General features: G+C 59.5%; 55 protein-coding genes, 2 tRNA genes and 1 pseudogene (1 of these 58 cut by a window edge). 36 read left to right on the top strand and 22 right to left on the bottom strand.

Annotated elements, in window-relative coordinates; all coding sequences use genetic code 11:
- Positions 1–158: the 3' portion of a hypothetical protein gene (locus tag B3N48_RS09255; RefSeq protein WP_296182389.1), read on the top strand. It extends 76 nt beyond the left edge of the window; only the last 158 of its 234 coding nucleotides appear in the window; its start codon lies beyond the left edge, outside the window; its stop codon occupies positions 156–158.
- Positions 159–887: 729 nt separating this feature from the next.
- Complete coding sequence (mqo, locus tag B3N48_RS09250; protein ID WP_296182386.1) at positions 888–2,393, top strand: malate dehydrogenase (quinone); 1,506 nt, start codon at positions 888–890, stop codon at positions 2,391–2,393.
- Between the two features lie 96 nt (positions 2,394–2,489).
- Here the strand turns inward: mqo and B3N48_RS09245 are convergent, their stop codons facing one another.
- The 4 genes from B3N48_RS09245 to B3N48_RS09230 all read right to left on the bottom strand — a co-directional run bounded on the left by B3N48_RS09245 (position 2,490) and on the right by B3N48_RS09230 (position 4,674).
- Positions 2,490–2,951, bottom strand: coding sequence for a hypothetical protein (locus B3N48_RS09245; protein WP_296182384.1), 462 nt, complete (start codon positions 2,949–2,951; stop codon positions 2,490–2,492).
- A 246-nt stretch (positions 2,952–3,197) separates the two neighbouring features.
- Positions 3,198–3,485: a PA4642 family protein gene (locus tag B3N48_RS09240; protein ID WP_296182382.1), complete on the bottom strand. Its 288-nt coding sequence runs from the start codon at positions 3,483–3,485 to the stop codon at positions 3,198–3,200.
- 68 nt (positions 3,486–3,553) lie between these two features.
- Positions 3,554–4,039, bottom strand: coding sequence for a hypothetical protein (locus tag B3N48_RS09235; protein WP_296182380.1), 486 nt, complete (start codon positions 4,037–4,039; stop codon positions 3,554–3,556).
- A gap of 77 nt (positions 4,040–4,116) precedes the next feature.
- Complete coding sequence (locus tag B3N48_RS09230; protein WP_296182378.1) at positions 4,117–4,674, bottom strand: hypoxanthine-guanine phosphoribosyltransferase; 558 nt, start codon at positions 4,672–4,674, stop codon at positions 4,117–4,119.
- 198 nt (positions 4,675–4,872) lie between these two features.
- Between B3N48_RS09230 and upp the strand changes: the two genes are divergently transcribed.
- Positions 4,873–5,511: a uracil phosphoribosyltransferase gene (upp, locus tag B3N48_RS09225; RefSeq protein WP_296182376.1), complete on the top strand. Its 639-nt coding sequence runs from the start codon at positions 4,873–4,875 to the stop codon at positions 5,509–5,511.
- Positions 5,511–6,791 (top strand): uracil-xanthine permease family protein, encoded by a 1,281-nt coding sequence (locus B3N48_RS09220; protein WP_062386967.1) that lies wholly within the window; start codon positions 5,511–5,513, stop codon positions 6,789–6,791. Before upp ends, B3N48_RS09220 begins: the two co-directional genes overlap by 1 nt.
- 526 nt (positions 6,792–7,317) lie before the next feature.
- Here B3N48_RS09220 and hemH read toward each other — a convergent pair.
- Together hemH and B3N48_RS09210 are read right to left on the bottom strand one after the other, a co-directional pair.
- Positions 7,318–8,343 carry a ferrochelatase gene (gene hemH, locus B3N48_RS09215; RefSeq protein WP_296182367.1) on the bottom strand — a complete coding sequence of 342 codons (1,026 nt, stop codon included), beginning with the start codon at positions 8,341–8,343 and terminating at the stop codon, positions 7,318–7,320.
- A gap of 14 nt (positions 8,344–8,357) precedes the next feature.
- Entirely contained in the window at positions 8,358–9,260 is a 903-nt protein-coding gene (locus B3N48_RS09210; protein WP_296182364.1) for a TIGR01777 family oxidoreductase, read from the bottom strand.
- Between the two features lie 301 nt (positions 9,261–9,561).
- On the opposite strand from B3N48_RS09210, the gene B3N48_RS09205 reads away from it, so the two are divergent.
- From B3N48_RS09205 to B3N48_RS09180, 6 genes are all read left to right on the top strand, one after another.
- Positions 9,562–10,548, top strand: a complete 987-nt coding sequence (locus B3N48_RS09205) for an NAD(P)/FAD-dependent oxidoreductase (protein ID WP_296182362.1) — start codon at positions 9,562–9,564, stop codon at positions 10,546–10,548.
- Positions 10,545–10,760: a TIGR02450 family Trp-rich protein gene (locus B3N48_RS09200; protein ID WP_296182360.1), complete on the top strand. Its 216-nt coding sequence runs from the start codon at positions 10,545–10,547 to the stop codon at positions 10,758–10,760. Before B3N48_RS09205 ends, B3N48_RS09200 begins: the two co-directional genes overlap by 4 nt.
- Before the next feature lie 237 nt (positions 10,761–10,997).
- The gene (locus tag B3N48_RS09195; RefSeq protein ID WP_296182358.1) at positions 10,998–11,978 is read left to right on the top strand and encodes a YbgA family protein; all 981 of its coding nucleotides are present in this window, start codon (positions 10,998–11,000) and stop codon (positions 11,976–11,978) included.
- A 3-nt stretch (positions 11,979–11,981) separates the two neighbouring features.
- Entirely contained in the window at positions 11,982–12,911 is a 930-nt protein-coding gene (locus tag B3N48_RS09190; RefSeq protein WP_296182357.1) for a MerR family transcriptional regulator, read from the top strand.
- A 12-nt stretch (positions 12,912–12,923) separates the two neighbouring features.
- Entirely contained in the window at positions 12,924–14,369 is a 1,446-nt protein-coding gene (gene phrB, locus B3N48_RS09185) for a deoxyribodipyrimidine photo-lyase (RefSeq protein WP_296182355.1), read from the top strand.
- Between the two features lie 105 nt (positions 14,370–14,474).
- Positions 14,475–14,789 carry a YkgJ family cysteine cluster protein gene (locus tag B3N48_RS09180; RefSeq protein WP_296182353.1) on the top strand — a complete coding sequence of 105 codons (315 nt, stop codon included), beginning with the start codon at positions 14,475–14,477 and terminating at the stop codon, positions 14,787–14,789.
- 154 nt (positions 14,790–14,943) lie between these two features.
- Here the strand turns inward: B3N48_RS09180 and B3N48_RS09175 are convergent, their stop codons facing one another.
- From B3N48_RS09175 to hemA, 6 genes are all read right to left on the bottom strand, one after another.
- Positions 14,944–15,462 carry an acyloxyacyl hydrolase gene (locus B3N48_RS09175; RefSeq protein ID WP_296182351.1) on the bottom strand — a complete coding sequence of 173 codons (519 nt, stop codon included), beginning with the start codon at positions 15,460–15,462 and terminating at the stop codon, positions 14,944–14,946.
- Positions 15,463–15,575: 113 nt separating this feature from the next.
- Positions 15,576–16,376 carry a glutamate racemase gene (gene murI, locus B3N48_RS09170; RefSeq protein WP_296182348.1) on the bottom strand — a complete coding sequence of 267 codons (801 nt, stop codon included), beginning with the start codon at positions 16,374–16,376 and terminating at the stop codon, positions 15,576–15,578.
- 11 nt (positions 16,377–16,387) lie between these two features.
- Entirely contained in the window at positions 16,388–17,143 is a 756-nt protein-coding gene (locus B3N48_RS09165) for a molybdopterin-synthase adenylyltransferase MoeB (protein ID WP_296182344.1), read from the bottom strand.
- Positions 17,137–17,970 carry a peptide chain release factor N(5)-glutamine methyltransferase gene (gene prmC, locus B3N48_RS09160; RefSeq protein WP_296182340.1) on the bottom strand — a complete coding sequence of 278 codons (834 nt, stop codon included), beginning with the start codon at positions 17,968–17,970 and terminating at the stop codon, positions 17,137–17,139. Before prmC ends, B3N48_RS09165 begins: the two co-directional genes overlap by 7 nt.
- Positions 17,971–19,053 (bottom strand): peptide chain release factor 1, encoded by a 1,083-nt coding sequence (prfA, locus tag B3N48_RS09155; RefSeq protein WP_296182338.1) that lies wholly within the window; start codon positions 19,051–19,053, stop codon positions 17,971–17,973.
- A complete protein-coding gene (hemA, locus tag B3N48_RS09150; protein ID WP_296182335.1) occupies positions 19,050–20,327 on the bottom strand; it encodes a glutamyl-tRNA reductase in 1,278 nt (425 codons plus the stop codon). Before hemA ends, prfA begins: the two co-directional genes overlap by 4 nt.
- Before the next feature lie 257 nt (positions 20,328–20,584).
- Between hemA and B3N48_RS09145 the strand changes: the two genes are divergently transcribed.
- From B3N48_RS09145 to ychF, 8 genes are all read left to right on the top strand, one after another.
- Entirely contained in the window at positions 20,585–22,312 is a 1,728-nt protein-coding gene (locus tag B3N48_RS09145) for a tetratricopeptide repeat protein (RefSeq protein WP_296182332.1), read from the top strand.
- Between the two features lie 3 nt (positions 22,313–22,315).
- A complete protein-coding gene (lolB, locus tag B3N48_RS09140; protein WP_296182329.1) occupies positions 22,316–22,933 on the top strand; it encodes a lipoprotein insertase outer membrane protein LolB in 618 nt (205 codons plus the stop codon).
- Between the two features lie 2 nt (positions 22,934–22,935).
- A complete protein-coding gene (ispE, locus tag B3N48_RS09135; RefSeq protein ID WP_296182326.1) occupies positions 22,936–23,787 on the top strand; it encodes a 4-(cytidine 5'-diphospho)-2-C-methyl-D-erythritol kinase in 852 nt (283 codons plus the stop codon).
- 35 nt (positions 23,788–23,822) lie between these two features.
- Positions 23,823–23,897 (top strand) — tRNA-Gln (locus B3N48_RS09130).
- 47 nt (positions 23,898–23,944) lie between these two features.
- Positions 23,945–24,886 (top strand): ribose-phosphate pyrophosphokinase, encoded by a 942-nt coding sequence (locus tag B3N48_RS09125; protein ID WP_037018241.1) that lies wholly within the window; start codon positions 23,945–23,947, stop codon positions 24,884–24,886.
- A 138-nt stretch (positions 24,887–25,024) separates the two neighbouring features.
- Positions 25,025–25,630, top strand: a complete 606-nt coding sequence (locus B3N48_RS09120) for a 50S ribosomal protein L25/general stress protein Ctc (protein WP_296182322.1) — start codon at positions 25,025–25,027, stop codon at positions 25,628–25,630.
- Positions 25,631–25,705: 75 nt separating this feature from the next.
- Complete coding sequence (gene pth, locus B3N48_RS09115) at positions 25,706–26,290, top strand: aminoacyl-tRNA hydrolase (RefSeq protein WP_296182321.1); 585 nt, start codon at positions 25,706–25,708, stop codon at positions 26,288–26,290.
- A gap of 21 nt (positions 26,291–26,311) precedes the next feature.
- Complete coding sequence (gene ychF, locus B3N48_RS09110) at positions 26,312–27,412, top strand: redox-regulated ATPase YchF (protein ID WP_296182318.1); 1,101 nt, start codon at positions 26,312–26,314, stop codon at positions 27,410–27,412.
- Positions 27,413–27,495: 83 nt separating this feature from the next.
- Here the strand turns inward: ychF and B3N48_RS09105 are convergent, their stop codons facing one another.
- Positions 27,496–28,200, bottom strand: coding sequence for a glutathione S-transferase family protein (locus B3N48_RS09105; protein ID WP_296182316.1), 705 nt, complete (start codon positions 28,198–28,200; stop codon positions 27,496–27,498).
- A 126-nt stretch (positions 28,201–28,326) separates the two neighbouring features.
- On the opposite strand from B3N48_RS09105, the gene B3N48_RS09100 reads away from it, so the two are divergent.
- Together B3N48_RS09100 and B3N48_RS09095 are read left to right on the top strand one after the other, a co-directional pair.
- Positions 28,327–28,968 (top strand): TetR/AcrR family transcriptional regulator, encoded by a 642-nt coding sequence (locus B3N48_RS09100; RefSeq protein ID WP_296182423.1) that lies wholly within the window; start codon positions 28,327–28,329, stop codon positions 28,966–28,968.
- Entirely contained in the window at positions 28,965–29,678 is a 714-nt protein-coding gene (locus B3N48_RS09095; RefSeq protein WP_296182313.1) for a glutathione binding-like protein, read from the top strand. The genes B3N48_RS09100 and B3N48_RS09095 overlap by 4 nt, the downstream gene beginning before the upstream one ends.
- 65 nt (positions 29,679–29,743) lie before the next feature.
- Here the strand turns inward: B3N48_RS09095 and B3N48_RS09090 are convergent, their stop codons facing one another.
- The gene (locus B3N48_RS09090; RefSeq protein WP_296182312.1) at positions 29,744–30,400 is read right to left on the bottom strand and encodes a class I SAM-dependent methyltransferase; all 657 of its coding nucleotides are present in this window, start codon (positions 30,398–30,400) and stop codon (positions 29,744–29,746) included.
- A gap of 115 nt (positions 30,401–30,515) precedes the next feature.
- The gene (locus B3N48_RS26855) at positions 30,516–31,652 is read right to left on the bottom strand and encodes a methyl-accepting chemotaxis protein (protein ID WP_414704217.1); all 1,137 of its coding nucleotides are present in this window, start codon (positions 31,650–31,652) and stop codon (positions 30,516–30,518) included.
- Positions 31,653–33,005: 1,353 nt separating this feature from the next.
- On the opposite strand from B3N48_RS26855, the gene B3N48_RS09080 reads away from it, so the two are divergent.
- The 4 genes from B3N48_RS09080 to B3N48_RS09065 all read left to right on the top strand — a co-directional run bounded on the left by B3N48_RS09080 (position 33,006) and on the right by B3N48_RS09065 (position 36,116).
- Positions 33,006–33,082, top strand: a tRNA-Met gene (locus B3N48_RS09080).
- Between the two features lie 131 nt (positions 33,083–33,213).
- Positions 33,214–33,558, top strand: coding sequence for a bacteriocin (locus B3N48_RS09075; RefSeq protein WP_296182306.1), 345 nt, complete (start codon positions 33,214–33,216; stop codon positions 33,556–33,558).
- A gap of 71 nt (positions 33,559–33,629) precedes the next feature.
- Positions 33,630–34,334 carry a hypothetical protein gene (locus tag B3N48_RS09070; protein WP_296182304.1) on the top strand — a complete coding sequence of 235 codons (705 nt, stop codon included), beginning with the start codon at positions 33,630–33,632 and terminating at the stop codon, positions 34,332–34,334.
- Between the two features lie 201 nt (positions 34,335–34,535).
- Positions 34,536–36,116: an aldehyde dehydrogenase (NADP(+)) gene (locus B3N48_RS09065; RefSeq protein WP_296182303.1), complete on the top strand. Its 1,581-nt coding sequence runs from the start codon at positions 34,536–34,538 to the stop codon at positions 36,114–36,116.
- 82 nt (positions 36,117–36,198) lie between these two features.
- On the opposite strand, the gene B3N48_RS09060 is transcribed toward B3N48_RS09065, so the two are convergent.
- Positions 36,199–36,798 carry a flavin reductase family protein gene (locus B3N48_RS09060; protein WP_296182301.1) on the bottom strand — a complete coding sequence of 200 codons (600 nt, stop codon included), beginning with the start codon at positions 36,796–36,798 and terminating at the stop codon, positions 36,199–36,201.
- 315 nt (positions 36,799–37,113) lie between these two features.
- On the opposite strand from B3N48_RS09060, the gene aztA reads away from it, so the two are divergent.
- The 3 genes from aztA to B3N48_RS09045 are packed head-to-tail and all read left to right on the top strand — an operon-like array spanning position 37,114 to position 39,647.
- The gene (aztA, locus tag B3N48_RS09055; protein ID WP_296182298.1) at positions 37,114–37,866 is read left to right on the top strand and encodes a zinc ABC transporter ATP-binding protein AztA; all 753 of its coding nucleotides are present in this window, start codon (positions 37,114–37,116) and stop codon (positions 37,864–37,866) included.
- Complete coding sequence (locus B3N48_RS09050; RefSeq protein ID WP_296182296.1) at positions 37,863–38,732, top strand: metal ABC transporter permease; 870 nt, start codon at positions 37,863–37,865, stop codon at positions 38,730–38,732. Before aztA ends, B3N48_RS09050 begins: the two co-directional genes overlap by 4 nt.
- Positions 38,733–38,759: 27 nt before the next feature.
- The gene (locus B3N48_RS09045; RefSeq protein WP_296182294.1) at positions 38,760–39,647 is read left to right on the top strand and encodes a metal ABC transporter substrate-binding protein; all 888 of its coding nucleotides are present in this window, start codon (positions 38,760–38,762) and stop codon (positions 39,645–39,647) included.
- Between the two features lie 107 nt (positions 39,648–39,754).
- On the opposite strand, the gene mdeB is transcribed toward B3N48_RS09045, so the two are convergent.
- A complete protein-coding gene (mdeB, locus tag B3N48_RS09040; protein WP_414704215.1) occupies positions 39,755–42,460 on the bottom strand; it encodes an alpha-ketoglutarate dehydrogenase in 2,706 nt (901 codons plus the stop codon).
- Positions 42,461–42,582: 122 nt separating this feature from the next.
- Here mdeB and B3N48_RS09035 point away from each other — a divergent pair, with 122 nt between their 5' ends.
- Positions 42,583–43,047 (top strand): Lrp/AsnC family transcriptional regulator, encoded by a 465-nt coding sequence (locus B3N48_RS09035; RefSeq protein WP_062387091.1) that lies wholly within the window; start codon positions 42,583–42,585, stop codon positions 43,045–43,047.
- Positions 43,048–43,138: 91 nt separating this feature from the next.
- Positions 43,139–43,789: an HD domain-containing protein gene (locus tag B3N48_RS09030; RefSeq protein ID WP_296182286.1), complete on the top strand. Its 651-nt coding sequence runs from the start codon at positions 43,139–43,141 to the stop codon at positions 43,787–43,789.
- Between the two features lie 17 nt (positions 43,790–43,806).
- On the opposite strand, the gene B3N48_RS09025 is transcribed toward B3N48_RS09030, so the two are convergent.
- Both B3N48_RS09025 and B3N48_RS09020 read right to left on the bottom strand, forming a co-directional pair.
- Positions 43,807–44,088, bottom strand: coding sequence for a BrnA antitoxin family protein (locus B3N48_RS09025; protein ID WP_296182282.1), 282 nt, complete (start codon positions 44,086–44,088; stop codon positions 43,807–43,809).
- A complete protein-coding gene (locus B3N48_RS09020; protein WP_296182415.1) occupies positions 44,048–44,320 on the bottom strand; it encodes a BrnT family toxin in 273 nt (90 codons plus the stop codon). Before B3N48_RS09020 ends, B3N48_RS09025 begins: the two co-directional genes overlap by 41 nt.
- Between B3N48_RS09020 and B3N48_RS26850 the strand changes: the two are divergent.
- From B3N48_RS26850 to B3N48_RS09010, 3 genes and pseudogenes are all read left to right on the top strand, one after another.
- Positions 44,220–45,371 (top strand): annotated as a pseudogene (locus B3N48_RS26850) (MCP four helix bundle domain-containing protein); the annotation flags it as partial. The gene B3N48_RS09020 and the pseudogene B3N48_RS26850 sit on opposite strands and share 101 nt — an antisense overlap.
- The gene (locus B3N48_RS26845) at positions 45,354–46,229 is read left to right on the top strand and encodes a methyl-accepting chemotaxis protein (protein WP_414704216.1); all 876 of its coding nucleotides are present in this window, start codon (positions 45,354–45,356) and stop codon (positions 46,227–46,229) included. The pseudogene B3N48_RS26850 and the gene B3N48_RS26845, both read left to right, overlap by 18 nt.
- A 158-nt stretch (positions 46,230–46,387) precedes the next feature.
- Positions 46,388–47,554, top strand: a complete 1,167-nt coding sequence (locus B3N48_RS09010) for a hypothetical protein (protein WP_296182280.1) — start codon at positions 46,388–46,390, stop codon at positions 47,552–47,554.
- Positions 47,555–47,647: 93 nt separating this feature from the next.
- On the opposite strand, the gene can is transcribed toward B3N48_RS09010, so the two are convergent.
- The gene (can, locus tag B3N48_RS09005; protein WP_110949859.1) at positions 47,648–48,289 is read right to left on the bottom strand and encodes a carbonate dehydratase; all 642 of its coding nucleotides are present in this window, start codon (positions 48,287–48,289) and stop codon (positions 47,648–47,650) included.
- 149 nt (positions 48,290–48,438) lie between these two features.
- Between can and B3N48_RS09000 the strand changes: the two genes are divergently transcribed.
- Positions 48,439–48,852: a serine kinase/phosphatase gene (locus B3N48_RS09000; RefSeq protein ID WP_296182274.1), complete on the top strand. Its 414-nt coding sequence runs from the start codon at positions 48,439–48,441 to the stop codon at positions 48,850–48,852.
- A gap of 121 nt (positions 48,853–48,973) precedes the next feature.
- Here B3N48_RS09000 and rimI read toward each other — a convergent pair whose 3' ends face one another.
- Together rimI and B3N48_RS08990 are read right to left on the bottom strand one after the other, a co-directional pair.
- A complete protein-coding gene (gene rimI / locus B3N48_RS08995; RefSeq protein WP_296182272.1) occupies positions 48,974–49,426 on the bottom strand; it encodes a ribosomal protein S18-alanine N-acetyltransferase in 453 nt (150 codons plus the stop codon).
- The gene (locus B3N48_RS08990) at positions 49,419–50,225 is read right to left on the bottom strand and encodes an energy transducer TonB (RefSeq protein ID WP_296182410.1); all 807 of its coding nucleotides are present in this window, start codon (positions 50,223–50,225) and stop codon (positions 49,419–49,421) included. The genes rimI and B3N48_RS08990 overlap by 8 nt, the downstream gene beginning before the upstream one ends.
- Positions 50,226–50,371: 146 nt before the next feature.
- Here B3N48_RS08990 and mksB point away from each other — a divergent pair, with 146 nt between their 5' ends.
- The 3 genes from mksB to mksF are packed head-to-tail and all read left to right on the top strand — an operon-like array spanning position 50,372 to position 55,177.
- Positions 50,372–51,649, top strand: a complete 1,278-nt coding sequence (gene mksB, locus B3N48_RS08985) for an Mks condensin complex protein MksB (protein WP_296182270.1) — start codon at positions 50,372–50,374, stop codon at positions 51,647–51,649.
- Positions 51,639–52,346, top strand: coding sequence for an Mks condensin complex protein MksE (gene mksE, locus B3N48_RS08980; RefSeq protein ID WP_296182268.1), 708 nt, complete (start codon positions 51,639–51,641; stop codon positions 52,344–52,346). Before mksB ends, mksE begins: the two co-directional genes overlap by 11 nt.
- Complete coding sequence (gene mksF / locus B3N48_RS08975) at positions 52,343–55,177, top strand: Mks condensin complex protein MksF (protein ID WP_296182265.1); 2,835 nt, start codon at positions 52,343–52,345, stop codon at positions 55,175–55,177. Before mksE ends, mksF begins: the two co-directional genes overlap by 4 nt.
- Positions 55,178–55,363: the final 186 nt, after the last annotated feature.

Raw genomic sequence — 55,363 nt, 5'->3', positions numbered from 1 at the left:
GCCTGTCGTTCAAGCACTGCGCCATTGCCCCGCAAGGTCGCGAGTGGGTGGAAATCCATGAGCCGAAACTGAGCTGGCTGCACCATCCGTTGCCAGCCAATGCGCGCGTCACTCCTGGCGTGCGTGCGATTACCGCCCGACAATTGCTCAGTATCTGACCGAACGGCGAATAAAAGTCATTTTTCCTGGATCAATTCTGCGCGTTTCATCGCTATAATCTCCCCCCGATTATAAGGACGTCTCCTGATCGGGCCTCGCAGCACCGCTGATTGCCAAAATCGGCACCTCCGTATCGCCCACAGAGAGCCTTCCACACAGACATGTGCAGCCCGGTGTGCCGCCTTGCGAGCGTGAAAGTGTCGACTGACTCGAACCTTTCCCGCGCATCATTGCCCACACTGTGTTCGAACCTGATCTGTCGGTGCTGCCATCGCGCAGCGCCCTTTTTGAGGTTCGCGTCTCCAAAAGAGCGTGAAAAAAACGGGTTTTCACAACTTCACAAGAGTGTGGCGAGCAAATGAATAGTTACGCGTTTGTACATGCACCATTAGCGTCTGACCCAGCCCCCTTGCACAGGACCCCTTGCAGCGCAGCCTCCGCAACCGGAGCTTGAAGCCTGTCCGCTACGGATTGGCTGCATGACCCGGATGCCTTGACGATGGTCGAATGGCTGTCCAGGCCAGAAAATGCGTTCATGCTTTCCATAAACGCATCGAACAGGCCCCAAGGCGTGCGCTGACATGCAAAAAATTGCGAAGAATCGGACATGACGCTCCCGGTCGGGCGGTCTGAGGCATGGCGTGAACACGCGCCGCCCCCCCCCCCGGCAACTGACCTCGGGAGCCCATGCCGTCAATTTGGTGCAGCAGATTTTTGGAGACGCGTTAATGGCGCAGAACGAAGCAGTCGATGTAGTACTGGTCGGAGCGGGCATCATGAGTGCCACCCTCGCCGTACTGCTCAAGGAGCTCGACCCGAGCCTCAAAGTCGAGGTCGTCGAGTTGATGGATTCCGGTGCCGCCGAGAGTTCCAACCCCTGGAACAACGCCGGCACGGGCCACGCAGGCTTGTGCGAGCTGAACTACACGCCGGAAGCGGCGGACGGCTCCATCGACACCAAAAAAGCGATCCACATCAACACCCAGTTTGAAGTCTCGAAGCAGTTCTGGGCCTACCTGGCCCGCAAGGGCACGTTCGGCACGTCGCGCTCGTTCATTACGCCTGTCCCGCACCTGAGCTACGTCGAGGGTGAAAAAGGCGTGGCGTATCTGAAAAAACGTTACGAGGCGCTGCACACGCACCACGCGTTTTCTTCGATGGAATACACCGAAGACAAAGCCAAGCTGGCCGAGTGGATGCCGCTGATGATGCCCGGCCGCCCGGCGGATCAGAAGATCGCCGCGACCCGCGTCATGCATGGTACCGATGTGAACTTCGGCAACCTGACCAATATGTTGCTCAAGCATCTTTCGAACGCTCCTGATGCGCAGGTCAAATACTGCAAGCGCGTCACCGGTCTCAGCCGCAAGGGCAGTGGCTGGAGCGTGACCGTAAAGGACGTCAACAGCGGCAGCACGCGCGAAATCGACGCCAAATTCGTATTTCTGGGCGCAGGTGGCGCGGCATTGCCGTTGCTGCAAATGTCCGGCATCGAAGAAGGCAAAGGATTTGGCGGCTTCCCTGTCAGCGGCCAATGGCTGCGTTGCGACAACCCGGAAGTGGTCAAGCGCCACCAGGCCAAGGTGTACAGCCAGGCTGCCGTGGGTTCGCCACCAATGTCGGTACCGCACCTGGACACCCGCGTCGTTGACGGCAAAACCTCTCTGCTGTTCGGCCCGTACGCAGGCTTCACCACCAAGTTCCTCAAGCATGGCTCGCTGATGGACCTGCCGTTGTCGATCCGCGCTGCCAACATCGCGCCGATGCTGGCAGTGGCCCGCGACAACATGGACCTGACCAAATACCTGATCAGCGAAGTGCGGCAGTCCATGGAACAGCGTCTTGATGCCCTGCGCCGCTTCTACCCAGAGGCGAAAGCCGAAGACTGGCGCCTGGAAGTGGCCGGTCAACGGGTGCAGATCATCAAGAAAGATCCGAAGAAAGGCGGCGTTCTGCAATTCGGTACCGAACTGGTCTCGGCCAAAGACGGTTCCCTCGCCGCGTTGCTGGGAGCCTCGCCGGGTGCTTCGGTAACCGTGTCGATCATGCTCGACCTGATTGACCGCTGCTTCCCTGAAAAGGCCAAAACCGAATGGGCCGCCAAGCTGAACGAAATCTTCCCGGCTCGGGAAAAGGCCTTGGAAACCGACGCGCAACTGTATCAGCGCATCAGCGCCCAAAGCGACGAGAGTCTGGACTTGGTGTCCAACAGCCCGGCCGCCAGTTTCGCTTGATTCAGGGATTGTCCTGAATCAGTGAGATCACTGAGGGCCCCGCCCACGCAGCGGGGCTTTCAGTTTTGACGTCATGCGCCCTGCACGACGCTCACATCACTTCATCGAGAACCTGACGGTGTAGCTGCTCAGCGACCCAGTACCTGCGGTGACCATCGCATTGCACTGCGCAGATGCCGTGCCGACGGATTGTCCGGTGGCGCTCTTAGCGATATTCGGTTTGAAACCGAACCAGCTGAACTGCGTCTCGTGGGCCATCCTGAATACGCAGACTTTCCCATCCTGGCTGGCATAGCGGAAGGTAGCGGAATCGTTGCGTGGGTTGTTCAAGGTCACATCGAATCGACGCCCGCTATCCTCAGCTCTCAACCCGTATTCGTCTCGTATCGCCGCGTCCTGGATCCAACTGGCGTGGGTCATGCTCAGGTCCTGATGCCCATCGTTCCAGACTTTGACGACGACCTTCATGGTCTTGGGATACGCCGCGTGAACCGCAGGCAGGGTGGTGATAGCGGCCAGCGCCAGACAGGCGCCGATAACACGTTTGGTTGCTTTCATTTTCGAATTCCTTTTCGGTTGACGCGCCGAGCTTCGTGCTCCGCAGCCGATGTGTCTTCTGACACGAACCCCAGTATGAAGCGTGTTTTTTTCCAGAAAAGGGGGAACGACGGAATCAAACGGTAGGAATTGGAATCGCAGGTTGTAGCGCGGATATACACCAGCGATACAGACCGCAGCACTCCGCGTGTCCGGCCGCGACGACGACGGGCGCCAGAACGGCGCCCGTTTGAAGGACCTGGCGGATCAGCCCCGCGCTTTCTCGATCAGCTCGATGTAGTCCTGGGCATTTCGCTGATCCTTGATCAACGCGATGAAGTCGTTGCCATGTTCATCTTTGCCATCCAGGTCGTAGCCGGCTTCCTTGAAGAACACCAGAAAACGTTCGAAGTCGTCGATGCGCAGGCCACGGTAACCCTTGATCAATTTGTGCAGCGACGGCGACGTGGCATCGACAGGCTCGAAATCCAGGAACAGCTTGATCTGGGCATCGCCAATTTCATCGCCGATCACCTGCTTCTTATCTTTACGCATTGCTGACTCCAACTGACGTGCGGGACATTTTCACGGTCGGGCAGTTTACCCCTCGCCCGTCCGCGGGCTCAACGCGCGCGTACGTTGCCGGTGTGCAAGTCAGCCCAGACGTGCCCGTTGGCATAGCTGAGGAACTGGCAGTACACCTTTTCATTGCGCAACAGGTCCACTAGCACGCGGTACTGGCTGGCAGGGTAATAGAGGGTCAAGGTGCGGCTCGGCTCGTCATACGCCGGTTTTTTCAGGCTTTTGCTTTCGCCGTCGAAATGAATGAGGACCTCAGAAATAGTCGCGCCCTTGTTCATGGACTTGCCCTTGAGGCGCAGGCTGAGGGGCGACGTGATGGGAATGGGTTGCTGATTCGACTGGCGCTGGCTGCCGACGACGATGGTGTAGTCGGTGATTTGCAGCAACTGCTGTTGCTCTGGTTCGCCCTGGCGCACGGACAGTTCGTCGGGGGGGAGGTATTGAGCGTGCATAGGCTCGGCGAGTGCCGGGAGCGGCAGGGTCAACAGCAACATCAACGCAGCTTGACTACGAAACGATAACGTCATGGGTGCCTCCCGGAAAAAGTGGGAAGCACTCTAGCATGTGATCTGCCGGGCTCACTCATACCTGTGCAGGCTGTGAGTTACATCCCCTTCACGGCATAGATCCCGGCAGCATTGCGCCAGTAGCCTTTGTAATCCATGCCGTAGCCGAAGATGTAGCGGTCGATGCACGGCAGGCCGACAAAATCGGCTTTCAGGTCAGGACGCGCCTTGCGGTTGTGGTCCTTGTCGATCAGCACGGCAGTGTGAACGGCACTGGCCCCTGCGTGTTTGCAGAAGTCGATGATCGCGCCCAACGTATGCCCTTCGTCGAGAATGTCGTCGATGATCAGCACGTCGCGGTCGATGAACGAGACTTCAGGTTTGGCCTTCCAGAACAGCTCGCCGCCGCTGGTTTCGTTGCGATAACGGGTGGCGTGCAGGTACGACGCTTCCAGCGGGAAGTTCAGGTGAGTCAGCAGCTTGCCCGCGAAGATCAGCCCGCCGTTCATCACGCAAAAAACGACGGGGTTGCGGTCGGCCAACACGCTGTTGATCTGCTCGCCCACGCGGGCGATGGACGCTTCGACCTCATCGTTCGTGTACAGGCAGTCAGCCTCGCGCATGACTTGACGGATATGCTCGAGATCAGCGGACATGACGCTCTCCAAGGGGGCAGTGTGAGGAAAAGCGGGCAAAGGTACGCATCCGCCTTGGTCAGAGCAAGCTTTTCTGGACTAACGTTGGACTGACGTCCCGTCGATGTAAGAAGCGTGAACCTAACCGGTAAGACAAATTACAGCTGAATAGATTAATCTAAGCCGTTTTTTTTGCCCGCCCGCTGGAGCTTTTCCTTTATGCCCATTCGTGAGATCCGCCATCCGCTGATCCGTCACAAGCTCGGCCTCATGCGCCGTGCCGATATCAGCACCAAGAATTTTCGTGAACTGGCGCAGGAAGTCGGTTCGCTGCTGACCTATGAAGCGACCAAGGACCTGCCGCTGGAAACCTACGACATCGAAGGCTGGGCGGGCACTGTTCAGGTCGAGAAGATCGCGGGCAAGAAGATCACCGTTGTACCGATCCTGCGCGCTGGCATCGGCATGCTAGAAGGCGTGCTCAGCTTGATTCCGGGCGCCAAGGTCAGTGCCGTGGGCGTTGCGCGAAACGAGGAAACCCTCGAAGCCCACACCTATCTGGAAAAACTCGCACCGGAAATCGACCAGCGTCTGGCGCTGATCATCGACCCCATGCTCGCGACGGGTGGCTCGATGGTCGCGACGATCGATCTGCTGAAAAAAGCGGGCTGCCGCGACATTCGCGCCATGGTGCTGGTGGCCGCGCCGGAAGGCATCGCTGTCGTCGAGAAGGCCCACCCGGACGTGCAGCTTTACACTGCGTCCATCGACCAACGCCTGAATGAACACGGCTACATCATTCCGGGCCTTGGCGATGCCGGGGACAAGATTTTCGGCACCAAGCAAAAGGACGCCTGATGAAACAGGACGAGTTCAACGATCCGCTGTGGCGCACCGTACTGTCGGGCGCGCAAATGCTGTTCGTGGCCTTTGGCGCTCTGGTGCTGATGCCGCTGATCACCGGGCTCGACCCGAACGTCGCGCTGTTCACCGCCGGTCTCGGCACGCTGTGCTTTCAACTGGTGACAGGCCGTCAGGTGCCGGTTTTCCTCGCCTCCAGTTTCGCGTTCATCACCCCCATCATTCTGGCCAAGGGCCAATTCGGCCTGGCGGCGACCATGGGCGGCGTGATGGCGGCGGGCTTCGTCTACACCTTCCTTGGCCTGGCGGTGAAGATCAAAGGCACCGGATTCATTGATCGCCTGCTGCCGCCTGTGGTGATTGGCCCGGTGATCATTTCCATCGGTCTTGCGATGGCACCCATTGCCGCCAACATGGCCATGGGCCGCACAGGCGATGGCGCGGCGGAGCTGATTCCCTACCACACGGCCATCGCGATTTCGATGGCAGCGCTGCTGACTACGCTGATCGTCGCGGTGTTCGGTAAAGGTATTTTTCGTCTGGTGCCGATCATTTCCGGCGTGCTGGTGGGTTTTGCGCTGTCGTTCTATTTTGGCGTGGTCGACGTGGCGAAAATCGCCGCAGCGCCATGGCTGGACATCCCGCATTTCACTGCGCCGGAGTTTAACTGGCAGGCGATTCTGTTCATCGTCCCCGTGGCGCTGGCACCCGCTATCGAGCACATCGGCGGCGTGATCGCGGTGGGCAGCGTGACAGGTCGTGATTACCTGAAGAAACCGGGTCTGCACCGCACCCTCCTCGGCGACGGCATCGCGACCACGGTCGCTGGCGCCTTCGGCGGGCCACCCAACACGACGTACGCCGAAGTCACGGGTGCGGTAATGCTGACTAAAAACTACAACCCGAAAATCATGACTTGGGCTGCGATTTTCGCCATCGCCTTGGCCTTCATCGGCAAATTCGGCGCGCTGCTGCAGAGCATTCCCGTACCGGTGATGGGCGGAATCCTGTGCCTGCTGTTCGGCTCCATCGCCGCCGTGGGCATGAACACACTGATTCGCCACAAGGTTGACCTGGCCGAAGCGCGCAATCTGGTGATCGTCTCTGTGACGCTGGTGTTCGGCATCGGCGGCGTCCTGATCGGCACTGGCAACGGGCCGGACGACTTTGGCATGAAGGGCATTGCACTGTGTGCGGTCACAGCGATCCTGCTAAACCTGATCCTGCCGGGCAACGATGCGTGGAAGAACAAGCATCTGGATGATCAGTTGCCGTAGGGACAGCGGTGCTACCAAGGTGGAATCCAGGTCATCAGGTGCGCCACAAAATCTGTGGGAGCCGGCTTGCTGGCGAATGGGGTGGTTCAGTCATGAAGATGTCGACTGACACTCCGCATTCGCCAGCAAGCCGGCTCCCACAGTGGAAGAACAAGCATCTGGATGATCAGTTGCCGTAATGACAGCGGTGGTACCAAGGTGGAATCCAGGTCATCAGGAGCGCCACAAAATCTGTGAGAGCCGGCTTGCTGGCGAATGGGGTGGTTCAGTCATGAAGATGTCGACTGACACTGCGCATTCGCCAGCAAGCCGGCTCCCACAGTGGAAGAACAAGCATCTGGATGATCAGTTGCCGTAATGACAGCGGTGCTACCAAGGTGGAATCCAGGTCATCAGGTGCGCCACAAAACCTGTGGGAGCCGGCTTGCTGGCGAATGGGGCGGTTCAGTCATGAAGATGTCGACTGACACTCCGCATTCGCCAGCAAGCCGGCTCCCACAATAGAGAACATCAATCGCGCATTGCCTCAAACCATCGCAGGCGCACGCTCGCACAGCGTATTCAACGCCTTGGCCCAATTCGGATCGTCGTTGAGACAGGGAATCAGCACCAACTCCTCGCCCCCCGCCTCTTTGAACTGCTCCGCGCCGCGATCGCCGATCTCTTCCAGGGTCTCGATGCAATCCGCCACGAACGCCGGGCACATGACCAGCAGCTTCTTCACGCCCTGCCCTGCCAGTTCGGCCAAGTGCGCCTCGGTGTAGGGTTCGATCCACTTGGCGCGACCCAGCCGGGACTGAAACGACACTGACCACTTGCCATCGGGGATGCCAATCAGCTTGGCGAACTCGGCGGAGGACCGCATGCACTGCGCTCGATAGCAGACTGCAAGCACTTCCGGCGACGCTGTCTGACAGCAATTGCCGTTTTTGAAGCAATGGTTTCCCGTGGGGTCGAGCTTGGTGATGTGCCGTTCAGGCAGACCATGAAAACTCAGCAACAGGTGGTCGTAGTCCTGCTCCAGATGCGGTTTGACGCTCTGCACCAAGGCATCGAGATATTCCGGCTGATTGAAGAACGGCGGCAGCAGTGCCAGATCGAAGCTCAGCCTTTTATCGCGAATCACACGCCGCGCTTCTTCCACCACGGTGGTCACGGTGCTGTCGGCGAACTGCGGGTACAGCGGCGCCAGCGTGACTTTTTTGATGCCCTGCGCCGCTAAGCGGGTCAGCACCGTTTCGATCGACGGCTCTCCATAGCGCATTGCCAGCTCGACGGGGCCGTGGGTCCATTCCTTCGTCATGGCCTGCTGCAGACGTTTGCTTAACACCACGAGGGGCGAGCCTTCGTCCCACCAGATCGACGCATATGCGTGGGCCGACTGCTCCGGCCGTTTGATCAGAATCAACGAAACCAGTAAACGGCGTACGGCCCACGGCAGATCGATAACGTAAGGGTCCATCAGGAATTGATTGAGGTAGCGGCGAACATCCGCAACGTCAGTGGAGGCTGGCGAACCCAGGTTTACCAGCAGCAACGCGTGATCGGTCATGCAACACCTTGTGGTCAATGGCGGTCTGTCAGGTTTTCCAGGGCCGCGCGCAGGTCGGTGAATCGGAATGTGAATCCGGCTTCCAGCAATCGGTTCGGGCGAGCGCGCTGGCCGCCCAACAGCAAAATCGACAATTCGCCCATCAGCACCCTCAGCGCTACCGCTGGCATGGGCACGAACGCAGGCCGATGCAGGACCCCGGCGAGTGTCTTGGCGAATTCGCGATTACGAACCGGTGATGGCGCGCAGGCATTATAGGGACCCTGAGCGTCTTCGCGATTCAAGAGAAAATCAATCGCGGCGATTTGATCATCGTAATGCACCCACGGCATCCACTGACGACCGTTGCCGATCGGGCCGCCCATGCCCATTTTGAAGGGCGGCAACAGGCGCTGCATCATGCCGCCCTCGCGGGCCAGCACCAGGCCGGTTCGCAGCAACACCACACGAATGCCAAAGGCCTCAGCGCGTTGAGCGGTTTCTTCCCAAGCGATGCACAGGCGGCTGGCGAAATCTTCACTCACCGGCGGCGAGGTTTCATCCAGCTCACGCTCGCCGCCATCGCCGTACCATCCGACAGCAGACCCCGAGATCAACACGGCAGGCTTTTGCTCACGGCGTTCGAGCCAAGTGATCAGCTGTTCAGTAAGCGTGATGCGACTGTCCCACAGCAGCATTTTGCGCTTGCGGGTCCAGGGGCGATCGGCAATAGGCGCGCCGGCCAGATTGATGACGGCATCGATCCGCTCATGGCCAAGCTCGTCGGGATGGGCGATGCCGCGCACACTGGCGCCGCATAAACGCGGCACATCGCCGGGCTTGCGGCTCCACACGGTGATTCGGTGGCCTTGATCGAGCCAGTGTCGGCAGAGGCCCCGACCTATCAGGCCTGTACCGCCGGTCAGCAAGATGTGCATGTCTGTCTTCCTCGCGTGGCGTTCGTCGCAAATCAGTAGTCTATTTCTTCACAAACAACGGGCTTGTGAACGGAGCGTAGGCCACGCTATAGAGAACGGCATGCGATCTGTACGTTCGATTAATCCGTTCGCACAGTTGAACGAATGGGAGCAGACGTCACACTTAACGGCGTCACACTCGAGCATGAACAGGGAATGATCCACGTCCTGAACGTCGAAGGACGAGAACTTATACCAAAAAACAGCATTGTACAGGTTTTGACGACGGCGTAGTCTGTGCAGACAAGGTAACGAGGCCCCTATGACTGTACCCATCGCAATCATCGGTACCGGTATCGCCGGACTCTCAGCCGCCCGGGCACTGCAAGCCGCAGGGCATGGCATTCACCTTTTCGACAAAAGCCGAGGCAGCGGCGGGCGCATGTCCAGCAAGCGCAGCGATGCGGGTGCGCTGGACATGGGCGCGCAGTATTTCACGGCCCGTGACCGTCGCTTCGCTGCTGTGGTTCAGCAGTGGCAGGCCGAAGGTCATGTCGACGAATGGAAACCCAAACTCTACAACTCCCAGGGCGGGGTGCTGAGCCTGTCGCCGGATGAGCAAGTGCGTTGGGTCGGCACGCCGCGCATGAGCGCTATCACCCGCGCGATGCTCGGCGACATGCCGGTCACGTTCTCTTGCCGTATCGCTGAAGTCTTCCGGGGCGAAGAGCACTGGAACCTGCTCGACGCCGATGGCCGCAGCCACGGGCCGTTCAGTCAGGTGGTGATCGCCCTCCCCGCTCCCCAGGCGACAACACTGTTGGCCGCTGCACCCAAACTCGCGAGCGTCGTGGCCGGTGTGAAAATGGAACCGACCTGGGCCGTGGCTTTGGCGTTCGATACACCGCTGGAAACGCCACTGGAAGGCTGTTTCGTACAGGACAGCCCCATCGACTGGCTCGCCCGCAATCGCAGCAAACCGGGGCGTGAGAGCGCGATGGACACGTGGGTGCTGCATGCGACCAGCGCCTGGAGCCGTCAACACCTGGACATGCTTCGGGAGCAGGTGATCGACCATCTGCACGGCGCCTTTGCTGAGCTGATCAACTGCTCGATGCCCGCTCCGGCGTTCACGCTGGCCCACCGCTGGCTGTACGCCCGACCGGCAGGCGGTCGTGAAGTCGGCGCGCTGTCCGATCCGGATTTGGGCCTCTACGTGTGCGGCGACTGGTGCCTGTCCGGCCGTGTGGAGGGGGCTTGGCTGAGCGGTCAAGAAGCCGCGCGGCGCTTGCTCGAACACCTCAAGTGAACCGCCTCAACCCGCGCAAATTGCTGCTGTCGAAATGGACAGCAGCCCATCCTCTCCACCGCGAAAAACACTTTCTGGTGACTGAACTCTTCCGCGATGAAGAGGGTACGGTGCTGGAAATCGAACTTCAGGCAGTGCTGACTAAACGCAGCGAGCGTTTGGCTTGGCAGGCCTTGCAGGACGGCGAACGCTGGTTGATGGGCTGGAAGTGATCGGCTTCCTTTCCGACCGATTGAAGTGCGTCATGCTGTGTCGGAGTGAGCTAGCTCGCCATGACGTCAGCTGAGCTCTCAACGCGGCGCCCTAAATGACGCATCGCAAGCAAGCTCACTTCTACAGGCGGTCGATACTTGTACAAATTGATTTGACTTGTACAAGACCAAATCTATGATGAACACACGTTGTACAGCGTTGTCAGTCTGTACAAGAAAGTTCATTGAGGTTTGCCCATGTCTACACCCGCCCATCAACCGCCGGAGCAATCACCCAAACCGAAACTCGGCGTCAGCGCTTGCCTGATGGGCGTCGAGGTTCGATACAACGGCGGGCATAAGGAATCGCATCTGCTCACCCGCGCGCTTCATGAGTATTTCGATTTTGTTCCCGCGTGCCCTGAAGTGGCGATCGGCATGGGCATTCCTCGCGAGGCGATTCGGCTGGTAGGAGACCCGGAACACCCGCAGGCGGTGGGTTCCGTCCGTGCTGACTTGAACGTGACTCAACCGCTGGCCGACTACGGCGCGCATATGGCTGAGGAAATGAGTGACATCTGCGGCTATATCTTCATGCAGAAATCGCCCTCCTGCGGACTGGAACGCGTCAAGGTTTATCGCGATAACGGGGCGCCGTTCGATGCGGGCGGTCGCGGGATCTACGCCCAGGCTTTTTGCGCCCGTCATCCCAATCTCCCGGTGGAAGAAGACGGCCGTCTGAACGATCCGGTGCTGCGCGAGAACTTCATCACCCGCGTCTACGCCTACGCCGCCTGGCAACAATTGGTCAAGGTAGGCGTGACCCGCCGCGCGCTCACCGAATTCCATTCCCGTTACAAATACCAGCTGATGGCCAACGACCCGATCCAGTACAAGGCGTTGGGCAATTTGCTGGGCAATATAGGCCGCGGCGATCCCAACGACATCGCGCCGCGCTATTTCAGCGACCTGATGAGCGCCCTGAAAAAACCGGCTACACGCCGCACTCACACCAATGTGCTGCAACACATCTGTGGGTATTTGCGCGAAACCATCAGCACGGCCGACAAGCAGGAAATCCAGACCGTCATCGGTCAATACCGCCAGGGCATTGTGCCGCTGGTAGTACCGCTGACGCTGCTCAAGCATCACTTCCGCCAACACCCGGACCCCTACATCGCACTACAGGTGTACCTGCAACCGCATCCGGAAAACCTCAGCCTGCGTAATGCCATTTAAACCATGAAAGAACATGAATTGCTGAACGACACGCAGGACTACGCCCACGCCCTTGAAGAAGGCTGGCTACCGATTCGCGAAGTGGCCCGTCTGACCGGTGTGAACGCGGTCACACTGCGTGCCTGGGAACGTCGGTACGGCCTGATCGTTCCCCATCGCACCCCCAAGGGCCACCGCTTGTACAGCACGGCCCATGTAGACAGGGTGTTGACGATCCTCACCTGGCTCAACCGGGGCGTGTCGGTCAGTCAGGTCAAGCAGTTGATCGATCATCAGCAGCCACCGCCGCCAAGCCTCGAGAACGACTGGGATCAGCTGCGGCAGACGTTGCTGCAGGCGATCACCACATTGTCCGAGCGGCGCCTGGACGACACGCTCAATCAGGCCATGTCGCTTTATCCGCCGCGCACTCTCTGTGAACAATTGCTGCTGCCGTTGCTCGCGAACCTGGAACAGCGCTGGCAGGGCCAGTTCGGCACGCAATTGGAGCGGGTATTTTTCTACTCCTGGTTGCGCAGCAAATTCGGCGCGCGCCTCTACCACAACAATCGTCAAGTCAGCGGCGCCCCGCTGTTGCTGATCAATCAGTCCGACGTGCCGCTGGAGCCGCATCTGTGGCTGACCGCGTGGCTCGTCAGCAGCGCCGATTGCCCTGTGGAAGTTTTCGACTGGCCGGTGCCGTCAGGGGAGTTGAGCCTGGCGTGCGAACACCTGAAGCCGCGCGCGGTGCTGCTGTATTCCAGCAAACCGTTGAACCTGAGCCAGCTGCCGCGACTGCTCAACAGCATCGACTGCCCGAAATTGATCGTAGGCCCGTCGGTGCGCATCCATTCGGCCGAGTTGTCCGGGTCTGTCAGTGAGATTCACGGACTGACCCTGGCCGAAGACCCCTTGACTGCCCAGACCGCCCTGCAACGTCTGGACCTCATTTAAGGATTGAACAGCATGCAATTGATCTGGCTGCGCACCGACCTTCGCGTACACGACAACACGGCCTTGAGCGCTGCCATGAAGCAGGGACCGACGCTGGCCGTGTACACGATCAGCCCTGCGCAGTGGCAGAGCCATGATGATTCGCCCAACAAAGTCGACTTCTGGCTGCGCAATCTGGCGGTGCTGAAGCAGGCGTTGAGCGCCCTCAATGTGCCGCTGCTGATTGTTCACGCCGACACCTGGGGCAAAGCCCCGAAAGCGTTGTTGAATCTGTGCAAGGCCCATGACATCGAGCATGTGCACGTCAACGAGGAATACGGCGTCAATGAAGACAATCGTGACAGGGCCGTCAAAGCCGAGCTGGACAAGCACAGCATCGGCTTTACACGTCATCTCGATCAGTTGTTTTTCCCGCCAGGAAGCGTGCTGACCAAGACCGGTGGCTACTTCAAGGTCTACACCCAGTTTCGAAAAGTCTGTTACCAGCGCATGCACCACTCCATGCCGTCGGTGATTCGCCTGCCCACGAAGCAGTCCGCGCTGCACGTCAAAAGCGATGCCGTGCCCGATCATGTGAAGGGTTTTGCGACGCCCTCCGACACCATTCGCAAGCTGTGGCCAGCAGGCGAGGATGAGGCGCGCAAGCGTCTTGAACACTTCACCGACGACCAGGTGCATTACTACAACGACGAGCGCGACTTCCCGGCCAAACCCGGCACCAGCCAGCTGTCCGCATACTTGGCGGCGGGTGTGATTTCGCCCCGCCAATGCCTGCACGCTGCCCTGCGCAGCAACAACGGCGAGTTCGAAACCGGCAACGTCGGCTCGGTCACCTGGATCAACGAGCTGCTGTGGCGCGAGTTTTACAAACACGTGCTGGTCGGCTTCCCTCGGGTCTCTCGCCACCGTGCGTTCCGCCCTGAAACCGAGGCGTTGAAATGGCGGCGCGCTCCAAAGGATCTGGAAGCCTGGCAACAGGGTCGCACCGGAATTCCCATCGTCGATGCGGCGATGCGTCAGCTGCTGAACACAGGCTGGATGCACAACCGCCTGCGCATGATCGTGGCAATGTTCTTCACCAAAAACCTTCTGCTCGATTGGCGAGAGGGCGAGCGATTTTTCATGCAGCACCTGATTGACGGGGATCTGGCGTCGAACAATGGCGGTTGGCAGTGGAGTTCGTCGACAGGCACTGACTCGTCCCCGTATTTCCGGATTTTCAACCCATTGAACCAGTCTGAGCGGTTCGACCCGCAAGGTCTGTTCATCAAATATTGGGTGCCCGAGCTGAAAGACCTGAGCAAACGCGACGTTCATAACCCGTCTTCCTTGGGCGGGTTATTCGGCGTCGAGGGCTACCCGACGCCGATAGTCGACCTCAAAGACAGCCGCGAGCGCGCACTCACCGCATTCAAATCCCTGCCCCACCGACAAGCAGAGACGCAGGCGCATGAATGAAGCCTTGCGCGATTACGCCCGGCGCTTTGCGGACGTTGCTAGCATGAGACCAGCGTCCGTCAGAGCAGCCCCCGGCGCACCGTTCGCTGCATTACACTGCGGCCCATGACTGTCATCCCTCTGCTTCAACTCCCCGCCGAGCCCGAGCCTTCGGTCACGTGCTCGACCTGTGCGGCCTGCTGCTGTCAATTGGAAGTGATGCTGATCACCGACACGGGCGTGCCTGAACGCTTCATGGATACTGACGATTGGGGTGGCGAGGTTATGTTGCGTCTGGACGATGGCTGGTGCGCGGCGCTGGACCGCGACTCCATGCGCTGCACGATCTACGACCGTAGGCCGCTGATTTGCAGAGAATTCGAGATGGGTTCGCCGGAATGCATCACCGAGCGGGAAGGGATTGCAACGGCGTATGTGTGAACAGCGCTCGTCAACTGTAGGAGCATGGCTGTCTCGCGATCGGCGGGGTCCATCCACAGCGTGTCATACACACTGCGTTGGCCGGTTCGCTGCCGCTTCGCAGCAGATCGCGGGACAAGCCACGCGCCTACAGTCAGTGACGATCGAACGGTAGTTAGAACGGCATCGTGTAATGGATGGCGTAGCTTTCGATACCATCGTTGTTGGTGGTCATGCCGCCGTTGGAGTAGTGAGTGGCACGCAGGCCGACTTCGTGACCACCGGCGAAACGCAGACCGAAGCCCAAGCGATCTTCGAACTGGAACGCGCTGCCCAGTTTGTTGCCTTCAACTTCGGTGCGCTGAAAAACGGCGGCGCCGATACCGGCCTCAACGTAGGGCTTGACGCTGTCGCCCGCGAATTCATAAACGAAAACCGGGGAGAACGACAGGCTGTTGTTGCTCGCGTTCTTGTCACCTTCCCAATAGGTGTAAGCGCCGCTCCAGTAACCGGTCAAACGACCGACACTGGTCTGCCACCAGCTTTTGTCCCAATCAAACTGCGCGCCCAAACGATAGGTCATCGTCGATTCGCCGGTGTGCCCCACCGAGAACTCAACCCCATCTGCTTGTGCAATCGCACTTTGCCCCGACAACGCGGCCGCAATCGCAGCCAAACACAACAGTCGCTTCATCTGAAACATCCTATTAATGAATGCAGTTAGAAATTTCTTGTATCAACAGACTGGCTATAGAAATCTGCCGGTGAGCATAAGTTCAGCGCTGACAGGCGCATTTCACGTTTTTTTCACGAGACGAAGCTTCGCACACTGTCAGATTTTTTCCATAGTAACGGTAGGATGTTTCTGAAATTATCCGGACTTCCGCTCGTCCAGAACTGAGTGGGCCGGGGTCTGCCACTGGCGAGGAGGTCGCGTTGACTGAGCAACCGCTGAAGCTGACGCGCTACCGCAGCTCCGGTGTCGATCAGGGTGATCGACGCCGGAATCATCTCGCGCAGCAGCGGCTTCAGGAAGGGATAGTGAGTGCAACCGAGGATGATGGTGTCGCAACCCGCTGCCAGCAAGGGCTCCACATAGCCTTGCAATAACTGGCGAATGACCGGGCTTACCAAGTCGCCGGTTTCGATCAGCTCCACCAGACCGGGACAAGGCTGCGTGATCACCTGCACGTCGGCGGCAAACCGGTCGAGCAAGGCTGCAAACTTAGCGCTTTGCAACGTGCCAGTAGTGGCCAGCACGCCGACGACGCCGCTTCGGGTCGCGGCGGCCGCCGGCTTGACCGCAGGCTCCATACCAACCAAAGGCCAGTCGGGGTAGCGCTGACGCAAATCGGCGACACCGGCCACGGTCGCGGTATTACACGCGATCACGAGCGCTTTTGCGCCCTGTTCGTGAAAAAACTCGGCGATATTGATACAACGCTGGCGAATGAATTCCGGCGTCTTCTCACCGTAGGGGATATGCCCGCAATCAGCGACGTACAGGAGCGATTCGTTGGGCAGCAGTTGGTGAATCTCGCCAAGCACCGACAGGCCGCCGACACCGGAATCGAACACCCCTACAGGCGCGTCGCTGTCTCTAGCCATGCTCGACCGTTCTAGCCATGGGTTGCACCGCATACGCTGCAACCTGGATCACGTTTGACTTTCAGCTCACGGAATCGCGTGCCCAACGCATCGATCAACAACAGTCGCCCCACCATTGGCTCACCGAAACCGGCCAACAATTTTAGCGCCTCAAGGGCCTGGAGGCTGCCGACCAGCCCTACCAGCGGCCCGATGACACCGGCTTCGCTGCACGTCAGTTCGCTTTCGCTGCCATGCCCATATAAACAGTGGTAACACGGACTCTCGGCGCGGCGCGGGTCGAACACCGATAATTGCCCGTCGAAACGAATGGCCGCGCCGCTCACCAACGGTTTGCGCGCGGCGACGCACGCCGCATTGACCGCTTCGCGGGTGGTGAAGTTGTCGGAGCAGTCGAGCACCAGATCCACGGCCTCGACTGCCGCGGCCAGCGAGTCTTCGTCCAGCGCCACACGATGAGGCACCTGTTTGACCTGCGGGTTGATCGCAGCCAGCCGAGCCATCGCCGAATCGACCTTGCTTTGGCCGACGCTGTGAGTGTCGTGGATGATCTGGCGTTGCAGATTGGTCAGGTCGACTGTGTCGAAGTCCGCAAGATGCAACTCCCCGACGCCGGCAGCGGCCAAGTACAACGCCACTGGCGAACCCAACCCGCCCACGCCGACGATCAGCGCCCGGCTTTGCTTGAGGCGCAACTGGCCTTCGATATCGACCTGTTGCAGCAGAATCTGCCGGCTGTAGCGCAGCAGCTCGTCATCGGTCAGCACGGCACGCGCCCGAACGTGATGCGTTCGTGATCGCCCAGATCACGGCGGGTCTGGATCTGTTCGAAACCGTAGGTGTTCAGCAGATCCCGCACCGCCGCCCCTTGATCGTAGCCATGTTCCAGCAACAGCCAGCCCCCTGGCTCCAGATACGCCGGAGCCTGTGACACGATCAATCGCAGGTCGTCGAGACCGTCGGTGCCTGAGACCAGGGCGCTGCTCGGCTCGAAACGTACGTCGCCTTCCACCAGATGCGGGTCGTTGGACGCTATATAAGGAGGGTTGCTGAGAATCAGGTCGAAACGCTGGCCTTCCACGGCGCTGAACCAATGGCTCAGCAGCACATTGGCGTTGTCCAGATGCAGGCGCTGTCGATTGCGCTCGGCAAGGTCAACCGCCTGTTCCACCCGATCCACCGCCGTGACGCCCCACTGTGGACGGTCCTTGGCCAGCGACAGCGCGATGGCGCCGGTGCCAGTGCCGAGGTCAAGCAAACGATGGGGAATTGCCCCCGGCAGCAACTCCAACGCGGTTTCCACCAGCATTTCGGTTTCGGGACGAGGAATCAGCGTGTGCGTCGCCACTTCAAGGTCGATATTCCAGAAACCCTGCTGGCCCAAAATATACGCCACGGGCTCGCCGGTGCGCCGACGCTGCAAGTAGCCATCGAATGCCTGTGCGGCTTCGGTGCTGACGATGCGCTCCGGCCAGGTGTGCAAAAAGCTGCGCGGCTTGCCCAGGGCAGCAGCCAACAGCAATTCAGCGTCCAGACGGGCTGTCGGAGAGTCCGGCAGTTCTGCGTTTCTTAACAAGCTGGCGATGATGGTCATTTACTCACCCAGTGCCGCAAGTTGGTCTGCCTGATACTCGGCAAGCAACGGTTCTATCACTGCATCGACCCCGCCGGCCAAAACTTCATCCAGCGAATACAAGGTCAGGTTCACGCGATGATCCGTCACCCGCCCCTGTGGAAAGTTGTACGTGCGAATACGCTCGGAACGGTCACCCGAACCCACCAGTAATTTGCGCTCGCTGGCGATGGCATTGGCCGCCGCAGCGGTTTGCTGGTCGTTGAGCTTGGCCGATAACCAGGCCATGGCCCGAGCGCGGTTCTTGTGCTGGGAACGCTCCTCCTGACACTCAACGACAATACCGGTCGGCAAGTGGGTGATGCGAATCGCCGAATCGGTCTTGTTCACATGCTGACCGCCCGCGCCGGATGAGCGGTAGGTGTCCACGCGCAAATCCGCCGGGTTGATCTCGATGGCCTGCTGCTCATCAGGCTCGGGCAGAACGGCCACGGTACACGCGGACGTGTGAATACGGCCCTGGGACTCGGTCTCGGGCACACGCTGAACGCGGTGTGCGCCGGACTCGAATTTCAATTTGCCGTAGACACTTTCCCCCTCGACACGGGCGATGACTTCCTTGAAGCCGCCGTGCTCGCCTTCGTTCTCGGAGAGAATTTCCACCCGCCAGCCTCGACGCTCGGCATACCGGGAATACATGCGGAACAGGTCGCCTGAAAAAATCGCCGCTTCGTCGCCACCGGTGCCTGCGCGAATCTCGAGAAAGACATTGCGACCGTCGTTGGGGTCTTTAGGCAGCAGCATTTTTTGCAGCTCACCTTCAAGCACCACCAGTTGCTCCTTGGCCTCGCGCACTTCCTCGACCGCCATTTCGCGCATGTCCGGGTCGCTGTCCTTGAGCAGCGCCTGAGCGCCTTCGAGGTCGCTCTGCACTTTCTGCAGCTGCGTGTAGGCGTGGATCACCGGCTCGACTTCCGCGTACTCACGAGAATAGGCGCGGAATTTGGTCTGATCGGAAATGACTTCGGCATCGCCAAGCAGCGCGGTCAATTCTTCGAATCGGTCGCTGAGCACATCCAGCTTATTGAGCAGTGAGGCTTTCATTGCGGGGGTTTATCCGTGGAGCCCTCATTGAGAGCAAAAAGTTCCTGGGCCATGGCCAGCGCATCGACGCGGCCTTCGGCGGACAGCTTCTTCAGTTGCACGCTTGGCGCATGCATCAGCTTGTTGGTCAGGCCACGTGCCAGCGCCATCAGTACATCTTCGGCGTTGCTGCCGTTGGCGAGCATCCGCTGCGCCTTCTGCAGCTCTTCGTCTCGCAGCCGTTCGCTCTGCTGGCGATAGGCTCTGAGCACGTCGACCGCTGCCAATTCGCGCAGACGCGACATGAAATCTTCAACGCCAACGCTGACCAGCTCTTCTGCCGCTTGCGCGGCGCCTTGGCGGCTCTTGAGGTTTTCCGCGACGACTTCGTGCAGGTCATCGACGGTGTACAGGTAAACGTCGTCCAGCTCGCCGACTTCCGGTTCGATATCCCGGGGAACGGCGATGTCGACCATGAAAATCGGCTTGTGCTTGCGCAGCTTCAGGGCGCTTTCTACGGCCCCTTTACCGAGAATCGGCAATTGGCTGGCGGTGGAACTGATGACGATATCGCTGTTGACCAGTTCGGCGGGAATGTCCGCCAGCAACACCGCGTGTGCGCCGAACTCTTCCGCCAGAATGCTTGCGCGCTCCAGGGTACGGTTGGCGACCACAATACGCTTGACCCCCAGATCGTGCAGGTGTCGTGCGACCAGCGTGATGGTCTCGCCCGCGCCGATCAACAAGGCCTGGCTACGTTGCAGGTCGCTGAAAATCTGTTTGGCCAGGCTGACCGCGGCGAAAGCGACCGACACCGGGTTCTCGCCGATGGCCGTGTCGGTGCGCACCTGCTTGGCGGCGCTGAAGGTCGCCTGGAACAGCCGGCCGAGTAATGGACCGATGGTTCCGGCTTCCCGCGCCACCGCGTAGGCGGACTTCATCTGACCGAGAATCTGCGGCTCGCCCAGCACCAGCGAATCCAGCCCCGACGCCACACGCATCATATGGCGCACAGCAGCGTCTTCTTCGTGCACATAGGCACTGGCGCGCAATTCGTCGATGTTGAGGTGGTGATAATCGGCCAGCCAGCGCAGCACGACATCAGCGGTGAGCTGGTCCTGCTCTATATAAAGCTCGCTGCGGTTGCAGGTCGACAGAATGGCGGCTTCGCGGCTTTGGGTCAGGCGACACAGCTGCTGTAAAGCCTCAACCAGCTGCTCAGGGGTAAATGCCACGCGCTCGCGGACATCCACTGATGCAGTCTTATGGTTGATACCCAGAGCAAGAAAGGCCATTCAAGGTCGCTGATGGTGACGTGAAGCCGGCAATTGTCCTACTTCAATAGATTCAGAACAACCACTGCAATACATTCAGAACGTCCGCAAGAGTCTATTGTCCCTATAGAGATCCGCTTTGCGGCCATGCCCCTGCGACAAATTGTCCAAGCGCAGGCTGTAAATAGCGGGTTCTGGTTTTCAAGTGGGCTGTGGGTTTGCTCCCTGCCTTGTGTCATGATGCTTTCAAACCGCAGGTAAGCCACCCTCTCTCCTATATGAATAAATCCTCCGCGTTGTTCCTTGCCCTTGTCGTTCTTGGTGGCTGCCAGTCTACGGCCTCCGTTTCTCCGCAGCCTGCCGCTGCGGCGAAAGAAGCGACGCCCGCGCCTGAAACCAAACCCCAGGTGTACGGTTCGTTTACTCAGGAGACCGTCGTCAGTCTGCTGACCGCTGAACTGGCCGGACAACGCAATCGCTTCGACATTGCGCTGGACAACTACGTGACCCAGGCCATCCAGACGCAGGATCCCGGCGTCTCGGAACGTGCGTTTCGCATTGCCGAATACCTGGGCGCCGATCAAGCGGCATTAGACACTTCGATGATCTGGGCCAGAAACGACCCAAACAACCTTGAAGCGCAACGCGCTGCCGCCATTCAACTGGCCCGCGCCGGACGTTACGACGACTCCATGCGCTATATGGAGAAAGTGCTGCAAGGCCAGGGCGATACACATTTCGACTTCCTCGCGCTGTCGGCGGCTGAAACCGACTCCAACACGCGCAAGGGGCTGCTCAACAGCTTCGATCGCCTGCTGGCCAAATACCCGAAAAACGGCCAGCTGATTTTCGGTAAGGCTCTGCTGCTGCAACAGGAAGGCGACAGCGCCGCATCGCTCAAACTGCTTGAAGACAACCCGCCCGGTGAAGGCGAAGTCGCGCCCATCCTGCTGCGCGCCCGCCTGCTGCAGAGCATGAACCGTGGCAAGGAAGCGATGCCGCTGCTGGAAAAAAGCATCAAGAAATACCCGGACGACAAGCGTCTGCGCCTGACCTACGCGCGCATGCTGGTTGAACAGAACCGCATGGAAGAGGCCAAGGTGCAGTTCTCCAGCCTGGTTCAACAGTATCCGGACGATGATGAGCTGCGTTACTCGCTGGCCCTGGTGTGCCTGGAAAACAAGGCGTGGGACGAGGCGCAAGGCTACCTGGAAGATCTGGTCGCTCGCGGCAGCCATGTCGACGCGGCTCACGTGAACCTGGGCCGTATCTATGAGGAGCGCAGCGATCCGCAAAACGCGCTCGCTGAATACGCGCAGGTCGGTCCGGGTAACGACTACCTGCCCGCACAGCTGCGTCAGGCCGACATCCTCATGAGCAACGGCAGCACCGCCGAAGCCTCGAAACGATTGGCCCAGGCTCGCGCCGACCAACCGGATTACGCCATCCAGCTGTACCTGATCGAAGCCGAAACCCTGAGCAACAACAATCAGAGCGACCGCGGCTGGCAAGTGCTGACTCAAGCACTCAAGCAGTATCCGGACGATCTGAACCTGCTGTATACCCGCGCGATGTTGGCAGAGAAGCGCAACGACCTGAAGCAAATGGAGACTGATCTGCGGGCAATCCTCAAGCGCGAACCCGACAACGCCATGGCGCTGAACGCGTTGGGCTACACGCTCTCCGATCGCACCACGCGCTATGCCGAAGCGAAAGCGCTGATTGAGCGCGCGCACGAATTGAATCCCGAAGACCCCGCCGTTTTGGACAGCCTGGGCTGGGTCAACTATCGCCTGGGTAACCTCGACGAAGCCGAGCGCTTGCTGCGTGAAGCATTGGAGCGCTACCCCGATCACGAAGTCGCGGCGCACCTGGGCGAAGTGCTCTGGGCCAAAGGCGAACAGCGCGAAGCCCGCAAAATCTGGGGCAAAGCCCTTGAACAACAACCTGACAGCCCGGTCCTGCGCAGCACCCTCAAACGCCTGACCGGCTCCGAGACCCTTTGATTTATGTCACTGCGCCACCTACTTGCATTCAGTTTGATCGCCCTGCTCGCCGGTTGCGCCGGCATCACCTCCCGCGAAGCCGTGCAGGGCACCGGCAATGCCACCCAATGGCAAGCCAACAAGCAACAGCTCGCGAGCCTCGACGGCTGGGAAATCAATGGCAAAGTCGGGATTCGCGCGCCGAAAGACTCCGGTAGCGGCACGCTCTACTGGCTGCAACGTCAGGACTACTACGACATTCGCCTGTCGGGCCCGCTCGGTCGCGGCGCGGCCCGCCTGACCGGTCGTCCCGGCGCAGTGTCGCTGGAAGTCGCTAACCAGGGCCGTTACGACGCCCCGGACCCCGAAACGCTGCTCAAGGATCAACTCGGCTGGAAATTGCCGGTCTCACACCTTGTCTGGTGGGTTCGCGGCTTGCCTGCGCCAGACAGCAAAAGCAGCCTGACGCTGGACGGCGACAGTCGCTTGTCGAATCTTGACCAGGACGGCTGGAAGATCGAGTACTTGAGCTACACCCAACAGAACGGCTATTGGCTGCCCGAGCGAATGAAACTGCACGGCCAGGACCTGGACGTCACGCTGGTCATCAAGGACTGGCAACCGCGCAAGCTGGGGCAGTGATCATGCCCCAGCAACGTTTAACGCTGCCCGCCCCCGCGAAGCTTAACCTGATGCTGCACATTCTTGGCCGTCGTCCGGACGGCTATCACGAATTGCAAACCCTGTTTCAGTTTCTGGATTACGGCGACGAGTTAAGTTTCGCACTGCGCAACGACGGCGAGATTCGCCTGCAAACGGACATCCCCGACGTTCCCCACGACAGCAATCTGATCGTCAGAGCCGCACGCGCGCTAAAGGAACAATCAGGATCGTCCCTCGGTGTCGACATCTGGCTGAAGAAAGTGCTGCCCATGGGCGGCGGTATTGGCGGCGGCAGTTCGGATGCGGCGACGACTCTGTTAGGGCTCAATCACCTTTGGCGACTCGGTTGGGACGAAAATCGCCTGGCCGCGCTAGGGCTCAAGCTCGGGGCTGACGTGCCGGTTTTCGTGCGTGGACACGCCGCATTTGCCGAGGGCGTGGGCGAAATCCTGACCCCAGAGCACCCCGAAGAGCCGTGGTACGTCGTGCTAGTTCCGCAAGTCTCTGTAAGTACAGCAGAAATTTTTTCAGATCCCCTGTTGACACGTGACACGCCGCCCATTAAAGTGCGCCCCGTTCCCAAGGGAAACAGTCGAAATGACTGCTTACCGGTTGTAGCAAGGCGTTATCCTGAAGTACGTAACGCATTGAATTTGCTAGGTAAATTTACCGAAGCAAAGTTAACCGGAACTGGAAGTTGTGTGTTTGGGGCCTTCCCAAGCAAAGCTGAAGCTGATAAAGTCTCGGCCCTTCTTACAGAGACCCTTACAGGGTTTGTAGCAAAAGGCAGCAACGTTTCTATGTTGCACCGGACGTTACAGAAACTGCTCTAAGAGAACCGAGTGCCAGGCACTCGTGCAACAGATACAGGGGCGTCGCCAAGCGGTAAGGCAGCAGGTTTTGATCCTGCCATGCGTTGGTTCGAATCCAGCCGCCCCTGCCATTTTCCTATAGTCATCCAGGCATACCCTAAGCCTCCAGGTACTGCGCGTGTCCAAGATGATGGTCTTTACGGGGAACGCCAACCCCGATCTGGCTCGGCGTGTCGTACGTCAGCTGCATATCCCTCTCGGTGACATCTCTGTCGGTAAGTTCTCCGACGGCGAGATTACCGCTGAGATCAATGAAAACGTTCGCGGTAAAGACGTCTTCATTATTCAGCCGACCTGCGCTCCGACCAACGATAACCTGATGGAACTCGTCGTGATGGCTGATGCCTTCCGTCGTTCCTCGGCAACTCGTATCACCGCTGTTATCCCTTACTTTGGTTACGCTCGCCAGGATCGCCGTCCGCGCTCCGCTCGTGTGGCTATCAGCGCCAAAGTGGTTGCGGACATGCTCACCGTCGTCGGTATCGACCGCGTGCTGACTGTCGACCTGCACGCTGACCAAATTCAAGGTTTCTTCGATATTCCTGTAGATAACATCTATGGCTCCCCGGTGCTGGTGGATGACATCGAAGACCAACGTTTCGAAAACCTGATGATCGTTTCCCCGGATATCGGCGGTGTCGTGCGTGCACGTGCAGTGGCCAAATCCCTGGGTGTTGATCTCGGGATCATCGACAAACGCCGTGAGAAGGCCAATCACTCCGAAGTGATGCACATCATCGGTGACGTCGAAGGTCGTACCTGCATTCTGGTCGATGACATGGTCGATACCGCCGGCACCCTGTGCCACGCGGCTAAAGCCTTGAAAGAACACGGCGCTGCGAAAGTTTTCGCTTACTGCACACACCCTGTTCTCTCCGGTCGCGCCATCGAGAACATCGAAAATTCCGTGCTGGACGAACTGGTGGTCACGAACACCATCCCGTTGTCCGCAGCAGCACAAGCCTGTGACCGTATCCGCCAACTGGATATCGCACCGGTAGTCGCCGAAGCGATGCGTCGCATCAGCAACGAAGAATCGATCAGCGCGATGTTCCGTTAAGGGCCCTGCCCTCTCGAACCTCCGTTGACGAAAAGCGCCCCGCCCCAATAGTGACTGTTGGGGCGGGGCTTTTTTGCCCATATCGAGTTGGCGCTGGTCGCAAACGCCGCTCGGTGATGGCTATTTTGGAGATACAAAATGACTGACTTTACTCTGAACGCCCAAGCGCGTACTGACCTGGGGAAAGGTGCGAGCCGCCGCCTGCGTCACGCGAAACAAGTTCCAGCCGTTATCTACGGTGGCAACAAAGAAGCTGCCTCGATCACCATCGAAGCCAAGGAAATCGCCAAACTGTTCGAAAACGAAGCGGCTTTCAGCCACGTTATCGAACTGAACGTTGATGGCGCCAAGCAGAACGTGATCGTTAAAGCGATGCAACGTCACCCTGCCAAGCAATTCATCATGCACGCTGACTTCATCCGCGTTGTTGCTGGCCAGAAACTGACCGCAACCGTACCTGTGCACTTCATCAACGAAGAAGCGCCGGTCAAGAAAGGCGGCGAAATTTCGCACACTACCACTGAACTGGAAGTGTCCTGCCTGCCTAAAGACCTGCCTGAGTTCATCGAGGTTGACCTGGGCGCGCTGGAAATCGGCGACAACGTTCACCTGTCCGACGTTAAAGCACCTAACGGTGTTGAATTCGTCGCTCTGGCACACGGCAAGGATCTGGACATCGCAAACGTCCACGCTCCACGCATCGTCCAGGACGAAGAAGGCACTGCAGAAGGCGAAGCAGAGTAATCATTACTCGCTAGCCGGTTGAACCCGTGATGGTGCCCGGCACCATCACACTCGACCCAAGGAAGAGCCCCTGACGTGACCGCCATCCAACTGATCGTCGGCCTGGGAAACCCCGGCCCCGAATACGAACAGACCCGGCATAACGCAGGGGCTCTTTTCGTTGAACGCATCGCCAGCGCCCAGCGCGTCAATCTGACAGCTGATCGCAAGTATTTCGGCCTGACGGCTAAATTCAGTCATCAAGGCCAAGACGTTCGTCTGCTGATCCCCACCACGTACATGAACCGCAGCGGCCAGTCTGTCGCAGCGCTGGCGGGTTTCTTCCGGATTCCACCGCAGGCCATCCTGGTGGCCCACGACGAACTCGACCTGCCTCCGGGCGTCGCCAAACTCAAACTGGGTGGCGGACACGGTGGGCATAACGGCCTGCGCGACATCATCGCGCAGCTCGGCAATCAAAACGGCTTTCATCGCCTGCGGCTTGGCATTGGCCACCCCGGCGATGCCAGCCTGGTCTCCAATTTCGTACTGGGTCGTGCGCCGCGCGCCGAACAGGAAAAACTGGACGCCAGTATCGACTTTGCCCTCGGCGTGCTGCCGGATATCCTCGCAGGCGACTTCGCCAAAGCGATGCGTGTCCTGCACAGCCAGAAGGCCTGACATCACTCGAGGGGAAACACCATGGGATTCAACTGCGGCATCGTCGGCCTGCCCAATGTCGGCAAGTCCACCCTGTTCAACGCCCTGACCAAATCCGGTATTGCGGCGGAGAACTTTCCCTTCTGCACCATCGAGCCGAACAGCGGCATCGTGGCCATGCCCGATCCACGCTTGCAGGCGCTGGCGGATATCGTGAACCCGAAGCGCATCCTGCCGACCACGATGGAGTTCGTCGACATCGCGGGCCTCGTCGCAGGCGCGTCCAAAGGTGAAGGCCTGGGCAACAAATTCCTGGCCAACATTCGTGAAACCGATGCCATTGCTCATGTGGTCCGCTGCTTTGAAGACGAGAACGTGATTCACGTTTCCAACAGCGTCGACCCGAAACGCGACATCGAAATCATCGACCTGGAACTGATCTTCGCTGACCTCGACAGCTGCGAAAAGCAACTGCAGAAAGTGACGCGCAACGCTAAGGGTGGCGACAAGGATGCAGTGGTTCAGAAGGGGCTGCTGGAGCAACTCATCGCCCACTTTACCGAAGGCAAACCTGCGCGCAGCCTGATGAAGAACATGGGTGCCGATGAGAAGGCCGTCATCAAAGGCTTCCATCTGCTGACCACCAAACCGGTCATGTACATCGCCAACGTGGCCGAAGACGGTTTCGAAAACAACCCGCATCTGGATGTGGTTCGCGCCATCGCCGAAGAAGAAGGCGCGATGCTGGTGCCGGTCTGCAACAAGATCGAAGCCGAAATCGCCGAGCTGGACGACGGTGAAGAGAAAGACATGTTCCTCGAAGCCTTGGGTCTCGAAGAACCTGGCCTTAACCGCGTGATCCGCGCGGGCTACGAAATGCTGCATTTGCAGACCTACTTCACCGCCGGGGTCGAAGAAGTCCGCGCCTGGACCGTCCGCGTCGGCGCCACCGCGCCGCAAGCCGCTGGCGTGATCCACACCGACTTCGAAAAAGGCTTCATCCGGGCCGAGTGTGTCGCCTACAGCGACTTCATCCAGTACAAGGGGGAAGCCGGTGCCAAAGAAGCTGGAAAATGGCGCCTGGAAGGCAAGGACTACATCGTCAAAGACGGCGACGTGCTGCACTTCCGCTTCAACGTTTGATCCGAGACAGCGAGCTCGTTTCGAGACCTCCTAAAAAGCCCCCTATCGGGGGCTTTTTGCTGTGTGGCTTCTTAACATCCTGCTCATGACACCTTCGGATAATTCGACGGAAACAGCGCTCGCTTTGCCGCTTCGTCCAAGTCCTTTTTGAACGTCAACTCTTTGCCTACCTCCCGCGCGCGCTGGGCGGCAGGACGGGCGTCGATGCGTTGGAACCATGCGCGGAGATGAGGGAAATCCGCCAGCGGATCTTCCAATCCCTTCATCACGCGCGGAGCGCGCATGAGCCAGCCCCAGGTCGAGATGTCAGCGAGGGTATAACCCTCGCCGACAATGTATTCACGATTTGCCAGATGCGTGTCCAGCACCTCGTAATGACGCTCGATCTCGCGACGATAGCGGTTGACGGCGTAGTCATTGCCTTCAGGTGCGGCGTATTGAAAATGCACAGCCTGTCCGGAAAACGGCCCCAGGCCCGACGCGATGAAAAACAGCCACGACAAAAGCTCAGCCCGGTCTTCGGCGGCGCCCATGAACTGCCCGGTTTTCTCGCCGAGATACAACAGGATGGCGCTGGAATCGAACACACGTACCTCTTTCCCGCCCGGACCTTCGGTGTCGATGATGGCCGGCACTTTGCCGTTGGGGTTCACCGCGCGGAACTCAGGCAAATGCTGCTCGCCTTTGCTCGTGTCGATAGGCACTAACTCATAGGGCAGCGCTGACTCCTCCAGGAACAGCGCGACTTTGGCCGGGTTGGGCGTTGGATGAAAGTAAAAACGGATCATGGCGGTCATCTCTGAATAGGCAACGTTGGAAAAACGGCTTTTAGTTTTAGAACGACTGTTTTAGATTAGGTGATCTGCGAAGCAAGGCGCAATGTCTGTCTGCATGGCCGCCAAAGGAAACCAGCAATGGCAAGACCGAGAGAGTTTGATGAACGAGCCGTTCTCGACGCGGCAATTCAGTGTTTCTGGGCCAAGGGCTTCGAGGCGACGTCCATGCGCGATCTGATCGATTCCATGGGAATCACGGGCGCCAGCCTGTACAACGCATTCGGCGATAAACGCGGTCTCTACCGCCAAGCCTTGGCGCACTACCTGGAAAGCACCTTCGGCGAACGTGTCGCGCGGCTCGAAAGCACGCTGGGGCCCCGTCAGGCGATCGAGGCGTTTTTCGTAGAGATCATTGACCGCTCGATGAGTGACGCCTTGCATCGCGGCTGCCTGATGGTGAACTCAGCCCTGGAGGCGGTGGCCGATGCGCCTGAGGCACAGGAAATCGTCGATGACTTCCTGACTCGCGCTGAAGCGTTTTTCTCTCGCTGCGTGGAAGCGGGCCAGGCGGACGGCAGTATTTCCATATTGCACTCAGCCAGAGATCTCTCCAGCCTGCTGCTCGGCGTGCTGCTCGGTATCAGGGTGCTTGCGCGCGCCCGACCAGAGCGGGCGCTTCTGGAGAGTGTCATCCGGCCGGTGCTTGGCTTGCTCGACGCTGCTGCACCCAACGCAGACGCGACTTCCCTTCCTACGCCTGTCATGGAAATTCAACGATGATCGAGCTCTACTACTGGCCCACCCCCAACGGCCACAAAATCACTCTGTTCCTCGAAGAGACAGGGCTGGAATACCGCATCCATCCCGTCGATATCAGCGCAGGAGACCAGTTCAACCCCGATTTTCTAGCGTTCTCCCCCAATAACCGCATGCCCGCGATCATCGATACCGCGCCGGCAGATGGCGGTGAGCCGATCTCTGTTTTCGAATCCGGGGCGATTCTGCTGTATCTGGCGGAAAAGACGGGTCGGTTCATGCCCACCGATGTGCGTGGCAAGAAAACCATCACCGAATGGCTGATGTGGCAGATGGGTGGACTAGGCCCTATGGCCGGGCAGAATCACCATTTCGGCGTGTATGCCCCGGAGAAGCTGCCTTATGCCATCAACCGTTACGTCAACGAGACCAACCGTTTGTATGGCGTTTTGAACCAACGCCTCGAGGGCCGGACGTTCATCGGTGGAGACGATTATTCAATCGCGGACATGGCAGCGTATCCCTGGGTGGTGCCATGGCAGCGCCAGCAACAGAATCTTGACGACTTCCCGAATCTGAAGCGCTGGTTTCAGACAGTCCAGGCGCGCCCCGGGACCGTTCGGGCCTACGCGCAGGGGGAAGCGCTCTCGAAAAACCGCGCCTCCGTCACCGAGGAGGGTAAAAAGATTCTGTTCGGCCAGACCTCCACCAATGCGCCGAAGCAGCCTCGCTGATCGGGTCGCCGTCCAGACCAAGCGTTCACACGTGCGAGACCATTCGGACACCGCCGTCGTACGGCTCACCCAATCGGTTGAGCCGCACGAAAAAGCAACACGCACCCTTCGCGCTTGAGCGTCACGTCGCGGAAGTGCTCGCGCAAATGAGTCTCGAAGCCAGCTTCGGTGTCCGCCCGATTGCCAAAAATGCCTTTCTTGTTGTAAACGGCCATGAGCTTGCGACCAAAGCCGTTATGGGCAGCTTCGTCCCCCAGAATCGTCGCGCCGAACAACACGCCGCCTGGCTGTAGGTTGTGCTTGAGATGGCCGAAGATCGCCGCTTTGGCATCCAATGGCCCAGGCAGGCAGTGCATCAGATAGAAGAGCGAAATGGAGTCAAAGCGTTCGTTGCCCGGGATGGGCTTGAAGACGTCATGTTGGATCGTGCGGGTACCCGGTCGGGCAATGCGCCGTTTGGCGGCTTCGAGGCTGCTGGGGTTGAGGTCGAGCAGTGTGATCTGGGTTTGCGAGGAGAGTTGCGTCTTCGCCAGGTAGTAACCCGTGCCCACGCCAATGTCCAGATGATGCGGGCGCACGTTGGCGCGGAAGAACGGCAGCAACACGGTCTGGGTCGGACAACGCCACGCGTAGCGGTTGGAGATGCCGAGCACCCATGCGTCATAAAGGGCCAGCGTCAACGGTGAATAAACCGCTGCGCCGGCGGCACTACTGTCAGTCATGAAGCAAGCCTTGAGTAAGTGAGCCAGCGGCGATAAAACCGATGACCCACCCTCTTCGTCAAGGCTTTTTGTTTTTCAGCGGCCGCGCACCTGCGTTGGCAGGACCCAGCTTCGCTCAGCTCAACTGGAACCTTGACGTGTTGTCGCTCAAGGCCCGGCTGCCTTTGCTCAACGTGTCGGCGGCCAGATTCACAGCCCGTGCGCCATCGAGCAGACGGCCCGCAGCCTGATCCACTTGCTGGATGTTGCCGCTGACTTCGTCGGCGGTCGCGGCCTGCTCTTCCACCGCCGTGGCGATCTGCGCCAGTGTGTCGGTCACGACCTGAACTGCGCTGGCGATTTCCCCCAGACGCTCGCCCAGCCCGGTGACCGACTGCGCATCGGTGATCGCCTGACCGCAGGCCGCTTCCATGAGACTGACCGCCTGGCTCACCGTCGCGCGCAAGCTGTCGACCGTCCCGGCGATCTGCGCCGTCGAGGCCTGGGTCCGTTGCGACAGGCTGCGCACCTCGTCGGCCACGACTGCGAACCCTCGTCCCTGCTCACCTGCCCGTGCGGCCTCGATGGCCGCGTTGAGCGCCAGCAGGTTGGTCTGTTCGGCGATCCCGCGAATGGTGTCGACCACAGACTGGATTTGCTGCCCTTGCTCGCTGACTTTGCCCAGCGCATTGGCCGTGTCGGTGAGGCGCTGATTGAGTTGCTGAATACTGGCCGTAGTGCGCACGCTGTCGCGGCTGCTGTCTTCGGCGATGCGACGCGTCTGTTGGGCGCTGCCGGATGCCTCTTCACAACTTTTGGCGACACCCAGCGAGGTCGCGGCAAGTTGCGTCGCAGCGGCCGCGATCTGACTGATCTGCTGTTGCTGATCCTCGACCTCGTTCAATGTGCTGCCCGCCTGGGAGTTGAGCGTGACCACCGCCGAGCCCAACTGCTGGGTTTCGTGATTCACGCCTAGCAAGCTGGAGCGCAACTGCACCACCGCCACGTTCAACGCGGTGCTGATAGCGGCCAGTTCGTCTCGGCCTTCCACGGCGACCTCGACACACAGGTTACCGTCACGCAATGACTCGGCCAGGGTCGTGATGCCTTTGGCGCTGCGCCGGATCGACGCTTGCAGGCAAACGAACAGATACAGCGCAGCCAATGCCAGAATGCCGAAGGTCGCAGCAACCGGGATGAACTGCCTGATGGCCCGGTCATGGTAATGATCCAGACGGCTATCCAGCGCTGTCAGCGACTGGTTACGCAGCATGGCGAGCGCGTTGAGAACGCTGTCGACGCTGCGTTCGAATCCCGCAGTGTCGAGCTTGATGGAACCCCCGAACACGCCGTCGTCCAGCACTTTCAGCTCGGTGTCCAGACGCTGAAGACTGTCGTTGTACACACGGGTCCACGGTTCCATGCCGGGGTAGGCCTTGGCTTGAAGCGAAGAAGCGGCCTTGACCAGTTGATCGCGGGCATCGGTGATCCGTCCACGGAGGTCGCGCATCTGCAATCGGCTTTGCAAACTGAACTGGCCCGATGCGACGGACGACTGACCGACACTGGCCATGCGGCCGATGCGCTCGATCAGGTCAGGTGTCTGCTGCGTCGAAACCTGCATCAGCAGATAGGTTTCAAGCCATGGATCGAGGATCAGGCCGTTTTCCATGGCAATCTGCTCGCGCAGGCTCTGCAGTCCGGTCAGGGCTGACGTGAACCGGTCATAGCCGTCCGGCCACCAGCCGATGGTCCGTAGCGACTCGGAATCCATGCCTTTGACGAGCCCCTGCAGCGCTTTGTAGCGCGCTTGGGTGTCCGGGCCTGCGTGACGCGCGTTCAGCTCGTCTCCCAACTTCGCGAGTGTCTGGTTCATGACCGGATTGGCCGCATCCAGCGCCGCCATGGCTGCTTTCGCCGCCGGGGTGGGGTCACGAAGGATATCAGCCGCTTTCCAACGGGCAGCCAGATTGCGTTGCGCGGTCAATTGAGCGTCCAGTGCATCCAATGCCAGCAATTGACGCGTGCCAGATTGCTCTTGGGAAATGACCGACAGCTTGCTGCGATAATCTTGGCCAATCATCCACAGGCTACCGGCGAGCGGCAGCATGAACAGGAAGAAAAGCACCTGAAATTTGCGGGCAAACCCAAAACGTCCGAGCAGGCGGATGCCTGGCGACAGAAGACTTTGCATGTCCGACGACTCCTCACGGACAGCCCGCCAGTGCAGCTTATGGCCACACCGACTGCTGCCTCATATTCTTACCGGCAAAATGCCATGTCTTTGTTTTAAAAACGACAGCCGCCTGTCTCAAGGGTGGAGGTGCGACGTCAAACCGTGCGCCATCGCGCACCGAGCGGCGCCAACACGTCAGGCCCAAGCAAGAAACGGACCGGTAGCATGACGCCATCAAAATGGGGCATGCGGGCGAAGACGGTGCATTCAGCATGCACAAATGTGGGGCGAAAGCACTCAAGGCATGCTTCATAAATGTCACTGCGGTGACGGATATGCGGGTTCAAAAATGGCAAGCAACGAAAAACGCTAACCGGTTGATCGCGCGCATAAATTTTTTTGGAAGACGCTTGACACATCTCTGATCTGAGCGAATAATGCGCGCCACTTGGCTACATAGCTCAGTTGGTTAGAGCATAGCATTCATAATGCTGGGGTCCGGGGTTCAAGTCCCTGTGTAGCCACCAAGTACCTCAACAAAGCCCGCCTCGTGCGGGCTTTGTTGTTTCTGGCTGTTTGACCCTGGCGCTTCAGGTCGACAGATTGGATGCCCTGTTTTCAACCACCCCATCTTGCTTATTTTTCTGAGGTCAACGTCATGCGCATCACGTTTCCTGCTCTGGTTTTCGGTCTTCTGGTTTCCCAAGCCGCGATGGCGGGTAGCACCAACACCGCAGTGGGGGGTGGTCTGGGCGGTGCGCTGGGCAACGTTGTGGGTCAAAAGGTGGGGGGCAGCAACGGCGCGGTCATCGGTGCAGGTCTGGCAGGCGCGGCGGGCAGTGCCGTCGGCGCGAAGAAAGGCCATAAAACCCGCGCAGCCATCGGTGGTGGGTTGGGTGGCGCAGCGGGTTCGGTCATCGGCAACAAACTGGGCGGTAGCACCGGCGGCACCATTGGCGCGGGTCTGGGCGGCGCCGCGGGTGGTGCTCTGGGCGGTAAATAAATTACCCTCCCTCGCGAAACGCCCTCTTTGCGTTTCGCGATCAAACCCGTTAATGAAGCAATGGATGTTCAATGTCTGATTCCCATACCGACGTAGCAGTGCCTGCTCTTTCCTCCAAGCAGGCTTACGAAAACGCCATCAACCTTTCACAGCACGTGCCGCAGGCGAAAACCATCAGCGAAATGGTCCTCGATGCCTTCCAGAGCGCCAAGGAAAGCGATCAGATACGTGAACTGCGCGCCGCCATTCGTCAGGCCCATGACCGTTTCGACGACGACCAGGCCTATGAATTGATGGGGCAGCTGAAACAACTGAAAGACGCTGAAGCCGCCGACATGGCCGCCCTGGAGGACCTCAGCACGAAGTTCCCAATCACTCGTATTCTGTCCAGCTACAAGAACGATCCGAGTTTTCAGGAGCTGGTCTATAGCCTGGCGCTGAAAGTCCTGAACCAGACGCACCAGGCCGTCAGCAACCCAAGCGGCGGCAAGAGCAAGGCAACTCGAGCAAAGAAAGACGCTGAGGTGTTCGTCATCAGCAAAGATGGCGCCAGCATCACCCTGCCCCTGCGCACCCCGCGCACCAAGGCCGGCGTGGACCGCGAAGCCTTCGAATTCCTCGGATTCGCGTTTGTCGGTGAAGGAGACGAAGCCGAACTGCAGAACGACGTGTTCGTCGACAAAGACGGCAACGAACACGCTGCCACGCGCAAGAACATCGTCACCGCGATCCAGCAGCAGACAGCGTTCGATGGGTTCAGCGCGGTTCAGCAGTAAACGCTGTGCGGGTTGCCGCTGAGGGGTAATCTGAATATCCCTCAGCGCGCCTGGAAACCACTGACACCTTCTGCTCCCCACCAACTGCGCGATATCGCTTTCATGATGTACCCTCAGGAGCTGACCACGGCGACGCCATAAGACGCGCCGACTCACGTCATATCACTCCCCAGGCTCGTCTTGATTAAGAGGTGTTGCGCAATGCAGATTCTTGGTGAAACGATCATCGGACAACGGTCGCTGCGCGGTCAGGCAGGCGATGTATTCGCGCTCGCGGCCGCCACCGGAGAACAGCTGACCCCGGCCTTCGGCGCCAGCACGACAGACGATGTCAACGCCGCGTGCGAACTGGCGGAAGCTTCGTTCGACCGTTACCGGCAACTGAGTGACGAGCAACGCGCCGCCTTCCTCGACGCCATCGCCCAGGGCCTTTTGGATCTGGGCGACACGCTGATTGATCGCGTTCATCTGGAGAGCGGTTTGCCCAAGCCTCGGCTGGAGGGCGAGCGGGTCCGCACCGCCAATCAGCTCAAACTGTTCGCCAGCGTATTGCGGGAAGGCCGCTGGCATGGCGCGACACTCGACACCGCGTTGCCAGAGCGCCAACCCCTCCCCCGCGCTGACCTGCGCCAGCGGCGCATTGGCGTAGGACCCGTTGCTGTGTTCGGCGCCAGTAATTTCCCATTGGCGTTTTCAGTGGCAGGGGGTGACACGGCATCCGCGCTTGCAGCCGGATGCCCGGTCATCGTCAAGGCACACCCCGCGCACCTTGGCACCAGCGAATTGGTCGGCCGGGTGATCCAGAAGGCGGCTCGCGACACGGGCATGCCCGAAGGCGTGTTCTCGATGCTCATCGACAAAGACATCTCTGTCGGTCAGGCGCTCGTCAGCCATCCGCTCATTCAGGCCGTCGGCTTTACCGGATCGCGACGTGGGGGGCTGGCCTTGGTGGCGGCCGCTCAAGCGAGGCCGGTGCCGATTCCGGTCTATGCCGAGATGAGCAGCATTAACCCGGTGTTTCTGCTTCCCGCTGCACTCTCCGCCCGCGCGGACACCATCGCGAAAGGCTTCGCAGACTCGCTGGTATTGGGTGCCGGGCAATTCTGCACCAACCCCGGCATCTTGCTGGCGCTGGAAAGCGACGCACTGGAACGCTTCGTCTCAGCCGCTGCCGAGGCGCTGTCTGACAAAACCCCCACCACCATGCTGACGCCCAATATTCACGGCGCCTACTGCAATGGATTGAACAACCTGCACAAAGCGGCAGGCGTCACCTTGATCGCAGAAGGCCGCGAAGCCCAAAGCTCGTTCCAGGCCAGGGCCGCGTTCTTCCGCACCGACTCTGCAACGTTCCTCGGCAACCGGGCATTGGAAGACGAAAATTTCGGCCCCAGCGCGCTGTTGATCGTGTGCAAAGATACGGCTGATCTGCACAACGTCGCCGCGAAATTCGACGGCCAATTGACCGTCACGCTGCACTACGATGATGACGACAAGGCGATCGCTCAGGCTCTGTTGCCGACGCTGGAGCGCAAAGCCGGGCGGATTCTGTTCAACGACTGGCCCACCGGCGTTGAAGTCAGCTATTCGATGGTCCATGGGGGGCCGTTTCCAGCGACGTCGGACAGTCGTAGCACGTCAGTGGGCGCCACCGCCATCGACCGGTTCCTGCGCCCTGTGTGCTATCAAAACGTGCCCGACGCCCTGCTGCCGCCTGCACTGCAACAGGCCAATCCACTGAACACCTGGCGTTTGACGGATGGTCAGCTGGCCAAAAAATAACTGCGGCTTAGACGGCATGCCGACACGAGATACCCGTGACCGCTGGACGCTCCAGTGGTCGCGGGCTTGATCAAACGAACCCTCATCGCTCCAGCACTTTCCCCACCACTTCATCCCCGATGACCAGGAAATGCCCGCCCGCCACGTGATGCAGCGTGCGCAGGTCGTTGTGGCCTTCGAAATGCCAATGGCCGTCGGAGAACACGCGCTCGTCCGCCCAGGCAGCGACGACTTCGCCGATGAACAAGTCGTATTGAGTCTGGTTGTGTGCCTCGGGAATCAGCCGGCACTCGAGCCAGGCGGCGCAGCCTTCCAACAAGGGGGCCTGGACGAGCTCCCCGGCGAAGGTGTCCAGCCCATAGGCGGTGAACTTGTCTTGCTCATGCTCTTTGGAAATCGCCAGCCCCGAGGTCGAGCCGACGGTTTCGACGATATCCAGTTGAGCCACGGTGGGCACGTTGATCACGAAGGTCCCGGAGCCTTCCAGCAACTGCCGTGTCCAGACCGATTTATCCAGGACGACGGTGACTTTGGGCGGCTGAAAATCCAACGGCATCGCCCACGCGGCGGCCATGATGTTGCGCTGACCTTCGTGTGCAGCGCTGACCAACACGGTTGGGCCGTGATTGAGCAAGCGATAGCATTTGGCAAGCGGGACCGCGCGGCGGTGAGTAGCGGACATGGGTCTGATCCTGAAAAGAAACGATGCTGCGAAACTACAGGGTTTTGTCGGCGCCGCAAAACGCGGGTATCCGCCAGCCTCGCCAAACTGTCGCCATCCTGAACCGCGACGAAAAAGCCCTTCCCTGTGGCCTGAAAAAAGTGATGTAATACTATAACAAAACATTTCAGGCCTTTCTTCCGTGAAATCCGCTCCCCCACTTTCTCCAACTATCGCGACGTCCGCCCTCGCTCAGTCCGCAGGCAGGCGGATACTTGTTTCACTGGTCTTGCTCGCCTTGCTGTGGATCGGCATTGCCTGGGCGGTGGCGATTCCATGAGCGCTGCGATTGATCTGCACGATCTGACCGTGACGTACGAACGGCGCCCGGCGGTGCACCACGTCAGCGGACGCTTCGCGGCAGGCAGTCTGACAGCGATTGTCGGGCCGAACGGTGCCGGCAAATCGACGCTGATCAAGGCCATCGCCGGCACCTTGAAGCCCGCCGTAGGGCGTGTGGATCGGGGCACCCTCGCAACTCGACACATCGGCTATCTGCCCCAGGCGGCAGAGATCGATCGCAGCTTTCCGCTGAGCGTCGCCGACACCGTGATGATGGGCGCCTGGCGCAGCATCGGCGCGTTTCGAGGCGCAACGCGCAAGCATGCCGAACAAGCGCGGGATGCTTTGCTCGCTGTGGGCCTGGAAGGCTTCGAGCAACGCAGCATCAGTTCGTTATCGTCCGGGCAGTTTCAGCGTGTGCTGTTCGCGCGGCTGTTATTGCAGGATGCGTCGGTGATCCTGCTGGATGAACCCTTCACGGCCATCGACGCACGCACCACCCGAGACCTCCTCAAGCTGATCAGCGGCTGGCACGGTCAGGGCCGTACCGTCATCGCCGTGCTGCACGACATCGAGCAGGTGCGCCAGCATTTCCCCAGCACGTTGCTGCTGGCGCGAGAGACCATCGCCTGGGGCGACACCGCCGAGATCCTCCACGCCGACAACCTGCGTCGCGCCAAAAACATGGCCGAGCACTGGAGCCCCGACGCGCAGCCGTGCGACATCGACGAGGAGGCAACGCTGTGACGCTCTACACCCTACTGATTCAGCCTTTTGTCGATTTCGGCTTCATGCGTCGCGCCCTGGTCGCGTGCCTGGCACTGGGGATCGGCTCTGGCCCGGTGGGCGTCCTGCTGATGCTGCGCCGTATGAGCCTGGTGGGCGATGCGATGAGTCACGCCGTTTTGCCGGGCGCGGCAGTGGGCTTCCTGTTCGCAGGGTTGTCGCTCCCGGCGATGGGCTTCGGCGGCTTGATTGCCGGGCTGGCCGTCGCCCTGCTTTCCGGATTGGTAAGCCGCTTTACCACGCTGAAAGAGGATGCCAGCTTCGCGAGCTTTTACCTGACGTCGTTAGCGGCCGGGGTGCTGATCGTCTCGTTGCACGGCTCCAACGTCGACCTGTTGCACGTGCTGTTCGGCACGATTCTGGCCATCGATGATCAGGCCATTTTCATGGTCGGCGCCATCGCATCGTTCACCCTGATTCTTTTGGCATTGATCTACCGGCCTTTGATTCTGGAATGTTTTGACCCCGGTTTTCTGCGCGCAGTCGGGGGCCGCGGGTCGCTGTACCACGTGCTGTTTCTATTGATGGTCGTGCTTAATCTGGTCGCCGGGTTCCAGGCCCTTGGCACGCTGATGGCGGTGGGGATGATGATGCTGCCCGCCACCGTCGCACGTTTCTGGTCGAGTTCTCTGACCGGGATGATCGTGATTTCTACGGGGGTCGCAACACTCTCAGGCTTCATCGGCCTGATCGTTTCCTACCACGCCAGCGTCGCTTCTGGCCCGGCCATCGTTCTGACGGCCAGCGCGTTTTACCTGTTCTCGCTGTTCTTTGGACGCAGCGGCTTTCTGCGCCGCCTGTTCCCGAGGGTTCACCTGTCCGGCTGATCGTTCGCTCATCTCAAGGAAAACACCATGAAACGTTTGACGCTTCTGACCGCTGCTCTGGCGTTGTCGGGCCTGGCCAACTTCGCCCAGGCAAAAACCCTGGAAACCGTTGCATCGTTCACCGTTATCGCCGACATGGTGCATAACGTTGGCGGCGATCACGTCCACGTGACCTCGCTCATCGGCCCCAACGGCGACCCGCACGTGTATGAACCCACGCCCAGCGACGCTCAGGCTTTGAAAAAAGCCGACGTGGTGTTCGTCAGCGGCCTGCACCTGGAAGGCTGGCTGGACCGGCTGATCACGGCCTCGGGTTACAAGGGTCAGCCCATCGTGCTGTCCAACGGCATCATGACCCGCAGCATGGAAGAAGATGGCGAGAAGATCACTGACCCGCATGCCTGGAACAGCGCGGTCAACGGCGTCGTCTACGTCAGAAACATCATCAAGGCCCTGCAGAAAGCCGACCCGGATAACGCCACCGATTACAAAGCCAACGGTGAGAAGTACATCGCTCAGTTGCAGGACATGGACGCATACGCCCGCGCGCAGATCAACGCCATCCCTGTCGCACAGCGCAAGGTGCTGACGTCCCACGACGCGTTCGGCTATTTCGGTGATGCGTATGGCGTGACATTCCTGTCGCCGCTGGGCTTTTCCACAGAGACCGAAGCCTCAGCCGCAGACGTGGGCAAGCTGATCAACCAGATCAAACAGGAGCATGTCAGCGCCTACTTCTTCGAGAACTCCAGCGATCCGCGCTTGGTGCAACAAATCGCCAACGCCAGCGGTGCGCATCCGGGGGGCGAACTGTACGTGGAGTCGTTGTCCCCACCGAACGGGCCCGCAACGACTTACGTGAAAATGTTTCGCTACAACGTCGACAAGCTCACGGCGGCGATGAAAGGGAAGTAATTCACGCCCTGGGAACCGCCATCGCGAGCAAGCTCACTGCTACAGCGGAGCACGCTCATCCTGTAGGAGTGAGCTTGCTCGCGAGGGGGTCGTCGAAACGCCGCCATTCAGCAGCCCCATGACGCGTCGTTTTCAACCTCAATCCCATAGCGCTCGATCGCCAGCGCAGCAAGTTCGGGCGCCACTGTCCCCTCACCCACCAGCGCCGTCAACGCCGCCAGCACGATGTGATACCGGTCGACCTCAAAGAAGCTGCGCAGTCTTGCGCGGGTGTCGCTTCGACCAAAGCCATCGGTGCCGAGCACGGTGTAATCGCTTGTCACGTATGACCCGATCAATTGCGGCACGGCCCGCACGTAATCGGACACCGCCACCACCGGCGCCCCGGCTGGCAGGCATTCATCGAGGTGGCTAAGACGTCGGGTGTCCCTTGGGTGCAGGCGATTCCAGCGCTCAACCTCCCGCGACTCCCGCGCCAGCTCGGTATAACTGGTGACACTCCAGATTTCACTCTCGATCTGCCAGTCCTGCGCCAGTAGCTCCGCCGCCGCAATCGCTTCGCGCAGTAACGTACCTGAACCCATCAGCCGGACCTTGCCGACGCCGCCCGCCAGGGAACGCTGATCAAACCGGTACAGGCCGCGAATGATCGACGCTTCGACGCCCTCCGGCAGCGAGGGCTGCGGGTAGTTCTCGTTCATCAGCGTGACGTAATAAAACTCATCGACATCCTGCTCCAGCATCCGGCGCATGCCATGATCCAGGATCACCGCGAATTCCCCTGCGAACGCCGGATCGTATGCGCGGCAATTGGGGACCGTCGACGCCATCAGATGACTTGAGCCGTCCTGGTGTTGCAAGCCTTCACCCCCCAATGTGGTGCGCCCCGCTGTGGCACCCAGCAAGAAACCACGAGCACGCTGATCAGCGGCGGCCCAGATCAAGTCGCCGATCCGTTGGAAACCAAACATCGAGTAATAAATGTAGAAAGGCAGCATGCGCAAACCATGCGCAGAGTAACTGGTCGCCGCCGCTACCCAGGAGCTGATCGCCCCTGCCTCGCTGATCCCCTCTTCCAGAATCTGCCCGTTGGTGGCCTCGCGATAACTGAGGATCGAGCCAATGTCTTCGGGCTCGTAACGCTGCCCCACACTGGAATAAATCCCGATTTGTTTGAACAGGTTCGCCATGCCGAATGTGCGTGCCTCGTCCGCGACGATGGGCACGACACGTGGGCCGAGCTGTTTGTCCTTGAGCAGATTGCCGAGCAAGCGCACGAAGGCCATGGTGGTCGACATTTCCTTGCCATCGGCCTGAGTGGCAAAGCTCGCGTAACGTTCGCGCTCGGGAACTGCAACGGTCTGCGCAACACTGCAACGACTTGGCATCGCCCCTCCCAACGCCTGCCGACGCTGTCGCAAGTAACGCATTTCAGCGCTGTTCGCGTCCGGCTTGAGGAAGCTCAGGTTGGCAGCTTCATCATCGGTGAGCGGCAGGTGGAACCGGTCGCGGAAGTGGATGAGCGCCTCGCGGTCGAGTTTCTTCTGCTGGTGCGTGGTCATCTTGCCCTGCCCTGCCTCGCCCATGCCGAAGCCCTTTTTGGTCTGCGCGAGGATCACCGTTGGCCGACCTTCGTGCCGCGTCGCGGCGTGATAGGCGCAGAAGATTTTCACCAGATCATGGCCGCCGCGTTTGAGCCGGTCGATCTGCTCGTCGCTCAGGCCTTCTGCCAGTTTGCGCAACGCTTCGTTCTGTCCGAAAAAGTGCTCGCGGTTGTACTGCCCATCCTTCGCCGCGAACGTCTGGAACTGGCCATCGACAGTCTGCGACAACGCACGCACCAGCGAACCATCTTGGTCGCGAGCAAACAGGGCGTCCCAATCCGAACCCCATACCAGCTTGATGACATTCCACCCGGCACCGCTGAACAATGCTTCCAGTTCGTCGATGATCCGGCCATTGCCGCGCACCGGGCCGTCGAGGCGCTGCAGGTTGCAGTTGACGACCCAGGTCAGGTTGTCGAGCCCTTCGCGGGCGGCGAGCGTCAGCGCCGACATGCTTTCCGGCTCGTCCATTTCGCCGTCACCAAAGACACCCCACACATGTCGCGTCGAGGTGTCCTGCAAGCCGCGATGCTGCAGATAGCGCATGAAACGCGCCTGATAAATCGAGCTGATCGGGCCAATGCCCATGGAGCCTGTGGGAAATTGCCAGAAGTCAGGCATCAACCAAGGGTGTGGATAACTTGAAAGTCCGCGCGCGCCCGCTTGAGGTCCGCCGATTTCCTGGCGATAGTGCGCCAGATCGTTCTCGCTCAAACGTCCCTCGAGAAACGCCCGCGCGTAAATCCCTGGCGCCGAATGCGGCTGATAAAACACCAGATCGCCGACGCCATTGCCGGCAGTGGCGCGGAAGAAATGATTGAACCCGACCTCGAACAAGTCTGCCGCGCTGGCATAACTGGCGATATGCCCGCCCAGCTCGCCATAGGCCTGATTGGCGCGGACTACCATGGCCAAGGCATTCCAGCGCATCAGCGAAGCCAATCGCTCCTCGATGGCCAGGTCTCCCGGAAACGCCGGCTGCTGCTCGACAGCAATGGTGTTGATGTAGGGCGTGCCCGGCGCCGGTTGCCAGCCGATTTTCGGATCCCGCGCCATATTCGCCAGCATGTCGAGCATCTCGCGAGCGCGTTCGGGGCCGGCATTCTCGACCAACGACAGCAGCGCATCCTGCCATTCGCTCATCTCCAACAGATCATCGGGGCTTCGTGCGACTGCGGCTGCAGGCATGCGAGATTCGAATGGGCTCATAGACACCTCCGGTTCAATGAGGAAAAGTCTATGCTTCCACACGCAGATTTAATGACCGATCTACAGAATCCGCCGATCAAATACCAGCATAAAACACTCTAAAAACCTCAGATGAAAGCACGATGAACTTCGACAGCATTGACCTGAAAATCCTTCGCGAACTGCAACGGGACAGCAGCCTGTCCAACGTCGAACTCGCCAAACGTGTCCACCTCTCCCCCTCGCCGTGTCTGGCGCGGGTCAAGGCTCTGGAAACGTCGGGTTGCATTCGCGAGTACGTCGCCTTGCTCGCGCCCGAACATTTGGGGCTGCGCCTAAACGTATTCATTTCCATCAGCCTGAAAGAACAGAGTCGGGAAGCGCTGCAGAATTTTGAGCGCCGGGTGTGCGAATGCGAGGAGGTGATGGAGTGTTACCTGATGACCGGCGATGCCGACTACCTGCTGCGGGTGGTCATGGCCGACATGCAGGCGCTTGAACACTTCATCATCGAGCGCCTGTCGCCCATGCCGGAGGTTGAGAAGATCCGTTCGAGCCTGTCGCTCAAGCAGGTGCGGTACAAAACCGCGCTACCGTTGCGGCCTTGACCCGCCGCGCAGGGCGGACTTTCAGACGCCTTTTCGGGTCCATCCTCTATGCTGCCCGTATTCGCCCGCGTTGCCTCAGCAAGGACACTCGATGACTGCACTCTCCTTCGCGCCGTTTCAGGATCTGGCTGACAAGCTGCTTCCCCACACTGTCGCCGAACGGGCCGATGGCTCCCACGACATTTCGCACCTGCACCGCGTCTGGACCAATGTCTGCGCCATTCGCAACAAGGAAGGGGGCGATCCCCAGATTCTGGTCGCGGCGACATTGCTGCACGATTGCGTCTCAGTGGAGAAAAACTCGCCCTTCCGCTCCAGCGCCTCCCGACTGGCCGCTGCGAAAGCGGGCGAATTGCTGTCGGAATTGGGGTGGGATGAAGAGCGAATCGACGCTGTCTCGCACGCCATCGAGGCTCACAGCTACTCGGCGAACATCACCCCAACCACCCTGGAAGCGAGAATCCTTCAGGACGCCGACCGCCTCGACGCCCTCGGCATGATTGGCGTCGCTCGTCTGTTTTACGTCTCAGGCCGCATGGGCAGCCACCTCTATGACCCCGCCGATCCCCAAGCCCAAAACCGCGAACTGAACGACAAACGGTACGCCACCGACCACTTCACCACCAAACTCTTCACCCTCGCCCACGGTTTTCAGACCGATACCGGGAGGCGCATGGCGCAGATGCGTCACGAACGCGCCGAACGGTTTTTGCGGGAGTTCATGGAGGAAGTGGGGAGTTGATCCCGCGCTGTCGCCGATTAAATGGAAATCTCTGAAGGCTCGTGTGTTTTGAGCCAATCCACCAATGCGGCATTCATGCGCGTCTGCCAGCCTGGCCCTGATGCTTTGAATTGCTGAACCACATCCGGCTCCAGACGGATCGTTATACGCTCTCTCACAACCACGGATTTTGGCCGGCCTCGCTTGATCAGCTTCTCGCCGACGTATTCATCAGCATGCTCAAAAAAAGCATCTGAAAGCTCAGGCGCATCGTCTGGATCAACCCAGTCGGTGCCGGTAGAGGGTTTGTTCGCGCTCATTGGCTTTCCTCATGGAAATGATGCGGCGTGCCGCGCCGCGCGGGGTCCAGACTAAAATGATCATACGTCCCGTCAGAAGTCCCACGGTGACGAAGCGGCTCTCACCGTAGTCTTGCCTGTCGTCCTCTATTGTGAAATGTCGGCCTGTAAAAATCAGCGCTGCATCCGCGAAATCCAGGCCTCGCTCACTCAAGGTTCTGTCACGTTTAGCGAAGTCGAAGATTATCTGCATCCATTTATTGTATGTACAGAAAATAATCCAACAAGCCGTTACGCGTTGGCACAGACGCATCCCACAACACCCGCTGAAAACGCTTAGGCGGACGCATGGACCAAGTCGTACAGGGCTGATCTGTTTAGCCGTCAAATCACAACAAATCTGCAATATTCTCACTCGATGTCATAAAGACATCACGGAACATCTCTATAACGAAGCATCTGGTGTCTTCGTCGATGAGATTCGTGTTGTGAAAAGGTCATTGCGTGGGTTGTTTCGTCCTTCGTCCAAGCCAGCATTTTTGCGGCGCTTTCGGATTGCTCAGCGGCTGGTGCTGTGTTTCGGCGTCACTGCGTTGCTACTCATCGCATTGGGCGTGTTCTGTCTATTGCAGATGCAGAGTATTCGCGACCAGGGCGCGGCGGTGGAGAGTGAGGCGCTGCCGAGCATCGCCATGGCTGATGCGATCGCCATCGATCTGATCAAACTGCGCGGTGAAAGCGCCCGACTGATCGCCAACGCGGACGATCCCGGTGCGGTGGTCAACAGCAAGATCAACGTCGAGCAGCTGAAAAACGAGGTGGAGAAGGGTTTCAGCGACTACCTCGCCCACTCGACCGACAGCACGGAACGCGACTCCATCAAGGCCCTTCAAGAGGCCTACAAGGCGTTCATGCCGGGCCTGCATGACGAGATTGGTCTCATCGAGCAGCGCAAACTCGATGATGCGCGGATGCTGCTCAATACCACACTTAGCTTGCAGGGCGATTTGATGGACATGCAGGTGCAACTGCTGCGTGAACTGAACAAGCAAAGCGCCGCGGCGGCGGTGGGTGGCACCGAGAGCCGATTCCAGCAGACGCGCATCATCGCAGTGAGTGCCATTGTGCTCGCGCTGGTCTTGACCCTGCTGCTGGCGTGGCGTTTGAGCGTGAGCATCATCCGCCCGTTGCGCCAATCGCTGCAGATTGCCAGCACCATCGCCGACGGCGATTTGAGTCCCCAGCCTGTCCCGGAAGGCAAGGACGAAGCCGCGCAACTGCTAAAAATGCTCGGGCAGATGCGTGGCAACCTGCATGGCACGATCGATCAGATTTACGCAGCGGCCAGCCAGTTGAGCCAGTCGGTCCAAGAGATGGGCGCCATCGCCGAGGCCAGTGCCAAAAACCTGCAGGCGCAGAATGATGAAATCGAACAGGCCGCAGTGGCCGTCAATCAAATGAGCCAAGCTGCTGTCGAGGTAGCCGACAACGCGAGCAACACCTCCACCGAATCGAAAGCCTCGAACGCAGCGGCGGCTGAAGGGCGGACTCGTCTGACCGGAACCATCGATTCGATCAAGGAACTGACTGACAACGTACTTGACTCCTCTCATCAAGCCGACGGTCTGGCCGAACGTACGTTGAGCATCAGCAAGATCCTCGAAGTGATTCGCGCCATTGCCAATCAGACCAACCTCTTGGCGCTGAACGCTGCCATTGAGGCGGCACGTGCAGGCGAAGCTGGTCGTGGGTTTGCGGTGGTGGCCGACGAAGTCCGGTCGCTCGCGCAGCGCACCAGTGCCTCGACCACCGAAATCGAAAGCCTGATCAACGATGTGCAGAAGAGCACCCAAGACACTGCTGAAACCCTGCGCATCACCGCAGCTCAGGCCAGCCAGACATTGGAACAGGCGGCCGCTACCAGCCAGGCGTTGACGGTGATCATCAGCTCGACCTCAACCATCAGCGATCGCAATATCCTGATTGCCAGCGCAGCGGAACAGCAGGCCCAAGTCGCCCACGAAGTGGACCGCAACCTGAGCAGCATTCGCGACCTGTCGACTCAATCTGCCTCCGGCGCGCAGCAGACGACCGTGGCCAGCAATGCACTGGCAATGCTGGCGACAGATCTGAACGCCATGGTGCAGCGGTTCGTGCTTTAAACCGTTTGCCGCTACCAGGCTTGCTGAAATGGCGACTGCACTGTCGCCTCAGCAGGCCCGGTAAATTTCGACTGTAATGTATTTCCTGTCATGTCCAGATGTTTCATTATTGAAACACATCCGCGCAGACGGATGCCCACGCCATCAAGGACATGAGCATGAAGAAAACCGCAGCATTGAGCGTTGCCCTCACAGCCCTTGCGCTCAGCTTCACCGTCCACGCTGACGTCGATGTCAGCCTTGGCAGCAAGGACCGCGTCACCCGACTCTTCGCCTACCCCAATAACTGCAATGTCATCTGCTTCCGTAACTGGACGCTGGAGCAGACGGTCGAGCATTACCTGTCCCAAAGCGTTCAGCGCGACGGCTACCCGAGCGCCAAGGTCAGCGTGACCAACGACAATGATCAGTTACATGCCAAGATCACCGGTGTGCCAGATGGCTACGACAAGCCGCTGACCCGCCTGCTGAACGCCGGAGACCTTGCTTACACGGGCGCGAGCAAGCTCAATGCCGATGGCAAGTTTGCTTACAATTGGTACCTGTTCCTGCCGCTGGGCATGGCGCTGGAGAATCGCAAGAGTGTCGAGCTGCTGCACTTCCCGCCGGATTACTCGCTGACGCAGGCTCAAGACTATCTGCGCTCGGCCACCACCGACCGCTGGGCCACGTTGCTGACGGACAACGGCATTCCGGCCGATCAAACGCCGGCGTATCAGACCATCATCGACATCGCTCCCATTGCCGCGCCAGCCAATGCGGGCAGTGATCTGGAAGGCGTCTACAGCTACTTCAACGACTATCAGACCACCATGGTCAAAAACGTGAGCCAAAGCGCTGCGGGCACGTCGCTGCCTATGGTCGCGTTCGGCGCGCCGGTACGGAACTGGTTGAAAGCGCAGTACAACGTCAATGTGCCGGTGCTGGGCCTTGCCATCATCAGCCCTGCGACCGGGCAAACCGTGTCGGTGATTGGCGCCAATCACCCGAGCTACATATGGTATGCGGCGGACAAGAGCAACTATGGCGGCGACGAAGCCAAAGCCGATGCGGCGGGTTTGAAAGTCATGGGGCAGGATTTGAGTGCCGCGTGCTGGCAAGCGGGCATGGGTCAGACACCGGGGTCGAATGCAGCGTCCCTACTGACCCAGTGCGCAACCCAATGGCAGGTGACCCACAAGGTCGAGACCTGCAAGCTGTTTTACACCTCGATTCGCAACCTGACGCCTGATCAGGCGGCCGCGAAATGCCGGACCGGATCAGTGGGCCGTCAGTTGGATCAACTGCGCAAGCCATTGCCTGAAATGGTCAAGAAACAAGCCTGACGCCATGTAGGAGTGGGCTTGCTCACTCCTACATATCCAGCGGCCCTGTCTCACATCTTGCGTTGGATTCCGCTAGCCGCTGCTTCAGAAGCATCACTCGCCCAACGGACGCAAACGGTACTGCGGCGGCAACTGCTCAAAGCCGCTGATCGTCGTATTCAGGCTTTTCCAGCGACCGTCCTTGATCCCGTAAATACAGCCGTGGATCGACAGTTTCTGCCCGCGATGCCAGGCGTTCTGCACAATGCTGGTATGCCCGACGTTGGCCACCTGCTGAATCACGTTCAATTCGCACAGGCGGTCGACCTGCTCTTCCTCGGTCGGCAGCTTGCTCAGCAGCTCCCGGTTCTCGTAATACAAATCGCGAATGGTGCGCAGCCAACCATCGATCAGGCCGAATTGACGGTCTTGCATCGACGCCCGCACGCCGCCACACCCGTAGTGGCCGGTGACGAGAATGTGTTTGACCTTGAGGACATCGACGGCGTACTGAATCACCGACAGGCAGTTCAGATCAGTGTGCAGCACGACGTTGGCCACATTGCGGTGCACGAACAGGTCGCCCGGCAACATGCCGACAATTTCATTGGCCGGGACGCGCGCATCCGAACAGCCGATCCAGAGGTATTCGGGGGTTTGCTGACGGGCCAGCTTGGCGAAGAACTCAGGGTCTTCCTCTTTGATGGCCGCCGCCCAACGTTCGTTGTTATCGATCAGATCTTGTAATTCGTTCATACGTGATGCCTCAGGAATGATGCCCAGCTATGACTGGCGATCGACGCGTAGGGTCACGCCGTTTTGCCTCTACCGATCAAGAAGCGGAGTGAATCTTCTCAGTGCCCCCCGGTCCACCTCAGTAAGACCGCTCACAATGAGGATTTGCCATGAACGACTCTCGCCGCCCGTTTGGCGCCACCCAGCCTGAACCCATCGACGACAACGAAGACCGCATGGGCTCAATGGAGGAGCTTAACTTCAATGACAATAACGAACCCAGCGGGCGAATCGGCGACACCATCCCCGCAGATGAACTCGACACGTACATTTCCGACGAACGCGTCCGCGAAGCAGGCATGACCGGTGCTTCGACCGACGATCACAACCCCACGGACGATGACATGAGCCCGGAAACCCTGATCGATGAGGACGGTTCACGCTCACCGCGAGAAGCAGGCGAAGGCGGCCCGGCCGACTTTGACCTGAGCATCGTGGATGAGGACGACATTGGCGGCGGCGACGGGCTCGATGAGGAGGAAATGGCGATCCTGGATCCGTTGGACGGCAAGCCGGGGGTCTGAGCCCGGCCCGCAGTCCTCGGGGGAGCACGCCCGGGTTCTCCTATCCTGAGAATACAATCCGCTGTGGGAGTGAGCTCGTGCACTCCCACGGTCAATTCACGTCGCGACTGTATCTCTGTAATCAATCCGTCAGCGTGCAGGCCATCACCAGCGCATCTTCGCGCCCACCGACAGCCGGATAGTAATCACGACGCCGCCCCACCTCATTAAAGCCATAACGTTCATACAGTCGATACGCCGACTGATTGCTCGCCCGCAATTCAAGGAAGCACTCACGCCCGTTCAGTTCGTACGCGCGCTTCATCAGCTTGTCGAGCAACAACAGCCCCAACCCGCGGCCCTGACTTTCCGGCTTGACCGTGATGTTGAGCAAATGCGCCTCATCAATGATGACGTTGATGACGCCATGCCCCACCTGCTGATTACCTTCGAACATCAGCCAAATTTCGTAGGATTTGAGCCCATCAAGAAAAATGCCGCGGGTCCACGGGTGGCTGAACGCCGCGTATTCGATTTTCAACACCGCTTCCAGATCGGCTTCGGTCATGCGGCGAAACGTTACGGCATCACTCATTTACGCTCTTCCAACGTCCCATCATTTGACGCATGGCACGCCACACATCGGCCTTGCGCTGAGGCTCGTCCATCAAGAGTTCCAGACCCGGCAGCGCCCAGGCCGACCCCAGGCCTTCAACCTGGAATTCAAGATTGTAGGATTCAGCGTCAACTTCCCCGGCAAAGCGTACCGCTGGCAGTCCGATCAGCCATAGGCAGGTGCAAGGGTCCTCCTCGACGCGAGCGGACAGGAACCCTTGAACGAAATCCCGGGCAGCCTCAGGACCTTGATCCATCTGCCCCCTCACCAACAGCGGCCAACGCACAGGCTCGCCAATGATCTGCGGGCTGTCAGGCAAACCCGCGGCACGCAGCATATCCTTGAGCAACAAATAGGAAGGGTCGCGACTCTGAAAGGGCTCGCCCGTGGCCAGCTCGACCAACAGCAAGCAGCTGCCCGCGCGCAACAATTGCAGAGCGAAACGAGGTGGCGGCGCAACAGGCGCTTTCACGACCTCAGGAGCGGTTTCCTCTTCGACCGGCTTGACCACCGGTTTAGCAGCAGAGGCTGGACGAGGAATCTCGATCTTCGGCCGCTCCACCGTACGCGCCAAGGGCGCGGCAGGGGTGGACGCCTGATTGAGCGAGATCGCAGGCGCCATCGAGGGCATGGTTTCGACGACCTCGTCCTCGAACACCGGCAACGGCGCAAGCAGCTCCGGACGCGAAGGCGCAGCAAAAGGCAGTTCGGTGCGCGGCAGCCAGCTGACCACCTGCATGGCGGTCAGATAAGCGCGGCGGCGAGGCTCGTTGAGCAAGGGACAGCCACCTGTGGACAAAGTCAGGAGGGGCATTCTACAGACCTTCGACGCATCCCGCCGCAGTTGATCGACTGAGGGTGAAAACCAACCCCTGCGATGCAGTACAATCGCCGCTTTTATTTGCCAACCAGCGGCCCCATCCGATGATCGAACCTAAGCGCGTCCTGCGCGCCCTTGCCGAACACTGGGCGCTTCTTGAGCCACTGTGCGAGCATTTCGACCAAGGCACTCTGAGCCTCAGCGAACTGCGTCTGCAATTGGCCGCCCAGCAACTGGAAAGCACACCCCAGGACATCACCCACCTGCTGGACGTGTGGATTCGTCTCGACATTCTGGTTCCCGTGGCCAAAAGCCCGAACCGTTTCGAGCTGAACGCCCAGATCCACGACTTCCTGTCGTACCTGCGCCGCGAACACCGCTTGGGCCTGTGCCTGGAAATCGAAGCCTACCTGCGCCATCTGGAGCGGCTGGCCGGTTACATTCAGGAAGCCTTCGAAGCCCGCGATGCCAACGACCTCGCTCGCCAGTTGCGCCTGCTCGACATGCGCGTGCGCGACGTGCTTAAAAAGCTCGCCAACGATGAACAGGCGCTGGTTGCCGTGGCCGAACGCGCCAAGACCAGCGACCGGCAGATTCCATTGCGTCAGCGTTATGCCGAGGTGTTGGCAACCTGGGATGAATACGTCGAGCCGATGATTCAGTTGGTCAACGCCGACGGCGCTTTCGAACAAGGCGTGCGCAAGGTCGAAAACGTCCTGCTGCGCATGTTGAGCGATCAGCAGCGGCTTGGGCATCTGGTCGACGACGACATGCTCCTGCGCACGCACGCGCGCATCCTTGAAATGCAAACCAGCGCGCAACTGACCCTGCGTCACGCCCGGGAACTGCTGCTGCCGTTGCGCGAGGAAGCCCGTCGCCATAACGCTGTGACCCGAGGTGCCGCGCTGGCCCTGTCGGCCATTCGGCGCAAAGGCATCGACGCGGTGCCGCAGGCCGCGATGCCGATGTTCACCCGACCACAAAGCACCTTCCTTGGCAGCGCGAACCAGGTCGAAGCCTACGTTTACGCGTTGGCGCGCTTTGAGCCCAAACCGGCGCGCTTCCCAAAGGCCAACGTCACCCGCAAAGGCGAACCGCCACGGGCGCCGCGCACGGTCAAAGAAATGGTCGAACGTTGCGAAGAGGCCTTGCCCATGCCGGATCTGATGGTCTGGTTGCTGGAGCAGGAACCGACTGGGGCCACCGACGAATTGCTGTACTGGTTCTCGCGCCTGTCGCGGGAGAAACGCTTCAAACGCGAGCGCCTCGAACGCCGCGAATACTTGACCCAGGAGCACCGCGTCAGCCTGCGCTCCTTCGCCCTGCTCTCGAGCAAAGACGCCACCCCAGAAAACTCCGAGGGCACCGCCCATGCATCTTGATCTATCCGAACTTTCCCAGCTCGCGCCGATCTTTCGCGAGCTGTTCAAGGGTTACCACGTCAGCCGACGAGATCCTGAACTGTATGCGCAACTGTCCAACTTTCAGGACCAGTACCGCACGCTGTTCAAGGCATTGGGCTTCGAGCTCATCTGCGACACCCGTGGCTTCTATTACTTCGTCCCTGATCTGGCCGCTGCGCAGGTCAACAAGACCGCACAGCGCCTGGCCCTGTTTACCTTCATCCTCGTCGAACACCTGGCGGACCAGGGTCGCGACCCGGTGGCCGTGCTAGACGGCGGTAGCCTGGGCCGCGATGAACTGCCGTCGCTGCTGGACAAATACCGCGACCTGTTTCTGCAAGCGGAAGTGCAAACCCAGGAAGAGCTGGAAGAGAAGATCATGCGCCGCATGACCCAGCTTGGCTTTGCGTCGGAAGAAGTGGGCATCTATCGCTTCCTGCCACCGATGCATCGCTTCCTCGATGTGTGCCTGTCGGTCCAACAGGACCGCGACCTGGCGGCCAGCCTGCACAGCGACCTGCCATTGCCGACGCCCGTGCTGATCGACGACGACAGCGATGAAAAGCTGCTGCAGACCGACGACCCGCTTGATCTGGCCGAGTTTGACGACACCGAAGAAAGCGAAGAGCAGGCAATCGCCCGTGCGATCGCCGAAGAACAGGAGCATGACGCATGAGCCAGGAACGCTACGGCATCCGCCGCTTCGCCCTGCTGAACACCGCCGGTTACAGCCTCGGGCTGTTTCCGTTGGAACATCCTTTGTCGGTGTATGGCGCGAACAACCTCGGTAAGAGTGCGTCAATCAACGCCCTGCAATTCCCGATTCTGGCGCGCATGTCGGACATGTCCTTCGGCAAGTACAGCCTCGATCAGTCGCGTCGCTTCTATTTCGCGTCCGACACCAGCTACATCCTCGTTGAAGTCGCCCTGCCTCACGGCCCTCACGTCATCGGCGTCGTCGGTCGCGGCCCGGGCGGCGGCTTTGGTCACCAGTTTTTCGCCTATGCTGGCAAGCTGGATCTTGCGCACTATCAGAAAAACGAAACGTGCCTGCGCCAAAAGGAATTGTTCAGCAATCTTGAAAGCCAGGGCCTGAAAGCCTACGAGCTTAAGCCAGACGAACTGCGTCGTTTGCTGGTGGGTGGTCACACCTCTATTCCGTTGGACTTGACGCTGATTCCGCTGCGCTCCACGAGCGAGCAGAGCCTGAAAACCTTCCGTGCGCTGTTCATCAACCTGCTGCACATGCGCGAAATTACCGCCGCGAAGCTGAAGCAGCTGTTCCTTGACGCGTTTGAACACAGCCTGCGTTCCGGCAGCGTGGATTACATCGCTGCGTGCGAAGAAGCCTTCCGCGATGTACGCCGCATGGAACAGGACTACAACGCGTTGGTGCTCGCTGGCCCTCTGGTCGAAGCCTTGGCCAATGGTGTCCAACAACGCGACATCCTGCGCGGCAAACTGCATCGCCTGTCGCCGCTGCTGGATTCGTTGCTCGGCACCTGGCAGGACTATTCCAACGCGCGCAAGGAAGAGCTGGTCATTCAGGCTGAGCATTACCGCGGCGAACAAGACGCGCTGCAAAACGATCAGCGGGGCGGCACTCAGGAGCTGATGCGCCTTGAGCGAGAAATCAGTGACATTCAACGCTGGATCGGCGAACTGGCGGTATTGAAGAACCGCTTCGCGCTGGTCGATGACGTACGGGTGCTTGAACAGCAACTGCTGGCCGCCAAAGACGCTCACGACGAACTGGCGGGTGCGCTGGCCCAGTCTCGTCAGTTCAGCGCCGAAGACCTGGATGAACGCCTGCGCGATCTGGAAAAACGCCTCAAGTCGGTGAAACAACAACTCGATCACGCGGACAACAATAGCTACGCCCGACTGCGCGAAGAGTTTTCCCAGCCAGATGTCGAGCGCCTGATGCGCCTGTTCAACAGCTCACTCTTTAGTCTGCCGCTCGGCGAACAAGGCATCGCGCTGGATGATGGCGAGGCATGGGTCAAATCGTTGGAGGCCATTCTGGATGGCTTCAAAGGCGAGCGCTTTGAAGTGCCGGGGCTTTCGATCAACCTCTCGCACATCGAGCCCCCTGCTTTGCAGGCGCTGGCTGACCGCGCGGCGTTGCGCGATCAGAAAGAACGTCTGGAAAAAGAACTCAAGCAATTGAAGACCCAGCAAGCTGTTGCGGCTGACCGCGCGGCGAGCAAAACCCAGACCGAAGCGTTGTATCAGCAGGTACTGGATGCGCAAAAGGCGTTGGAAGACTTCCGCCGCACGCAGACCCTCAGCGCGGAAGAAGGCGAGAAGCTCGAGCAACTGGCGCAAATGGAAGCGGCGCAAGACGAACTCAAGCGCTCGAGCGATGCGTTTACCGAACGCGTCCAGCAGTTGTCGGCAAAACTGCAACTGGTGGGGCGTCAAATCGGCGATCTGGAGTCTAAGCAGCGCACCCTGGACGATGCCCTGCGTCGTCGTCAGTTGCTGCCAGCGGATCTGCCATTTGGTACGCCGTTTATGGAAGCTGTCGACGATTCGCTGGAGAATCTACTGCCTCTGCTCAACGACTATCAGGACAGCTGGCAAGGCCTGTTGCGTTGTGATGGTCAGATCGAAGCGTTGTACGCCCAAGTCCGCCTCAAAGGCGTGGCCAAGTTCGACAGCGAAGACGACATGGAGCGCCGTCTCCAATTGCTGATCAATGCGTACGCGCACCGCACGGATGAAGCGCTAACCTTGGGTAAGGCCCGTCGTGCAGCCGTCACCGACATCGCCCGCACCCTACGTAACATCCGCAGCGACTACGACAGTCTTGAGCACCAACTGGCGCTGTTCAATCGTGAAATCAACCGCCGCCAGGTCTCGAACCTGGAAAGCTTCCGCATCGTCCTTGCGCCGAACAAGGAAGCGCTCAAGCACATCGACCAGATCATCCACAGCGCCGGTCAATACGAAGAAGGCGAAACGCTGTCGGTCTTCGACCTGAGCCAAAGCGCAGAGCAAGACAACAAAAACGAGGAAGCGAAAGAGTATCTGGCACGTCTGGTGGCTGCGAACCACAACCAGTTGGGTCTCAAAGATCTATTCGAATTGGCGTTCGAAATCACCAAGGTTAATGGTCAGCCCGTTATCCACACTGATATCGATGGCGCAGCGTCAAACGGCACAACCATGACCATCAAAGCGCTGACCAACATGTATCTGTTGCTGCACTTGATGGATCGCGACTTGGCCGGCCGTGTGCGTCTGCCCTACTACCTCGACGAAGCAGCCGACATCGACGAACGTAACCAGGCCGCCTTGCTGGAAACCAGCCTGCAATTGGGCTTTGTGCCGATCCTGGCAAGCGTTAAGCCACAGGTGTCCGCACATGTGGCGATCGACCTTGAGGGGGGCAGCGGCCCGGCGGGTATCTACATCGACGAAGCCGACTGGAAATACATTCGTCGCCGTGAAGAAGCGAGCCCAGTAAAGACTGGGGAAGTGGCGGCAGAGGCCGCTGAATAAGCTTTCAAAGCGGTAACGAAAAGCCCTGCAGCGATGCGGGGTTTTTTGTGGGCGTCATAGCGGTCAGGAGATATCTCTGTAGCAGCACGCCTTGCCGGCGGTGACTTCCGTGAGATCGCTGCCGCTAGGCAGAAGGATCGCCGCTAGACGGCTGCTATATGGAGGAAGGGTGTCGCAGCACGAAGA

Source organism: Pseudomonas sp. UBA1879 (genome assembly GCF_002338065.1).
Taxonomy (GTDB): Bacteria; Pseudomonadota; Gammaproteobacteria; order Pseudomonadales; family Pseudomonadaceae; genus Aquipseudomonas.
Note: the sequence above shows the minus strand (reverse complement) of the source record. Positions and strands in the feature narration are given on the sequence as shown.

Bases quoted from the DNA above. Each gene is read 5' to 3' on its own strand.
- B3N48_RS09205 (WP_296182362.1), top strand. From the start codon at position 9,562: ATGACTGTACCCATCGCAATCATCGGTACCGGTATCGCCGGACTCTCA.
- can (WP_110949859.1), bottom strand. From the start codon at position 48,289: ATGAACGAATTACAAGATCTGATCGATAACAACGAACGTTGGGCGGCG.
- B3N48_RS09245 (WP_296182384.1), bottom strand. From the start codon at position 2,951: ATGAAAGCAACCAAACGTGTTATCGGCGCCTGTCTGGCGCTGGCCGCT.
- B3N48_RS09020 (WP_296182415.1), bottom strand. From the start codon at position 44,320: ATGCAGATAATCTTCGACTTCGCTAAACGTGACAGAACCTTGAGTGAG.
- B3N48_RS09090 (WP_296182312.1), bottom strand. From the start codon at position 30,400: ATGACTGACAGTAGTGCCGCCGGCGCAGCGGTTTATTCACCGTTGACG.
- hemH (WP_296182367.1), bottom strand. From the start codon at position 8,343: ATGACCGATCACGCGTTGCTGCTGGTAAACCTGGGTTCGCCAGCCTCC.
- B3N48_RS09100 (WP_296182423.1), top strand. From the start codon at position 28,327: ATGGCAAGACCGAGAGAGTTTGATGAACGAGCCGTTCTCGACGCGGCA.
- hemA (WP_296182335.1), bottom strand. From the start codon at position 20,327: ATGGCCTTTCTTGCTCTGGGTATCAACCATAAGACTGCATCAGTGGAT.
- B3N48_RS09230 (WP_296182378.1), bottom strand. From the start codon at position 4,674: ATGTCCGCTGATCTCGAGCATATCCGTCAAGTCATGCGCGAGGCTGAC.
- ispE (WP_296182326.1), top strand. From the start codon at position 22,936: ATGCCCCAGCAACGTTTAACGCTGCCCGCCCCCGCGAAGCTTAACCTG.
- B3N48_RS09010 (WP_296182280.1), top strand. From the start codon at position 46,388: ATGAAGAAAACCGCAGCATTGAGCGTTGCCCTCACAGCCCTTGCGCTC.
- lolB (WP_296182329.1), top strand. From the start codon at position 22,316: ATGTCACTGCGCCACCTACTTGCATTCAGTTTGATCGCCCTGCTCGCC.
- rimI (WP_296182272.1), bottom strand. From the start codon at position 49,426: ATGAGTGATGCCGTAACGTTTCGCCGCATGACCGAAGCCGATCTGGAA.
- B3N48_RS09195 (WP_296182358.1), top strand. From the start codon at position 10,998: ATGTCTACACCCGCCCATCAACCGCCGGAGCAATCACCCAAACCGAAA.
- mqo (WP_296182386.1), top strand. From the start codon at position 888: ATGGCGCAGAACGAAGCAGTCGATGTAGTACTGGTCGGAGCGGGCATC.
- mdeB (WP_414704215.1), bottom strand. From the start codon at position 42,460: ATGAGCCCATTCGAATCTCGCATGCCTGCAGCCGCAGTCGCACGAAGC.
- prmC (WP_296182340.1), bottom strand. From the start codon at position 17,970: ATGACCATCATCGCCAGCTTGTTAAGAAACGCAGAACTGCCGGACTCT.
- prfA (WP_296182338.1), bottom strand. From the start codon at position 19,053: ATGAAAGCCTCACTGCTCAATAAGCTGGATGTGCTCAGCGACCGATTC.
- B3N48_RS09000 (WP_296182274.1), top strand. From the start codon at position 48,439: ATGAACGACTCTCGCCGCCCGTTTGGCGCCACCCAGCCTGAACCCATC.
- B3N48_RS09035 (WP_062387091.1), top strand. From the start codon at position 42,583: ATGAACTTCGACAGCATTGACCTGAAAATCCTTCGCGAACTGCAACGG.
- B3N48_RS09095 (WP_296182313.1), top strand. From the start codon at position 28,965: ATGATCGAGCTCTACTACTGGCCCACCCCCAACGGCCACAAAATCACT.
- B3N48_RS09145 (WP_296182332.1), top strand. From the start codon at position 20,585: ATGAATAAATCCTCCGCGTTGTTCCTTGCCCTTGTCGTTCTTGGTGGC.
- B3N48_RS09045 (WP_296182294.1), top strand. From the start codon at position 38,760: ATGAAACGTTTGACGCTTCTGACCGCTGCTCTGGCGTTGTCGGGCCTG.
- B3N48_RS09220 (WP_062386967.1), top strand. From the start codon at position 5,511: ATGAAACAGGACGAGTTCAACGATCCGCTGTGGCGCACCGTACTGTCG.
- ychF (WP_296182318.1), top strand. From the start codon at position 26,312: ATGGGATTCAACTGCGGCATCGTCGGCCTGCCCAATGTCGGCAAGTCC.
- aztA (WP_296182298.1), top strand. From the start codon at position 37,114: ATGAGCGCTGCGATTGATCTGCACGATCTGACCGTGACGTACGAACGG.
- B3N48_RS09235 (WP_296182380.1), bottom strand. From the start codon at position 4,039: ATGACGTTATCGTTTCGTAGTCAAGCTGCGTTGATGTTGCTGTTGACC.
- mksB (WP_296182270.1), top strand. From the start codon at position 50,372: ATGATCGAACCTAAGCGCGTCCTGCGCGCCCTTGCCGAACACTGGGCG.
- B3N48_RS09180 (WP_296182353.1), top strand. From the start codon at position 14,475: ATGACTGTCATCCCTCTGCTTCAACTCCCCGCCGAGCCCGAGCCTTCG.
- B3N48_RS09030 (WP_296182286.1), top strand. From the start codon at position 43,139: ATGACTGCACTCTCCTTCGCGCCGTTTCAGGATCTGGCTGACAAGCTG.
- B3N48_RS09060 (WP_296182301.1), bottom strand. From the start codon at position 36,798: ATGTCCGCTACTCACCGCCGCGCGGTCCCGCTTGCCAAATGCTATCGC.
- B3N48_RS09240 (WP_296182382.1), bottom strand. From the start codon at position 3,485: ATGCGTAAAGATAAGAAGCAGGTGATCGGCGATGAAATTGGCGATGCC.
- B3N48_RS09065 (WP_296182303.1), top strand. From the start codon at position 34,536: ATGCAGATTCTTGGTGAAACGATCATCGGACAACGGTCGCTGCGCGGT.
- mksF (WP_296182265.1), top strand. From the start codon at position 52,343: ATGAGCCAGGAACGCTACGGCATCCGCCGCTTCGCCCTGCTGAACACC.
- B3N48_RS09210 (WP_296182364.1), bottom strand. From the start codon at position 9,260: ATGCACATCTTGCTGACCGGCGGTACAGGCCTGATAGGTCGGGGCCTC.
- B3N48_RS09075 (WP_296182306.1), top strand. From the start codon at position 33,214: ATGCGCATCACGTTTCCTGCTCTGGTTTTCGGTCTTCTGGTTTCCCAA.
- B3N48_RS26845 (WP_414704216.1), top strand. From the start codon at position 45,354: ATGCTCGGGCAGATGCGTGGCAACCTGCATGGCACGATCGATCAGATT.
- B3N48_RS09175 (WP_296182351.1), bottom strand. From the start codon at position 15,462: ATGAAGCGACTGTTGTGTTTGGCTGCGATTGCGGCCGCGTTGTCGGGG.
- B3N48_RS09105 (WP_296182316.1), bottom strand. From the start codon at position 28,200: ATGATCCGTTTTTACTTTCATCCAACGCCCAACCCGGCCAAAGTCGCG.
- B3N48_RS09025 (WP_296182282.1), bottom strand. From the start codon at position 44,088: ATGAGCGCGAACAAACCCTCTACCGGCACCGACTGGGTTGATCCAGAC.
- B3N48_RS09120 (WP_296182322.1), top strand. From the start codon at position 25,025: ATGACTGACTTTACTCTGAACGCCCAAGCGCGTACTGACCTGGGGAAA.
- B3N48_RS26855 (WP_414704217.1), bottom strand. From the start codon at position 31,652: ATGCTGCGTAACCAGTCGCTGACAGCGCTGGATAGCCGTCTGGATCAT.
- mksE (WP_296182268.1), top strand. From the start codon at position 51,639: ATGCATCTTGATCTATCCGAACTTTCCCAGCTCGCGCCGATCTTTCGC.
- phrB (WP_296182355.1), top strand. From the start codon at position 12,924: ATGCAATTGATCTGGCTGCGCACCGACCTTCGCGTACACGACAACACG.
- upp (WP_296182376.1), top strand. From the start codon at position 4,873: ATGCCCATTCGTGAGATCCGCCATCCGCTGATCCGTCACAAGCTCGGC.
- B3N48_RS09190 (WP_296182357.1), top strand. From the start codon at position 11,982: ATGAAAGAACATGAATTGCTGAACGACACGCAGGACTACGCCCACGCC.
- B3N48_RS09070 (WP_296182304.1), top strand. From the start codon at position 33,630: ATGTCTGATTCCCATACCGACGTAGCAGTGCCTGCTCTTTCCTCCAAG.
- murI (WP_296182348.1), bottom strand. From the start codon at position 16,376: ATGGCTAGAGACAGCGACGCGCCTGTAGGGGTGTTCGATTCCGGTGTC.